This window comes from Halococcus sp. PRR34 (assembly GCF_028617175.1).
Taxonomy (GTDB): Archaea; Halobacteriota; Halobacteria; order Halobacteriales; family Halococcaceae; genus Halococcus; species Halococcus salifodinae.
Window position 1 is genome coordinate 1 of sequence record NZ_JAQJDA010000021.1, and the last position, 57,671, is coordinate 57,671.

The following is a 57,671-nucleotide window of genomic DNA, read 5'->3' on the forward strand; positions in this document are numbered from 1 at the left end:
GAAAACGCCGATATCGACTCCGAGGACATCTGGGACGTCCTCGTCGGCGCAACAGCCGACGAGGACTCGGTCAGTCATCTCTGCGAGATCTCAGAGGACTCACCCCACGGCAATACGATTCTCCATCACCTCCGGACGAAGTTCGAGCTCGCAGAGCTCGAACGAGTCGGCAAGACACTCATCCAGCAAGACATCCTCGAACTCCTGCCGGATCGGCCGGTGGAGGTCGTCGCCGACCTCCACCTCCGTCCGTACTACGGCGAAGAGTACGACTCCGAAGAGGAACTCTACGAGTCACTCGCCAAAGCTGGAACAACCACGTTCCATGGATACGCCACACTCTACGCCCGCGTACGCAACAAACGCTACACGCTGGCGGTGCGCCGTCTGACCGACGGCGACACCGCCAGCTCGATTCTTGCGGAACTGCTCGGCGTGCTCGACGGCCTTGACCTCGAAGTCAAGGCCGTCTACCTTGACCGCGAGTTCTACGATACGTACTGTCTGACGCTGCTCGCTGCCCACAACTACGCTTTCGTCATGCCGATCGTGAAGTGGGGCGAGAAGATTCAGACCGAACTGAGTCAGGGCTGGAGCCGCGTGATCGATCACGACCTCCAAGGCGAAATCGACGGTCACACGTGGACCGTCGATTTCCCGGTCTACATCGACTGTACGTACCAGCAAGGCAAGTACGACGAGGAAGGTGTGGCGCGTCACGGCTACGCCGTCGACGCGCCGTTCATCGACACACCGCGTCAGGCTCGGAAGTACTACAGCCGACGGTTCGGGATCGAATCGACCTACCGGCTGTCCGAACGAAGCATTGCGAATACGACGACACAGAATCCGGCGGTGCGGTTCCTGTACGTGCTGATCAGCTACCTCCTTCAGAACGTGTGGCGATATCTCCACTGGGAGTATGTGGCGTCGCCGCGCCGAGGCGCGCGACGCCTCTGGTCGTGGCGATTCGACGAGTTCCTTGGGATGGTACGACGAGCAGCTGAGACGGCGCTCGCGGTGCGTCGCGCCGTCCCCGCAAACAAGCCTCCGGACGACCGCTTCGAGCGGTAATCTACCCACCGGGACCGCCCGCTCGGCGAGTGGCAACGTCGTCGCGTCGGCGGCGTTCCGCCGCCGACTGCGACAGGTTCGATACTCTCGGTGTCGAACCGTCCTTCTCAGCAGTTGCTCGGCACCGATTTCTCTACCGAACTCACATCTCAGAAGCAGTCAGCCGACGAGCTTTGTGAGGTACTGAGTTTCATCTCACCTGGTTGATCGCCGGGCAGATACCGCCGACGAAATCTTTGGCGGACACTACACACTCAACTCATTAGACAGTTGGTTAAGAAACGGCTGGGTAACGATATACTGAACAGAGCGACCACTTTCACGATCACAGTCGAATTTAATACTCACTGCGAACGCGGTACAATCGTGGAAATTATCGATATCGAGACGACGCTGGTGAAAGGTGACACAGGCGAGAACGCGAGACACCACTGCTTCGTTCACGTTCGAACCGACGAGGGGATCTCTGGACTTGGAGAGGCAACGGCCCCAGGGATGGAGCGTGCGACAGAAATGGCCGTCCACGACCTCAGTCGAGTACTCGTCGGCCGGGATCCACGAAACATCGAGGGTCTGTGGGACCGAGCGTACAACGCCTACGCATGGAACTGGGGGCCGGTGTCGATGACGGCGCTTTCCGGGATCGAGATGGCACTTTGGGATGTTCTCGGTAAGCATCACGATGTTCGGGTGTGTGACCTACTCGGTGGGCCGATGACCGAGAAGATCGATGTCTACGCCAACGGCGTCATCGGCGGCGATTCGCCTGCGGACTACGGTGAGGCCGCCACGGAGGTTGTCAAGCGAGGATATGAAATGACAAAATTCGTTCCTTTCGACCAACCTGAGGGTGATTCAGCCTGGCCAGATGATCTCTCACGCGATCGTGGTGTTGAACGCCTCCGGGCGGTTCGAGATGCAGTTGGTGACTCGCTCGCACTCGGCATCGATTTTCACGGTGTCCACGCGCCTCAGGTCGCAATCGAACTCGTAGAGCGCGTGACAGCATTCGATCCCGCATTTGTCGAGGAACCTATCCCACCTGAGAACCAAGCCGCAATGCGGCGGATCCGCGATCGGATCAACGTCCCGATCGCCACTGGCGAGCGATTGTTAACTGTATTCGATTATCGAGACTTTCTCGACGACCCGACACCTGGCGACATCGTGCAACCAGATGTCAGTAATTGTGGCGGGATCAGCCAGCTGAAAAAGATCGCATCGATGGCGTATGCGGAGTACGTCCCGATTGCGCCGCATAATTCCCGTGGCCCGGTCGCGACCGCCGCTGCAGCCCACGCCTGCGCGACGATCCCGAACTTCCTCGTGCTTGAGTACTTCCCCGATCTTCCGCCGTGGCGTGATGATTTGATCGTGGGATCTGAATACGTCGAAAACGGTGTTTATCACCTTCCTGATGGGCCCGGTCTTGGGATCGAACTCAATGAAGACGCACTTGACGACCATCCATATGAAAAGGACAATCGCACCGACGAAATCTTCACATGTGGGTTCCGTGGGATGCGTTGAGGCCGTAAGTCGGCGAACACTTACTTGCCGACGTCGAGGCTCTTGCTTGCAATTACCACCAACTGTCGACACACGCTCGGGAAACATCGAACTGGCGAATAACAGCTGACCCTGAACTTGAGGACCCGTACTGATGGAGCCACGGAATACGATGTGATGTATGAACCGACGCTTCAAGCGATTCGGCACTATAACTCGTATCGGCCGCTAGTAGGTGTGGAGGCCGAATTGGTCTCGCGAGCGCGCCCGCGCGGGAGTTTCTATATTCCTCACAGGATGTCGTCCGGAAGGATCGAAAGAGGGAAAATTCACAACGATCGACGGGTTACGGAACTCTGATCGACCGATCTCGGGAACTAAGGCGAATAACTGGTGTATCATGGCTGTTCAAACGACTCGGTTGACGAGTTCGTTTCGATTGTTGTTCGCGAACTTCCGGTAATTCTCAGCAATGACCGAACACCACCGCTCAGCCTTCCGTGGCGAGGATCCGGCCATGTGCGGCGTGACAACCACGTTAGGGAGGTCCCAAAGTGACGAAGTTTGTGGAAGCGGCTCCGTCTCGAAAACGTCCAGTCCTGCACCTCGGATCCAACCGTTGTGGAGCCCACGGATCAAAGCGTCTTGATCGACGATCTCGCCGCGTGCGATGTTCACCAGAATTGCGTCCGTGGGCATCATCCTAATTTCGTCGATCCCGATCATCCCGTTGGTCGTCTCCGTGAGCGGACACGCAAGCACGAGATACGACGACTGGCAAACCACCTCGTGAAAATCATCTGGGGAATAACACGTCTCAAGCGCCTCTGGAGCCGTTTTCGGATCCCGTTTCGTCCCAATCACTTGCATACCGAGCGCGCTACCGAGTTCGGCGACCCGAGTACCAATCGATCCGACGCCGATGATACCGAGCGTCTTGCCACGGACTTCACCCCCTTCGACGCGTTTCCACACAGAGTGTTGCTGCTGCTGAATACTTTCGTGTATCCGCCGCTCGAACATTAGAATGTATCCGAGTACTTGCTCGGCGATTTGTTCCGCGTGGACGCCCGAGACGTTGGTAAACGCTATGTCTCGTTCGCGAAGCGCGTCGAGGTCGTAGTGGTCGACTCCTGCCGAGAGTGCTTGCACCCACCCGACCGATTCGGTGGCCGCCAGCAGGTTGTCGGACAACGACAGTGTGACGATGGCGTCGGCGTCGGAAAGCAGCGTTCGCGACTCCGCCGGCGTTCGTGCCCGCTCGAGTGCACCTGTCGGAAGTGCTGATTCGAGACACGGGACGATGCTTGATGCGCTACCAGGATCGACAGTATGTGTTATCAGAAGCTTTGGTGGACTCATGGCCACTGAGAGGAGCGGCAGGGACGTTCATTTATTTACCGGTGTTCGACAGTAGGTGCTATCATGGTTGAATCTGATGCCAGCCAAGTTTCTCGGACGATCCGACGATCTCTCCGTAGTTATTTGGGGACGTTCATGGGGCGAGTTTTCCGCCCTTGCAGCGGTCTCCGAGGGAGTGCTACCCTCGTCGATCCTCGTCATGTGGTCCTGCCAGATCGGACGGTGGAATGTTAGCTATCGTAGCCGAGTGAGGGCGTCATAGAACGATTACCACACCAACGAGCAGAGTGAACGCTTTGATGGATGTGTTCAGCGACCCTGCGGGATAATCCTTCGGTAGATTCGTTCTTCAATCTCGTGGCGACGGAGACACTCGCGTTGTTTGAGTACCTCTCCTTCGAGGTTCTCGAAGAATTCGACGTGTTCGCCCCGTCGGAAGCGGGCGAACACGGGATTACGAGCCAGTGAAACTGATGCGTAGCTTTCTCTATTCCTACTTCAAGGACATCTACGGCATCCGTCCCGTTGCACGAGAACTTCGGACCACGTTCGTCTGGCTTAGTTGCTGCTTCGATCGACCGCCGTCCAGAGACACGGTCGACCGGTTTCTCACCGACCTCGAACACGTCGTTGACGAGGTCTTCGACCACCTCGTCGAGCAGGCCGCCGCCCGCGGCCTGCTCAACCTGACCTACTGTATCGATTTAACCGACGTGAGAACGATGCCAGCCGACAAAGATGCGTCGAAATGCTACGATCCAACGGTTGAGGAATACTACTACGGATACGGCTGCACGATCGTTTCGAGTGGGTCAAAGATACTAATTGCAACTGAATTCACTGAGAGCAAACAAGCGCCCGAAGAGACGGTGATGCGCGTCACGCGGGACGCGCTCGCCGTCGATCAACCGATCTGGATGAGGTGACAGCGCGTACAACTCGCTCGACTGGTACGACTACCTGCTGACCGCAGGAGTCGTGCAGTCGCCCCGTACAACGCACGAAACACCGACGATCCGCTCGATATCGGGTACAGGGTCGAAGACCGGATCGACGAACACAGCGAAGATGTTCGGTTGAAGCAATCAACGTTAGACGAGACGTACAACCAACGGAATGGAGTCGAACGAACCAACGATTCGGTCAAAGATTGCGGCCTCGGGCATGTCCGCGCCCGAGGCCGCGTCCATGCACGAGCACAAGTGTTCCTCGCGCTGTGTCTCCGATTCGTCGTCGCTATCACCAACTACGAACGGCGAGACAGTTCGGGGAGCACGATCATCACGGTGTGACAAGAGTTCTATGACGTCCTCGTAGCCGAATGGGAAGCAGGTAAGCCCGCCGTCACCTCCCACTGCAAGTTGGTTCGGTATTCGCGCCGTGGCGTATATGGTCACGAACGTGCCCGGAAGTGTACGACGAACAGATCATGGTTGTGGAGCGATGGTCAGACCTGTTCGAACTGTGAATGATTACCTGACCAAGTGTCAGTGCTGTTGCTCTCGGTTCGCGAACCGGCAATCCCCACTGCGGTTGGCGTTGCGAACCGCTTGATCACTCACAGGGATGTTGGGCCCTCATAGATATCGTTTTCACATTGGGGAACAAGCCAGTATCACCCTTAGAGGCGACACTGTCTTGAGTGAGGCAGGCGTTAGAAAATAGCTTGGAGATCTATTCGTCCTCGTCGATTCGGTTCTTAACTAGACCGTGTCTTGACTATCTATAGGCTGAATTTCTAATAAACCCGAGATTTTCACTAGTTGTCGCGCAAGTTTGAACTGCCGGCTAATTTTGAAACTGTCGTCTGGCGTGGCTCCATCCAATTTGGATTCCATAGCCGAATCGTTTATCCATACTGCGCAGCGTGTCATAGAATGGTTAGCACAGTATTCGGCTCTCGTTTGAGAGGCCTGCTACCGCTAGTTCTGAATAACGGCACTATTTGGCTCCGTATCAGATGCTGTTTCGCAGCCCGCTATTGAGTTGTGTGACGAATTCTATGACACACTCATACTGCGAGCAATCCCTGAGTAACGATCCGGAGGAGACGAATGCTGCTCAACGAATGGCCCGCAAACGTACTGCCGTCTTCGCTCTCGAGAAGATGATTGTTGGTGGAGAGCAATCAGGATAACCAGTAATTACCAACAATGTACATCACAAGAGCGCTGATTAAAATAGTGCCCACTCTGTCTTCTGAGTGGCCAACAGATTTTTAATAACAAAAAATCTTGTTGTCTAATGCTTTGTGTATCAGGTGTTGCTGCCGGTAACGATTGATTTAATCGCTGGCATCTCGGAACGCCGTGTTGAGGTGTCTCAAACAGTCTAATGCCGCACATTCATGGCGGATTCGAGGACATTCGCGAAGAAGTTGATGGTCACCCGATGCGAAACTTGTTCGCATACGTAGTCCCATATTGGAAACGGCTTGTGCCGGCGATGCTCGCATCGCTTGTAATGCGTTTAGCACGGTTGGTTCCTGCACTTGCAGTCGCAGCCACGATTGATCGGGTCATCGATGCACCTGGCAAACCCCAACTCCTTGCTCAGGTCGGACTCATCACGAGTGAGACCATCCCTGCGGGGATGACTGCAGGGCGGATCAATCTGCTCTATACGCTGGCACTCATTGCTGGTGGAGCGTACGTAGTACAAGCAATCTCTCAGTTCGCATCACGATATCTGTTCCAGTCAACTGCTCAAGAGATCCAGAACGACCTACGCTCGGACACTTACGACCATATGCAGCATCTTTCTATGGATTTCTTCAACAGACATCAGACCGGCGGAATGATGGCGATTCTCAATAGTGACATCAACCGGCTGGAGGACTTCTTCAACTCCGAAATTCGCCAGATCATCCGTGCGATTGTGTTGTTCGGCGTCGTCGGGGCAGTGATGCTCTACTACGCCCCTGAACTCGCGCTGATCGCGCTTGCGCCAATGCCGGTGATTGCGGTCGTGACCGCGAGATTCATGGTCTGGATCGAACCTCGATACAAGCGCATTCGCGAATTGGTTGCCCAGCTCAACACTCGATTTTCTAACAATCTCGGTGGCGTCGCCGTCATCAAGGCGTTCGACCGCTACGACATTGAGCGCGAGCGTGTCGAGGATCAAAGCGACGCATACCGTGATGAGAAAGTTGGCGTGATCCGAATTCGGAAGGCGTTTTTTTCCTCGCTCCGACTGCTCATTGGGGCAGTGTTCCTGCTCGTACTGGTTGGCGGCGGTCTCGGGGTCATCGGTACCGGAATCACGGTGGGGCCCGTAACGCTTGCGAACGGGATGACTGTCGGGACGTTCACATTGTTCTTCATGTTCTTGCGACGACTCGACGGCCCGATGACTCGACTTGGCAAGACAGCCAACAAGTACCAGAAGGCCAAATCTAGTGCCGAGCGGATCTTCGGCGTGCTTGGTCACGATCCGACCATCACTTCTCCGGCGGACGCAGTTGATCCCACACCCGTTGCGGGTTCGGTGATGCTTGAAGATATCACTTTCAGCTACGATAATCAAGATGACCGTGTTCTCGATGGAATCGAGCTCAATGTGCCAGCAGGCACGACCGTCGGACTTGCCGGTACTAGTGGTTCCGGAAAATCCACACTTCTGAAACTTCTTCCACGGTTTCACGATACAGACGAGGGAACTGTCCGAATCGATGGTATTGATGTTCGTGAGTGCGATCTCCAAGCGCTTCGCGATGAGATCGGCGTCGTTGAGCAAGACCCGTATATGTTTTCGGGAACGATTCGTGAGAACATTGCATACGGTGACAAGGATACGTTCGCCGAACTGTACGCCTCGTCCGAGAGTGGATGTTCGGAGGCAGCCGAACGCCGTCTCCGTGAGGCTGCCCGGGCCGCGGGCGCACACGAATTCATTACGGACTTGCCAGAGGGCTACGATACACAGGTAGGCGAGCGTGGTGTGAAACTCTCGGGTGGCCAGCGCCAACGTGTCGCTATTTCCCGAACACTGTTCAACGATCCATCGATAATTATCCTTGACGAGGCTACCTCTGACGTGGATACGGAAACTGAGGAAGTGATTCAGGAGAATCTTGATCGATTGTGTGAGGATCGGACCGCATTCGTGATCGCACACCGACTCTCGACGATTCGTGACGCCGACCAAATCGTGGTTCTTGACGACGGCGGCATCATTGAGAGCGGGAGCCACGAGATGCTACTTGATAATGGTGGGACCTACGCAGATTTGTGGACCTCCCAATCTGACATGACGTCAGGCCAGGCGAGTGCTCTATCATCGTAGCCCATGGAACGAGCTTATTAGAATCGGTAGTTCCCAACTGAAATCTCAATATCTCCTCTGAACCGGTGAGCTGTCGAGATAAACATCGCAGTGGAGTTGGAGGTCAGAAGCGCTGCTGCGTACTCAACGCTTCCCAGTATCGACTCCTCATGAATCCAGCCGACAGCTGATGCTCACGAAGGGCACCCCCGTGGCCGCGGGCTGGCCTCAGCCCGCGGCCGCGGTGTATGCGTCCGGCACGCCGACACCATTCATCTCGATCTTCCACCACCGCTCCAACTCTTCTTCCAACGCGTGTCGAATCCAGTCACAGAATACCGAGAACGAGAACTCCTCGGGTAGGTCGCGCCCGCCCCGACGTTGGCGGGCGACGACCGCCCATCGTAGCACCAGCCACAAGTTCTCAAGGAGGAAGCTCACCACCACGAACGCAAACCACACGATCGGGTCTTGCGTCGAGGTTACCGCTCGTGCGCTCCGAAACAACCGATAGCTGGATTCGATCGCCGATCGCTTCCGGTAGCAGTGTTCGACCTGTGCAGACGTGCGATCGTCCAGATCGCACGCCGCGTACCCCCGAACCACTTCGCCGTGCTTGCCACGATCGCCGTTCTGATATGAGACTGAAACCGCGAACGGGAAGCGGAGTTCCCGCTCGCGGTCCTTGTACATCCGGTAGGTGGTCATGTACGATTTGTGCGTCTCAAGCTTCTCTTCGAGCCGGTCGCCTTTCTCGGCGACCGGCACGACTGTCGCAGCAATCTCACGTGAGTGGCGGATGACGCGCTCGTTGTAGAAGCCCGAATCAGCCAACAACAGCTCGATATCGAAAGAATAGGCCTCGACGCGGTCGAGGACGCGCTCGCCCGCGTCTGCTTCTCGTCCAAACCAGAATAGTTTAACCGAGAATCACCTACTCCAGCACACCATGCTGACCCGACCTGTTAGCAAATAGGTGGTTTGTAGAAATCCATACTCCGAATCTCTGGGGTCTTCAGCTGGTTGATTTCAATATAGCGTCATACAGTGTAATAGAACGAATCCGACCGCAGTATGGCGATTTCTCGTTTCAACCATCCACGTCCGCTTAACCGGATAAAACGACGTGAATTTATGCATCCCCGCGCCCTCGGTGAAGCACAAATCATGCCCCCAACTCAGGACAGTGTTTCTCGCCGCGCTCAGCCCGATTTTTACCCTCAGAAGACCGTTTCCAGGCTTGATCGAGTAGTCAAGCACTCACCCCAGGCCCCTTCGATGCGTAACGGGAGAGAGCGTTCATGAGTTCTGACGAGCACACTGAATCGATCACCGAGACGATCAAGGCGTTCCTCGACGCCAAGCAGAAGGGTAACGACTCAGGAAACTACCGCGCGCTCGCCGAGAACGTGCTCAATCGGTGGAGTGAGTGGCTTCAAAGACACGGTGTCGATGATCTGGAGGATCTCGACAGTCAGAACATGCGTCGATACGCCCAGCGCCTCCGGCGACGAGCTCGGGCGCGTGAGAGCGATCCAGAAACGGGAATCACGCCTGCCTCCGCCCGGACCTATTACGCGACTATCAGCGGCTTCCTCACATGGTGCGTCGAGGACGAACGCATTTCGACGAATCCAGCGCTCGCCCGTCGTGCCAAAACCGAACTCCCGCAGGACTCCGGCGAACGCACCACCCAGCAGTTCTGGTCGGCTGAAGATCGTACTCGGTTACTCCGATTTGTCGACAAACGCGCCCATGATGCTGTCGACGAGAAGGGGTATGACGCAACTATCGAAGTGCGTGATCGCGCGCTCATGCGCGTGCTCGCGTTCTCAGGCTGTCGCACTGCCGAGATCGCTCGTGATACCCGCGATGACCGACGACAGGGACTCCTCTGGAACGATGTTGATCTCGAGGGAGGCTCTTTGCGTGTCCTCGGAAAAACCCAAGAGTGGCAGGACGCTCAGCTCCCACGACAGACACGTAGTGCGCTTGAACGCCATCGAACGGTCCAGCGACCACTAAACAACGAGTGGCCTGTCTTTCCTACTGCGCATGCTCCTACGCTCTATCAACAGGCACGTGAGGAGCTTTCCGAGCGTGGATTCGACGACGAAGAGGTCGAGACACTCCTCGACGAGAGTGAAGTCGAAGAGGTCCTTCGTGAACACGAGATTCCGCCACAGAACCTCACCAAGCGGAGCGTTCGACGAATCCTCCGCGAACTGTGCGAGGAGGCGGGGATTGATCCCGAAGGGGCTGCTGATTATCTCCAGGCCCACGGTGCGCGGCGTGGTCTCGGCGATACACTCTATCGCGAGCGTGGGCCCGGGGCAGCTCAGCGTGCGCTCCGGCACGAGGATCCCCAAACCACCGCGAAGGCCTACCAGCACATCGATGCTGGTGATCTCGCCGAGGACGTCAGCGACGTATTTGACGATGAATGAGCCGCCTTCACGATCAGGGCATGCGAATCCTGATGAAATCTCAGCCGAAGAACGGTCGCCGTAGCCCACGACGGACGATAGAGAGAATTTATGCCATAGGCCCCAGAACACTCGCCAGCAAGACGATCACGGGCCCTTAGCTCAGTGGTACGAGCGCTCGGCTCATAATGGAACTGCGGATCCACCGTGCCACCACATGGATTCGTGGTGCTGGGAGATACCGAGTGGTCGTTGGTTCGAATCCGACAGGGCCCATCCCGATCCCTATTCTGCGTAATATCCAGCTCTGCGTACCATGGTGATACGGAAAAGCTCACGCTCAATAGCATCAAGTAGAACCTCGTCGAGGCCAAACCATACAACCCGAGAGTAACATTTGTGGTAGGGAGAAACCCTACCAGTATGCGTTGCGAGAGGATTACTACGGACCACGATAGCGAGCGCGTTCGGCGTTGCTGGCGGGCACTGTCCCGGGAGTAGCGTCCGGGAGGTCCAATGATCGTCGTCTGCCACCAATCTCGCCACCGAAACCCATTGTTCCGGGCGTGTTCGCCGTGAAAGTCTCGTGTAGCCCTCGTCCCGTCCTCGGTCACCAGGTCACGCACCGCGGTAAAACGTCAGAGTTGCCGGGATGAGCGAAACGATAATGCTGTCTGCTACTCTCACATCAAGTATACCGCAGCGATACGGACCGGGCTACTCATGACTGACAACTCGCAACCACATGTCTTTGATGCACTCCCATCACAACCGATGTCAGCTGAGACGGTGAAGGAACTGGGCGAATCAGACGCCGTCGACGGAACGATGCCGATCGAAAGCCGATTTAATGATATCATAACAGAATTTATCCTCTATTTCGATGATACGATGTACGCGATCGCGTTTGATCCCGATGCGAACACGTGGCATGTCCTTGAGAGTTGCCCAATCAACGAGTCCCGCTTGCACGAATTGGAGGACGAACTGATGGATCTTCTCTATGAGTGGCGCGAGGAACACGTCCTCCCCTACCTCGTTGAGAACGACCTCATTCCTAACTTCGTGATTGAGTGAGAGACTAGAGAACATAGCGTAGTTTTCTCTGTCGTGACATCATGGAGCTAAGAGCTTCACCCATGGAGCACCGTTTTCCGGCGTCGTAACCGAGTGTTCGGGTATGGCATCGCGTTCGGTGTGCAGGAGAACAGAGTGGTCCAAAAGTTACTCTTTCCTCAGTTCAAGCTCCTTCCGAAGACGGGGACTGCTCAGTCCTGCGCGGAATACTGCATTGAAAAAATCTTTATTTTTAGATAGATCTTCGCCGTGCTTCTGATAATACTCGGAGTCAAGAGCCTTGAAGGTCGAAACCATCTCCTTGTGGATGTCATCGTAGAGATAGACGTTTACATTTCGGAGATCTCTCACGGTGAATTCCTTAGCCTCGGCATCACGAGCCATCTGTCTGACTGTTGCTCCCTCTGGCCGCTCTTTAGTCGTTGAGGAGACGTCTGCGTCTGCTGTATCTGCTGTATCTTGTGATACTGATTGGTCTGCAGCGGCCCCAGGATCTACTGTGTCTGGCGTATCTGAGGTATTTTCTGGATTTTCGGATTGTGCTGTATCTGCTACATCTGTTGTATCTGATTTAGTTTTTCCAGTTTTATCGGCCGCTATGTCTGAGGCTGCGTCAGTCTCTGCCTCTACTTCTGCTGTATCTGCTGTGTCTACTAAATCTGCTGTATCTGACGAACCTTCTTCGGGAGGATTGATCGCTGCATCTTCTTGTTCGAGGCTGTCACCTCTAACTTCGCTCATTCCCCATGTCTCTTCTTTTCGACTTTCGAGCTCGTCGTCGGTCATGCTGTCACCTCCGCTTGCTGACGTTCGAGCATTGCGGCGATTTCATCATACGCCTCCCTGGCGTCTTCGGTTTTAGCTGGATCCTCATGCTGGAAAATCGAGACCCCGTTGTTCCAAGCCCTCCTGATCGCTACCCGATCAGGAATGTGGAATACTGCGTAGGGGGCGTCGTTGAAGAAGTCGAGCATTTCCTCGGTATCGTTGTTTTTCGTGCTTTCGATGGCGTTGACGATGATCCCGAGGACCTCGATTTGTTCGACCTGTTCCGGGAAGCTATTTGTTAGATATTCGATTTCTTCGGTCATTTTCTGAATCGCCCGAATTGAACGTCGAGTCGGCTCGACCGGTATCAATACGTTTTGCGCCGCGATGAGTGCATTGTCCAATATCTGGCTCAGGTCGGGTGGACAGTCGATTATGATGAAGTCGTATTCGTGATTAACCTCCGCTAGCGCGAGCCGGAGACGCATTTCGCTGTTTGCAACCTGTGAAATGAGTACGTCTTTCAGCGCGTCCATCGCTTTGTTTGCTGGAATCACGTCAAACTCGGCATGATCAAGGATGACCTCATTAATCTCGTTTGTGCGGGTAGGATCAACCATCACCTGAAATAGCGATGGAATCTTCTTGTCGTAGCGATCTCGAAACCCTGTCCCTTCGGTGGCCGTTCCCTGTGGGTCAGCATCGATCAATAGTACATCCTGTCCGCGGTTGGCAAGCGCGCCCGCGACATTAATCGATGTCGTCGTTTTTCCAACGCCACCTGCTTGGTTTGACACGGCGATTACTCGGGTCATGTGACTGCTGTATCTGACGTGACTGAGGCTGCGTGTATAAAGCTACGTCAGACATCGGCCCTACCAAGTAGGGTGTTGGTGAGGACGAGCGCCGCTATGCTCGAATAGTGAGAGGTCGTCTCGAATTACCGTGGCGTCGCTGCGCCGCAGCGACGCAACACGTCATGCCCTTAGAAGGTTGGTGCGGTAGTGACTGTAGTGTCACTCAGTCCCACCACACCAACTGGATCGTTCGAGACCACGGGTTATGAACCTTCACTCGTCGAGGACCCGACGCTGGTCTGTGAGTGCGGGTCAGAGCGTGCGAACAAGCACGGAACCTACGGCAGGCACCCGCACGGGCACGTGCCCGTGCGAGTGCAACGGTATCGATGTCGTATCTGTGGAGGGACGTTCTCGCCAAGTTTGGCCTACATCGAGGACGAACACCAGTACCCCGACGAGGTCAGACGGCTGGTACGCGTTGTGAACGCGTTCACCAACGCGTCTCTGGAACGGCTTCAGGACATCTGTACCGTTCATTTCGGTGTTCGACCATCCGACGAGCAAATTCGTAACTGGATCACCGAAGATACGGGGGAGATCGTCCGCAACGATCTCCCCACGTATTCGGGCATCTACACGTATGACGAGCAGTATCTCCGCATCGATGGGAAGCGCGCATACCGGTTGTTGCTCTACGATGACCTCATGGGAGCACCCGTCGCCGAGCAAGTCGTCGACGGGTGCGCAAAGGCCACCGTTCGTGAATTCCTCACCACTGCTCTCGAAGACAAACCCATCTTCGTCGTGACCACGGATGGACGCTCGGATTATGCCGAGATCGTGGAAGACGATCTCGGCGCGTTCCACCACCGGTGTCACTACCATTTCCTGAAGAACGGCGAGAAGAAGCTCCGAGAGAAGGTGTTCCAGAGCGTTCGGTACTCCAACGCGGAGAAGCTTCACGCCGCGATTGTCTGGAGCGAGTTCAAGAGCGTGTTCGCTGCTTCGTCGTATACAGCGGCTCTCCAGCGGTTTGAGGCAGTGCTCGATAAAATCGAGCACCTGCCGCCAGCGGTCCGGACGTACGTCGAGGAGGTGATGGAGAACGTCGAGAAGTTCGTGGTCCATCTCCGGGATGAGTGGGTCCCGAGCACATCGAACAACGCCGAGCGCTACTTCAGCCACACGAAATCGACGCAGGTAAAGCGTCGATTTCGGACGCATGAGGGCGTCCAGTCGTTCCTCAAGACCCAAATGACCGTGCGGACTGTCAAACACGGCTACATCTCGCGGGAGGCATCGCTCGCGCGAATGCGCGAGCTCTTTCCAGACATCGAGATGGAGGCAGTGATCCCGCTCCTCACCGAGACAAAGAAGCGGTATCTGTGGAGCCGTGATCTTGAGGCAGGCTAATCGATAGGAAGAGGTACGCGAGCCGCTCCATGCGGAGCGGCTGCGCTATCGTGACGTGAATATACCCCCGCGAAAATAATAGAAATGAATACAAACCACTTTACTCATCTATTGGATCGGTCAATAGTATCGTTCCCGGCCGCAACACGTATCAGCTAACTAGCTGTAACGGCCTTGTCTTCCCTCTCAACAACACCAGACTTGGTAGGGTCTCAGACATCAGATAGATGTCTGATATATCTGTTGTATCTGCTGTATCCACTATGACTTCGATGACTACTGTATCTTACGTAGCTGAGGTCCCTTCCATAACTGGCGTATCCACTCACACTAGCAGGTGAGGCGTTTGGTGTTCCAAGACCTCACATATACTATCGTAGTGGGTCTCCTGCTGCATTGAATTCCAAAATCGTTGTTCTCACCCTATGATTCATGCTCGAATACGACGGGCTCAACGACGATTGTCTGGTGGCGGAGCTGCGGTGCCTTGCTCGCGCCGTGCTCCTCGTAGGCCACGAGATCGTGCTTCGCTAACGTATGGAGGTCCTTCGAGACGGCCCCCTTGTCGCGGTCTACGGCCCGTGCAAGTGCACGAACCGACCTGTATTCCTCTTCGGCGAGTCGCTCGAGAAGTTCTCGCCGCTTCGGCGTCAGAACCTCATCGGTCGTCTCATGGTTGAGGACGTGAACCTCTTCGAATCCATTCATCGCAAGCGCTCGGGCCATCTCTGCACGCGCCTCGACACGATTCCGCTGTTGGATTGCCATCAATTCTTCACCTCTTCTACCGTTGCATAGCAGTTCAACATTGAAATGCGTTACCCTCGTGGTCGTTCAGCGTCCCATCTATGGTTTCCGTAGCCAGATACGAAGGAACACACTTAACCACCCTATCTACGACCTATGACGCACGTGGATGGAATCGACTGACTATTCGTACCCACTCGGCACCCACATGACCGAGACCATCAAGCTTGCTGTCGATCTCGAGCCCGATGATGTCCAATCCCCTGCTGATGTCGACTCATATGCGGTCATGCTATACTACGATAGGGAGATCGGTGAGGAGGACATCGAGCAGGTACAAATTGCGCGTATCGACGATCGTGAGCACGGTGGCCCTCATCTTGATCGATTTTTCAGCGAAGAGGGCGGAAGAGATCACCTTGATCCCAACCTGGCGTTCGACGAAGCCGAGGACCAGCTCCGCACTAACTGGCGACAGTATGTCCGGCGCTATCACGATAACTTCGGGTTTTAGACAGTGGCCCCAGAGTCACTGAACAGGTCAACGAGTTCGCCGTGCATGGCTTCACGACGGTGTTTTCGGCCCTCCGAGAGATAAACTATATATTGCTATGCCAACTTCCAAACCAGCGTAGAACCGATTTTTCGCCCTTCAACTACTCCTTTATCATCTAACTCTTTCATTCTTCTCCGAGCAGTTTCGGGAGAGCATCCTACTTCCGCTCTTATTTCTGGTGTAGTCATTTCCCCATTTTCAGACTCCAATGCTTGAACAAAATCGTCTAGTGGGTATTTCCGCCAGTGCGTCTCGGTGTTATCATCCATGTAGCCTTCTATATTATTCATATTGTAGGGAAGGGTGGTATGGGTGATGATTTTGTCGGTGGATGAGGGATGACCCCCAACTATTAAGTCCTCACCCTTCTTCACTGGCACACACCAAGCTAGGCTACGTGAAATAAGCGTCGGCGGGGAATCCCCAGTTCCCCGACGAGGGAGATACCGGTTACCGGAACCGATTAACCTGTATCTCCTTTTTCCGACCCAGGATAATAAGGCTTGCTCTCAGAAAGAGCGACAGCGTTGTCGTTCGTCTCGGTACAAAATTCTGAGTATATAGTCATTATCGTGGGTACGGCGGTTCTCCGGCCGCCAGCGCACGAATATCGGGGCTCAATCATGAGCCAATACCCACACGAACACTCCGATAGCGGTGCGTTTGCACAGGTCTCAAAAACTGAGGTGGGCATCTCGGCCAGCCCATCCAGGAGCGGTAGCCAGCTCATACTCACCCAACAGCCGCCGCTCTCACCACTCGTCGAGATCCACGCCGACGACACGGCACACCGACTGTGGCAACAGATTGCCCTCGATCATGACTTTCAAGGAGAGTTCGTCGCTGCCGTCGACGACCTCATTGGCGATCTCGAGTACCGCAGCCAACGCGAGGACCGACTTCGAGAAGTTGGTGTCACCGCTCTCGGTGGCGTCTATGCTGGGATGGTGCCGTCGCTCGCCCGCGCCGACGCAAAGTTCTTCGAAGTCCTGCGCCAGAACGCCCAGTTTGGCACCCCTGGTCGGTCGGTCGCCGGCTGGCACGTTGAGTTCGAAGAGGTGACCGACGGTCCGCTCGCCGTCCTTCGCGAGAGCGATCGGACTCCAACTATCGCCGTCCGCATCGACGATGGATTTGGTGAGCTCCGTCCGGAGTACCGTGAGGACATCGCCTGGTTGCTCGCCGAACTTGCACGAGCGGTCGACCTCCGAATCATCGCGACCGGCCGCTGGCAGCGCAAGCTAGTTCGCCAGTACCGCGAACAACTTCCGGCTGTTAGCGAACAGTGCAGCGCAGGCCCTACAAAAGGAGCCATTGCTGAACAAGTCGAAGAGGCACGTGACACCCTCAATCCAAACGGCCGAAAAGTTCGTATCCTCCGTCAACTCGCTGAGAAAGCATCTGAAACCCTCTCGTACAACGAACTCTACGCACTCCACCAGACCACGAAGGGAGCCGTCCGTCAGTGTCTTACCACCAGTGATGATTCTCTCGGTGAGCTCGGACTCGTCGAAACGTTCTCGCGGACCACCGAGGATGGCAACGCGGTCGAACTGCTCACCGCCGGTCGTAAGCTACTCGACAGACTCGATACCGAAATCGGCAGACAGCAGCGCCTCGAAGCGGTCGTTAGCGACTCCGGAAATCCGTCCGACGATAGCCGTGTAACCCCGCCCGCACGCGAGGGCCGCCACCGCCCTGCCGCGGAGGCCGAAGCGTGCTGTGCGGAGAGCGGTTGCAGTGGCAACGGCGGTGCCGGAGCGGCTCCTAACCGCCATCGTCTCCCCTTCCATCATCAGGTGCGGTCGGCGGCTCGCCACCGCTACGCTGCGGCCATCGGCAGCGCTACAGACGGCGGTATCACGTTGGTTGACCATCCGATTGGCACAAAAGACGATCGTGGCGAACCCCACTGGTACTATGACCACGACGCCGATCGGCTCCTGGTCGGTGGCGAGTACGATGACCCCATGCAGTGGTGGGTGTGCATTGCACTTGCGTTAGCCAACGCCCGAACCTTCCGTCATGTCCTCACACCGGAGCGCTTCGAGACAGGGAAACTCGGGGAGCTGCTCGCCAACCATGCTGATTTGCTTCGGAACTCACGGTGTCTTGGCTACCTCAAAGACGCCGACGCCACCGCCGAGGACTACACCGATGCACTCCTCGAAGCCGCCGAAGACCTCCGCGAACTCACCCGCGATCTCCACCACGAGAACTACGAGGACCGCAATCGCTTCCGTGGCGATATCCTTCGCGAAGCCCAGGGTCTCGCCGGCACGATCGTTCATCTTCTCGATCTCGCCGACGTTGATGTGGTTCGAGAAGCACGTGTCCCACGCTTCTCACGAGATTTTGGTGACCGTCAACAAGCAGACCTCGCTGAAACGCTCTCCGTCGGCGTGTCAATCCAATCACGGTACGGCGAGTCCACCGCGTATCGCCAATTGCTCGAATCCCGCGAAGACAAGCGCGAGAGCGCCATTCCACCAACGGTGGATGCCGACGATCCGTTCGGTGAACTCATCGGATCGTTCGTCGTTGTAGGCAAGAGCGTCGACCAGCTCGCTGATCCGCTCCGCCGCCGTCTCTCGAACCAAGAAGTTCACGAGGATGCACCGGAGTTCGCCGTTCCCATCCCGGTCGAAGAGGCTCCCGACCGCTCGCAGACCGCTCAGGCAGTGCAGGTGATGTGCCGTCAGAAATCGATCCGACCGACCCGTGCGGCGACCTCGATGCTTGCGGCGCTCACCGGGACACCCTACGATGCTGCGAGAGCACTCCACAATCTCGGATCGGAGACGAAGGCTCCAGGACGCAAGCTTCGTCTCGACGAGGTCCGGTATGGTCTCTCGGCGCTCGAACCCACCCGTCTCCTGTCGGAGATGGGAAAACCGGCGCTCTCGAGGATCGTCCATGCGCTGCTGGTTGCCCAGACACCCCTCGTGCAAAGTGAACTCGCTGACCGAGCCGGCGTCTCATCACGATCGATTCGCACCTACACAGACCGTCTCGCGGCGTTCGATTTCATCCAGCAGACCGAGGCTGGATGGCGCTTCACGCTGCCGTTCCACACCGACGAGGAGCGTGGTGAGGGCATCTTGCCGGAGTTTGTGGCGACCGATACTAACCCGACTGCAACCGGGACATTCGCTCGGGATGTGCTCGCTGGGGCTGTTCACGGTCTCCTTGATCCTGATCGATACGCCGACCCCGGCGATCCTATCGGGGGAGCGCTGTTCGGCGATCCGGGTAAAGTGATACCTGCGCTGAGGAAAGGGTGCGACTGGCTAGATCCGTGGATCAGAGTTGTGCAGACGCTTATTGACGCCGGTCCCGTTGGTCGAAATTCAGGAGGGGGAACTATCCCAGCGATTGGTGTCGAACCCGAGCAGGCAAGTCTCACAGCGATCACCACTGCTGGAGCTGATTGAAATGCCTGATACGACACGATACAGTCTCGATTTCCACCCGAACTGCCCGACGTGCGACGAGCCGAGCGCACACCGCGCTGACCTCGGCGTGTGGGTCTGTCCATACTGTGGTCGCCTTGCGATCGAATACAACGACACGCCGAATGGACCGATGCTGGAGTATCTCCCATCTGGGGACGATCCCGTGGAGTGCATCAAAATCCTCGGTGAGATCGCCACCCACAACGGGCTAAAAGCGATGCTCGGCACGCCGTTCGCGTCGAAAGAGGACCTAATTGATCTCTCCCAGAAGTCGACGAGTCGTCGGTGGAACCCGGATCGATCGGCATGGACCGTGGATGCGAGCACGATTCAGGAAGTCAAAGAGCAGCTGCGAGACGCCGGCTGGCCAGTGGTTGATCTCGTTCAACGCCGTCGCGAACGCCGCCAGGAGGGTGACTGATGGCTGCTGGAAGCACTCTTGGGCGGCACAGCACCGAACTCGCTACGATTCTTTGCGAGATGGACGAGAGTGTCGAACCGTGGAAGCTTCGACCGGCTGAGCAGTCTGATGATTCGGCGAGGCTTCTCGTTGGAGCACAGCCGGACCACGTTCGCGATCACCTGGAAGACGCGGGCTACTCAATCCACGATCTCGAGTTGCCGGTCAGCGCGCGAGGCTGGCTTGCGGCGTGGGAAATCTCGTCGTGATCGTCGCTTTGCTTGTGACCGGCCTGTTCGGATCTCGGCTGAAACACTGATGGTTGTCTGGAGATTGATAGCGGTAGCTCCAGTGCGGGGGTGCGCCGATATTTTGATATCCACGGCTAAGTAGGTGTGGCCAAGTATCGTCGAAGGTCGTGCGACGACACTTTCCGAAAATCGTCGTCGCCCGTGCTACGGGACTGACTCGGATGGTACCGAATCCTGCCCAAAATTAGAACGATCTCTCCCCCGCCAAATCACGGAAATGATTCATGATGATAGTCGTTGCTGAGGGTCATTTGTAGAATTTGGTCGGTATACTGGCTGAGAGGCTGGTCAGCAATACAAGCGCTCACAAACAAGTGTTGAGTAATAGCAACCTGCGTCAGTTGTCCATCAAGTTCTGTTCCTTGGAGCGAAGGGTGGCCACCGATATGATAATTGATTGGTTCGTCGGAGAAAAGCTGACTAACTCCACCTGAGACAATCATGTGCGTTTCTGGGATTACGGCCTGCATCCAGAACAGCGAGGGATTGCCTGATTCGAGAAGTGATACTATCTGGTCGCGCTGTTCATCAAGACTGGCTGCCGTTGGGAGTTGTATATTGGAAGTGTCTTCACCGTAGAACTGTCTAGCCCCTTCCTCATACCGCTGGAGATCGGTTCCCAGTTGTGTTTCGACCGACCCAGAAACCAGTTCCGGCCGTATCCAGACCCCGTTGTGGTGTGAGCAGAGCCGGTTTGAGATGGACAACACATCCTGATACTGGAGGTCATCGTCGAAACCGGTTGTGAACGTCATCTGGTATGGAGTCGCTCGCTCGATCTCATTCTCCCGAGCCTGAGAAAGCGGCGATCCATCGCCAACGGCCTGAAACCAGACTGCGAGGAGGTTGTCGTGTGTAACAGCCTCAAGCGCTTGCTGCCGAACCGCCTCCCATCTCTCGTCTGGTTCCTTGTCTAGAGCCTCGACAAGTCTCGCGTCAGGTTTATTCGCATTCGGTTGGGGATTCACAGTCGTCGATTCTGTGCGTGGAGTGTTAATTCAGTTGATAGCGGAGTGAAAGTGGTTATCGCTCATTGCTAGGTTCCTCTGGGTCAGGGACGCTCCACTAATCAACCAATCCTGGCTTCAGGTGTTGTCTGACAAGGGTATAAGTATCTTGAATATGTATACAGCAATTGGATATGAGTTCCACATCCGTCAAACGGGCCGCCTTCTACGTCGAGAAGGGCGGCGTCGGCAAAACGACAAGCACCGCCCACGTCGGCGTTTCAGCACACCAAGATCACGGTCTCGACGTGTTGCTCATCGACCTAGCTGGCACGCAAAACGACCTCTCAACACAGTTCGGGGTTGCAGATGCTACGCACGATCCAACCGCGCCGATTTCAGCCGTTTTCGGAGACAACTGGGAGTTCATCCAAGAGAACATCCCGGAGATCGTCGATCAGATGACATTCGAAACGGGCGAGGGGCCAGACCTCATTCCAGCTGATCCCGGCCTCACTGGGGCGGATAATAATCTCACGAACATTGCGATAGAGGAGCGATTCGCTAAACTCGACGCATTCATCGCCAACAAGATTGCGCCTCGGTATGACCTCGTGTTGTTGGACCTGCCAGGGAAAGAGGACAACATCGCCCTCAACGGGTTGTTCGCGGCTGAAAACATCGTGACACCACTCCCACCGGGTGCATTCGAACGCGCACAATTGGATAAACTACGCACCGATCTGGAAACGATTCGTGATGAACATCCTGTCAGTCCTCGACTGACGATGGTGATCCCAACGATCGTGAATCAGACCACCAACCTGTCCGAACTGTTCGTGAGTGAGATCGAGACAGAATTCTCCGAGATCGTTGCGACACCGGTCACGGATACGGCGAACATCAAGAACGAGCAGGCTGCGGGACAGACCCTCTTCGCGATCGGAGACGACGAGCTCTATCAGACAGGCAAGCGCGCGCGCCGTGCCTACCGTGACCTAACAACTGATCTTCTCAGCCGTGTGGAGGCTCAATAGATGGCCGACGATCGTAACAAGGCTGAGGAGATGCTTCGTGATTCAAAAGATCAGACGCGCCATAGTGCCGAAGCATCGGATACTTCACAGCCCGAAAATACTCCTGGATCACTTCACGAAGCGGTTCGGAAGGGCCATGCACGCATCGACGCTGACGAGATGCCAGAAAATCTGACGATCCGTGATGGTCGCTTAGCTGCACTCATCTGGGGGCTGGAAGAGACGGATCAACTCGCTGCTGTCGCCGCCGATGCTGGAGCGGAACTTGGCCGAGATAGTGACGACACTCGCGAGACGCGCGCTGCGACACTTCGACTGCTGGTCAGGGTTGGTCTCCGTGAAGTAGCACCCGAGACAATGCAGACAGCTGTTGAAGCACGCAAAGAGTATCTTACTGAGCAAGCAGACGAGTTCTGACATCCTTTCCGGGTCCTTCAACCGTTTTCACATTTGCATTCTGAATCCGTAATACAATTTCGAATCTAGTATCCAAATACAGATTCTGTATATCTCATCTGAAAGCGACTAAGCCAGGTCAAATCAACACGAGGAGACGGAGTAGTCGATTTTCTTGGCGTCACCCGTGGCAATGAGAGTGGTGTTAGTTCGGAGATAGCGGTCTGTAGCACGGTCGATGAGTTCCTCAAATGCACTGATTATCAACGCTGGTACTCCATCACTCCGATCATACACTTCGTCGAGAGCGGTTTCAGTAATCGGATCAAACGGCACTTCCTGATACTCATCGTGTTCGTATTCTGTGGCAGTAGCAACCCGGCGCTGGTAGAGTTCGTAGGCTTCGGCACGCGAGAGCGGGTCAAGTCTGAGCTGGTAACTCACGTCTCGCTGGAACGTCTGGCCGACGCTTCCAACCTGCCCGATCGTTTCCCAGCTTGAAGCGGTGCCCGACAAGATGATATGGATATTCGAGAGATCCGTAAGTTCATGGACCGCGTACAGTGCTTCCTCGGTAGCGAGATCGAGGTCATGAACACCAAGCAAGACAGGTGCGTCCCTCCTTCCGAGTTCATCATGGAGGCGCTGTTTAGTCTGCTGTGTGTTCCAGTCAACCTCAATGGCAAGTTCATCCGCGAGAGTAGCAACAAGCCCGTGTACTGTCGTGGCTTGACCGTTGATCTTCAAAGGCACGAATTCATCACTGAGAGACTCCAGGAGTATATCCAGTAGCGTTGTCTTTCCAACGCCAGCCGTTGGCGAATGGAGTAGAACAGGCCCATTGTAATTCTGGATCTTAGCAGTTATATCCGAGATACTTTCGGCATTTGTGAGTACATATTCGTCAGCAGTTGCAGGGCGGTTGAACGGGTTCGTTGACCATCCGATCGCATCAAGATACGGGTCTTGGTGCTCACCGGGATTGTTTTCAGGGGATTCGGAAGCAGTCGGCATACATGGGGTAGCTTCGGGGTGAGTCATAAACCTCTCGGAGAGGTATCACTATTGCGACCACGATCACTGAGCGGTGGATTCATAGAGCACCAATCGGCCGTCGACATAGTAGGTAAGGGTTCCAGGAGGGAAGTGACGGAGGCGCAGAGCCGCAGCCAGATCACTCCCACTTCCAGCTGCATTCATGATGAGAACAACCAACGCTGCGAGTGACAGCCACTGTGGTCCAATCACCAGCAGGACCAGCCCCAACACTGTGAGAACCACCAGTGGAGCAAGTGTCACAAGCGCGTCCTCCCGCCGCGAAAGAAATTCGCCTGTGATCTCGGTGCGTGCCTCGATCCGCCGGAGGTTGACTGATATCGATGTCGCACATCCACACGCGCGCGCGACTAGTGCATGAACAACTTCATGGAACAGTATAGTGCCAGCCACAGATGCAACCATCACTCCATACGCAAGATTATCCAGAGTGAAAGCGTCTTCAAAGGCTGTTACAACGACATCCACCCCCTGAATCTCGATCGCAAGGGGGATGAATACCCCTATCGAGAGCGCGAACATTCCGATATCGCCAAGTGCAAGATCAAACCACGAGGGTGCCGCCACATATTCGTACGGATCGTCATGGCCTGATGGCGGGGCAGGAACATCGGGGTGGTCTGGTGTCAGTGGATCTTCAAGCCTGTCATCAGCCATTAATTACCCTTTGGTAGCAATCGACATATCGGTTTTGCTGGACCACCCGCGTATCGGAGATGCGAAGCCCAGAGAGATTAAATATGAGGTCACTCTCAGGGATAAATACGCAAACTTCCCTCAAATGGTGAAGCAACTCACTGATCCTCTGGCACGCTCTCTTCAGAGTCTGGCCCTTGGATCCACGGTTAAGCAGCTCGCGATTCTGCTTTTCATTCTCATCTTTGCAGCGGGGTTTATCGCATCACCAGTCGCCGCAGACGGACCCTCGATATTTGCACAGCAATCGGGTAATCAGACCCAACCAGCAAATGCGTCGGTTACGATCGATGGAAATGGAACCACCCAGAAAGAGGTGGTATTATCTTCGGTAACACTCCCGGATGCCGGATACATCGTCGCTCACAATGATAGCTTCAACGCGTCTGAGCCGACTAACGAGTCGATCATTGGTCGAACACAGTACGTTCAAGGCGGGACTTTCGAGGACGTCGTCGTCACGCTGAACCAGTCGATCGCGAACAACTCGTCGGTAGCAGTCACGCTTCACAACGAGACTAATGGCAACCAGACCTTTGACTATAGAAACCAGACCGGACCTGATGCCGCATACCAGAATCAAAGCGGGAGTCCAGTCATGGATCGAGTTCTGGTAGAGCCAACAGACGCTAATAGCTCATCTGAATCGAACCAATCTACAAACGGATCTTCGGGTTCGAATCAATCAGCAAGTCCTCCACCGCTCCCGAAACAGATCACTCTCGATGGAGGGTACAATGCTGAAAATCAGAGCAATACCTACTCGATCAGTGTAACCGGTGAAATCGTCAGCGAGAACGTCAGTAACAATAGCACCTCGAATAACAACACTCGGATGAATGGCACGGTCCCGTACGAGGAATCCAGAGTTCTCCACTATTCTGGTCGGATAACTGATTTCAATTCGAGCGGCGATGTAACCGCATCGATAAACGGCCAACAGATCAATACAGAAGCGCTCGGGAAGAACTGGATTACCCTCTCGACGAAAAACACGACACCGTCGGGATCGACTCACTATCAGTTCAGTGTCGATGGGGTGATTGTCCCTGATGGGAACGCTGCAAACGACACTTGGTCCGACGATACCACGGTCGAAGGGCAGGTCGGACCAAGTGATTTCTCCGACACGTATTACTATTATGGAAGTATCACTCAGTCAAGTATCAACCGAAGTGCTCGTGTGACGATCAACGGAGAGCAAGTGCAGGTGCAGCCAGGAAACAATACTGGCAGCAACAACACCGGTGAGAACAACTCTTCCAGCACAACGCATAAAAATCCGAAAGCGGGGTTCACGCTGTCGAATATCTCTCTCAGCAAGGAACGAATCGAAGCCGGACAAGAGCTCTCAGTCAACGTCACGATAACCAACATCAAAAACGGGCGGCTGCAAACGACAATCGGGCTCGCGACACAAGGGACAGTCACCGACTCCAAGGAGATCACCCTCTACGCTAACGGATCACAGCAAGTCACGTTTCGACGTGAATACGAGTCGCCTGGAAGTTATGCAGTGAAGATCGGCGTTTTGAACAGCTCCAGTTACGTGGTCGCTGAGAGTGAGGTAACGAAGTCCATCGACGTAGTGCAGAGAGGGCAACTGACTCCTACCCCAACACCGACGCCGAACTCGTCGGCTCAGCAGAGCTCAAGCTCAGGATTTGGACCAGGATTCGGGGTGATCGGTGGTCTGATCGCTGTTGTATTTGTCGTTGGGTTGGCCCTTCTCCGCCGATGAATCGAGTTCTCAAATTCGGCGTGTATTTTCTGATCGGCCTCGTACTTTTTTCGATTTTCACTGCCGTACTCAGTGGCGGAGGGGGTGGCGGAGAAGTACTGGATGGCTCCAACTCTGATACAGCCTCGACAGTAACCCCCACCACAACTCCAGAGAGAGGAGACGAATACTACACACAGGAGATCGCAGATCGACTCAGTAATTCGAATATCACCGTCTTGTCTGTCGGCGTGAAAAACAACGTCACGACACTCCGGTATGTCCCAAAACGGCCGAATGAATCCGCAGTTGTCGAGGAAATTGGAACGATATCTATACAATATTCAAGTCTCATCCGTAATGGATGGAACGTTAGCAAGTTAGAAGCCAAAGTCATACCTCCTCGTGAGCGAGCGAGCGGTAATTCCTCCAATTCGACTGATAATTCATCGCAGTCCGGCTCTTCTTCAGCTAACAACTCACCAAACCAATCCAGCGCGAACGATCCAGCGGAGACAAATAGATCGGTCAGCAGCACCACCACTTCGAACGAATCGCGGGAACCAGTTGCCTCATGGCACGTGAAGAGCAAGTGGGTGGCAGACATGGGCGGGGATAATACCTCGCAAAAGTACCTCGAGAACATTCTTAATTCGATCGAATTGGAAGGCCCATTGGGACCAAGAGGACGGGGAAGGGGAGATCAAGAATCATCAGCAAGTGGGGCGGATCGATTCGGGAGAGCGCCCGATTACTCGGGAGGCGAAGGCAAAAGCACCTCCGAGTGTGAGCCTGCCGAAAATAGAAGAGGTCAATGTACAAACTCAAATGGGAACGATTCAACAACGGTTGTTTTTGGCAACGAATCTTGAGAATGATATTGCGGTTAGCGAGTCGGAATCGGCTCGTGTTTCCCACAAGAGAGTTTAAATATGATGGAGAAATGGCTATAATTATGCGACCAGACTCTCGACGTCGTTTCCTTTCCCGCGCCTTTCAAATCAGCACTGGAGCAGCTTTGACTACGGTAGCTGGCTGTATGAGTGGTGGTAGTAATAGTAGCGGTAACGGTAGTAATCGTAGTGAAACTGAGCAGCTGGAGGCAATAGACAACATCTCATTCGCTGGTACAGAGATGAAGATCAAATTTAACGAGGATGCTGTTGGGAAAACAATCAACCTCATCCCCCCAGATAGCGATGAGCGCTTACGTCACTGGACTGTGGAGGGTGGTAAAACATCAATTACGTTTTCGCTAACAGAGAGCTCAATGCAGGGGGGTATGATGCCAATTTCTTCGGGAGAGTATTCACTTGAAGTCGTTGAAAATACAGAAGTAGTCAACAAACGCACACTCAATCTCAAACCAGATCTTCAGCTGGTGAATATAGATACTCCTAGTTCGCCGAAGATATTTGATGTAGATGTCAAACTCCGCAATCGCGGAACATTGCCAGCCGGTATCGAGAATGCTCGTGTGCCTTCTGGCGTTCCAGATCCAACTGATGAAGATGGTATGAGGGTCGGCCGTGTCGACTCGACAGCACATAATGTCCGAAGGATGATTGAGATCGGTAAAACAGCAACATTCAATTTCAAAGAGGATCTCTTTAGGTTAGGGTCTGAGAAAGAGGCACGCAACTATTCAGTCGGCAATTCCTCATTCTCTTCAAGAAAATGTGATGGGAACCAGCGGCAAGCTACACTACTCATCAAAACTTCACAAGAAAGTAAGATGAAGCTCCCCTTCACATATTCGCTCTCTGGCGATGTAGCGGCTAGCGGGCTATGGTACTACTGTGACGAATTCTCCTTTTCATTCCCCCCAAATAAATCTGTGACAACAAACACAACCCAAACAAATGGAAAATGAAAAATTAGGATGGGACATGGGGTTCGAGGGTCGGAAGAGTCACCGATGGATCATTGGTCTCACATGTGTATTGGTTACTATGTGCATATTAGCGACCGTGCCTCTTGAGGGTTCACCTGTGGGGGTTTCTTCAGCAGATCCCACAACAACTCAAACCCAGACCAACGCATCAATAGAATTTAACAATCAGTCGATAGATGGGTCGACGGTCACAGTCCAATCCGCTACATTACCCAGCAGGGGGTTCATTGTCTTGGACCTGAGTGGTGGAGGGGTCCAAGGGGTTCTCGAAGAGGATGCTGTAGCGGTTTCTGGCCAACTCTCAGCTGGTACTTATCGGAATGTCACGCTCTCCGTCAATAACAGCCCGCCAGGTGGCGTTGCCAACCAGACCTCGATTAACAACACTGGGAATTATGAGGTGATCCTATATCAAGATAGTAACAACAACAGCCGTTTCGAATATCTCACGTCTAGAGCGAGTACCGACCCACCTATTATCGTCGGATCGGGCGATCAAGAACGTCTCGTGAAGGATGGTGCTCGATTAACGGTTCGCGGATCGCGCGGTGATCCAAACGCGACACCTGCACCATCTGCAGCTATTCAGTTCACTGAACAACGTGCAAATGGATCAGCAGTCACCGTCGAATCAGTAACATTACCGGAGGGCGGTTTCGTCGCCGTTCACAACGAGAGTTATCTACGTCCATGGGGAGACCCGACCCAGACTGTCCTCGGGCACTCCCAGTACCTTCCCGCTGGAACACATCAAAACGTCTCAGTCGAGCTCACGAACGGATCTACTACGCAAGGGAGATCACTCGTTGCGGTCCCGAGTCGGGATACCAACGCTAATCAGGACTACGATTACGTAGAGACTGATGGGTTTCGGGATGTGTCATATACAGTCGATGGCGAGACTGTTTCAGATCAAGCAGCTGTCGGTGGTTCTGGATCTTCGAATTCGGACTCGACCCAGGATCAGCCATCGGTGTTCGGGGGTCCAACTACGTCACCAAGCACAACAGCAGCGTCTTCTGATACAGACAGCTCTCAGAAAAACACATCGACGAAAAACACATCGGCGACAGCAACCCAATCGGCCGATTCAGGCGAGACTGCCAGCAATCCGATCTTCAGCAATATCGAATGGATAGCCGGGGCCGTGCTACTGGTGGTCATTCTCGGTCTCTATCTTCTGCTCCGTCGAGGATAACCATGGACAGGACATTCAGCTGTTCGCGACGGACGTTTCTGGCTGTAGGAGCGGCTGGGGCTCTTACGGGACTCAGTAGTACGTCGAGCATTGCGAGCGGATCAAGGGGTAGGACAGCAGAATCGTTCTCGTCGGATGTGAGTCGCTTCGATCAGGCAGGGTATCCGTCTCGAATCGCTGAACGCGCATGGGCTGAGGAAGAATATCGCCATCAACAGCGGATGGATGATGAGTTCGCACAGGAAGACGACCCCGATAGTGGCCAGAACGGCGACGGTCCTGGTTCACCAACCTCTCCGAACTTCGGCACAGTTGTGAATGCAGTCGACGATCTCGGTGCTGATCCATCGGGAAGTCGTCCAATCTCTCAGGATATTGGTTCGGGGATTCAAACTGGAACTCTCATTGTATTTCCCCCCGGAAAATACCTTCTTACCGGGAAGTTAGACGCGATCGTTGACGGGAAAGTGGGTCTGGTTGGAGCTGGATACGAGAAATCGGACGGTCCACCAAAACCGGGTGACAATGCCGCAACGTTCGTCGCAGCCGATAACACACGTGCAGCCGTGAATATAGGGGGTTCAACTGGCATCCTCGCCAATTTCGTTTTTGATCAAACAGGGAACAACAACAGTATCTCAATCTTGATGGAGTCTTCAGGATTTGTTCAGTCGCGTGATATTCGATTCATAGGCACCCAAGATAACACTGGTTCGCAGGCAGATGAAGCCCAATCTGATCCGATGTGCCGGTTCGTAACAGAGGAGGGCGCTACCGCACGTGCTGAACGGCTCATCGGGCGCTATATCGGTCTTCCTGGCGACAAGAATAGCGGTGGAGCGCCATTTTTCTGGGTTGGACAAGCGAACAAAGGAACGGCACAGATGGGAAATTGCGCGTCGGAAGGAGCTGCTGATAACGGGCTGTATGGTGGTCGCACACCGGGGAAAGCACAGGTTAAGGGGGGAACATACCGCAATAATGCAGTCTCTCAGCTTCGATACGATGGTGTCGGATCGTGGGCCGATGGTGTCACAATGGTTGTCGATGCAGACAATTACAAGGGACCGACTAATGGGGTTGCCTACAATCAACGATTCGGTGTTCAGGGATTGAAAATCGAGCGGAGGAAATTCCAGAATAAAAAGGCCAGTGGCACTGTCTTGAGAAACGCCGACGTTCAGGTGAAGAGTGTCAACAGCAACATGGGTGCGCCAATATATGTTCGAGGATGGGGTGGCGCACTGAAACTCGAAAACTGTCGTGTCGTCAACCACCTCGATCAGCCGACCATTGTCGCCGAGAGACCAGGTAGTGGTCACGAGGCCACGCGCCCGCCGCACAATATCACTATCACTGATTCAGAAATTGTCGGTTCGAATGCGGAATCAGTCATCAAAGTAGTTGGGCGGGAGAACTCTCTCATCAAAGACACCTGCATTAGAGTCCCTGGTGCAGGACCGGATAGTATCAGCGGAATGCGAATCGGTAGTGGCGTTGGTTTCGGAGAGCAGTGTTCAGCAGGTGGTCTCAAAGCTCCAGATAAAGTTGGAAGTGCTGGGAACCTGAGTTCAGTGCCGATTCCGAACGGGAGTTTTAGCTCAGGTAGTAATGTCGAGAGACTCCCTTATCAGGAGGTCTTTTTCTCTCTTCAGCAACGTGATTCCAACAAGGGCGGTGGCCTTCTGTCCAGTTTCCTCAATGGGATAAAATCGACAATTGGCGGTGCGTTGTTGGTTATTATCAGTGGAATCTTCATGATTCTATTTACAGGTGCCCTCATACTATGTTGCTCAGTGATATTCCTTTATCTGATCTATAAACTCTTCTTTTAACAATTAAACTACAGAGAGCACGATGATAGCAGCTTGGCGGAAACACTAAATAGTAGGTCGTGACAACATAAGCACAAGCAATGATGTCAACTGAGACGCGCCGACGAGTCATCGCAATAGTGTTTGGCGCGGTTTCGGGTGCCGCGGCATTCACGAGTCCAGTAAGTGCACAGGAGGCGGGGTCTGAGTTATGTGGTACACCAGTTGAATCCGCACTCAACGAATTTGGCCCGCTCATCATAAGCGCGCTGATCGTTGTTGGTGCTTTCGTGGCGATGATTGCACATGGTCTGGCAGGCTTACACAAAGACCCAGACACGGTGAGATTTTACAGGAAGTGGCGCAACCGATCCGCCTTGACCGCCGTGACAGTCCCTGTAGTCGGTTATTTCATCGAGGTTGCCCTTGGGATTATGGGGGTTGGACTAGCCAGCTGCATCGATCTCGTCCCCTTCATCTGAAATCCAGGATTTGAGATTCGTAATCGTGCCGTAATCAACATGCTGGTTGAAAGGAGTAACCACTGATGGACCGCCGGAAAGGTATCGCACTGGTCGTGGTCATAGTCCTCATAACTGCCGGAATAGCAGGTGTTACTGGTCTCGTTGCTGCACAAGCCCAATCTGGCAATGGGAGTGGAAACGCAACCGGGAATAGTACCGATGATACCGCATTTGATGACCCATCTGCTGTGGGCAACAATTCCTCGATCGACGACCCTTCTACTGTGGGCAACAGCTCTTCATTCGACGACCCCTCTTCTGTGGGTAACAACTCCTCGATCAACAATTCTTCATCATCTCTCAATACTAATGTCTCATACAAAGCGCCAGAAAACGTAACTGGCGGGAACGCAAGCGGAAATAACAGCAGTTTCGCTGGAGCCCCTTCGGTCAATAACTCGTCCAGTGCATCCGGTGCATATTCGAAATGTAGTGGTGGTATTCTTGACGCTTTGATGTCGGGGAATCTCAATATGACCTGTAGACTGCAAAAATGGATCTTTGGAGCCATATTCGGCGGGATGCTAAAAATCATTCAGGATATTTGGGATATGTTCGTTGGAGCTTTGTTTACAACGCCCGCGCCGGCGGTGAATGGTGATCCAGCTTTCTTTGGCGAGCCCACAAATCAGCCGTGGCAAACACTCTGGAATATCTCCATGTTCAGAATGATTCCGATCGGACTCGTGATCTGGGGGTTCATATTCCTCTGTTCACTGGGTGTTACGTCGCTGCTTCCGCTAGGACCACACGGCGAATACAAAAAACGGCAAATGAATAACAAAGCCGTGTTGGCTTTCATTGGGATAATTGGATCATGGGGACTTGGATCAGCGTTCCTCTGGTTGACGAAAGGGGCTACTAGGGCTATCATGCCAGAAGGAGGACAGATCGCATCGGATGCGTCGCTGGTGTTAGCAAATGCTCAGGGGGCCATTTTGCTGGTTGCCGCTGCATATTTGACTGGTGGAACTATGGTTGCATATTTCGCACTTCTGATAATATTCAGATTGTTGATGGCGGGGATCTTCATGATCGGTCTTCCGGTCCTCATACCATTGGTAATGGTTGATGTTGGCCCTCTCAAGTACATCTCCAACTCGATTGAGCGGTTTATTGATGTCTCGATAATGTTTATAATCATGGTTATCCCGATGGGGCTTGTGCTCCAGGGAGGGTATGCCGTTATCAACGGGCTCAATCAGGGCTCGGATGTGGGGTCCACGGCTCTGAGTGCAGTCCTCACGTCATCGGGCGCGAACGCAGCCCTGGTGCTCGCCGTTTGGATACTCACAGGACTTGTCCCGTTGTTCATGTATAGGCAACTCGGACAGGTCAAAGGAATTGCATCGAGTATGATGACAGCTGGTCGGCGAGCGAGCGATCGCTTGAAAGAGTTGAGTGAATCTGACCCCTCTGAGGTTGACAATGGTCCGGATTACGGACCTGGTTCGATGCGGCCGGACGATATACTCGAAGACACCGATGTCCAACGGTCGTCTGATACGGGCAGGTTCGGGGGAGCTCTTGGAGATGGTCGGGTGCATGCGGGAGACGGAGACGGTCCTGTAGGGATGCTCGGACGAGGACCAGGAATGCTAGCCGATCCACGTGACCCGAACGCTTCGTCGACTCCGAATCGACTCGACGAAGGTCATCCCGCCGCGAGCGCGCTTCCGGGTGGTGAGGGGGGTCAGCAGACGGGTGGTGGTGGAGGCTGGTCACAGTTCACCGACCGTGTTGGAAACGTCGGTGACTGGGCAGGTAACGCAAGGAGCAACCTCAATGACCGGATCAACAACGCACGGGAAATGGGAGGTACCGTTCGAGACAACGGCGGAAACTTCGTTGCAGGAGCTGCCGGAGCAACTGCTGGCTTCTTCGGTGCTGGCGCTTCTGAAGAGAATTCTGGTGGTGCTACTCGGGATACAACACGCTCGGATGTGGGGAGTCACACCACATCTACTTCCGACAGTACTAGCGGATCGGTCAACCAGAGTATGGGTGGCAATGTTGAGGAACAGCCAGATAGTACTGAAGGTAGCTATTATCGCGAGGCAAAAGGCGAACAGATCTATGTGCCGCAATCAACGGGTGGACTTCCGAGTCACGTGGACACTGGCGTTATCAAAAGTGATGGATTCAACCAACATCAAGAAGGTGTTGAGACAGATACTGCAGCAGGAGAATTCTCCAGGATGGGTGACAATTTTGCCGATCAAGATGATGTTTTCGCAGCACGAGATCCAGAATCGGGGCAGCTATATGATTTGTCAGAAGTGGACACTGACCAGCAACCACCCGAACGCGACCGTGACGCCGAGGAACGTCATAAAGGGAGTGCTCGCGATGTCCAGAACGCACGCAGGAGGACCGATGACTGAACAAAAGATGAGTCGGTCCGATACACAGGAGACAACAGATTCATGAGTAGTAGAAATGACCCTTCACGCCCGGTCCTCGACCAGTTTGGAGAGGATGAGACGATTCCATTCACGAATCGAACGTTGGGTGATCTTTGGTTACTTGCTGGTGCCTTCTTTGGCACCGTTTTCCTCGTTGCTCTCCTTCCGGAAGCCTACCAGTTGATCGGATGGGTCCTTGGCGCAATCGCGCTGATCACCGCCATCGTCCTGATTAAAATCGCACCGTCGCACCGCCGGCCCCACGATTGGGTCACGGCTGCAGTGAGATTCAGATTCAGCGATAAAACGATGACACCTCACAATCCCAGCTCAAGCGAGCACACGCCAGAATCGCTGACGAATGTCGATCACTTCGATCCAATCAAGGACTTCGTCGAACGGACCGACGGAGCGCTCGTTGGATTGATGCAGGTCCATGCTGGTAACATGGCACTCGCCAGCGACGGGCAGCTTGAAGACATCGCCGATGATTTCGCAGTGTTCATCAATCGGTTGGAATTTGACATTCAGATTTATAGTTCAGGTCGACGTATTGACCCCGATACACTCGTGAAGCCATATCGTGCGCGTGCCCGAGGGAGCGATATTCGGGACAACGATCAGCTGCGCGATCTCGTTCAGACGTACCAAGAGAAACTTCCAGAGGTGTTCCGCGAGCGCGGCACGAGCGTGCGCGAATACTATGTCGTTGTCGCAGTCACACCGATGGAGATCCGGCTTCGCGATCGGTCTTCAACAAGCCAGATCGCTGATTGGCCCTTCGTTGGGCAGCTCTTCAAGTCTCTCGCAGTGATCAGTGATGAGATGCCTGAAGAGGAACTGAAAGAACAGCAGCAGCGTGAACTCAACAAGCGACTGCAGCGAGTCCGACGAGGTATCCAACAACTCCCCGACTGTACCACTGAACCAGTCGATGCAAGCGAGCACTGCGACCTGCTTGAGGAGTTCTGGACGGGCGAGAGGGTCGATTATGGTGATTCAACCCCACGTATCCACAACCTCCCAGCAGTCGTTCGGGATACTGAGAGTGAAGAGGTGTCCTCATAATGTTCGAAAGCATCAAAGAACACCTTCGAGACGTGCTTGGGATCGAGGATGAACACCCCGACGAACTCGATGGGTCCGATCCAGCCGTCCATGCCCGACTTATCTCACCGACGCATCTCGTCCTCGCTTCCAATAAGATGCGAACCGGAGAGATGTGGGCACAGACCATCTTCGTCGAGGGGTATCCGGAGAACACCGATGAGCGGATGCTGGACTCGATCTACTCGACATCGGGTGCGAACGTGGATGTCAGCATCTACGTGAACAATCACGACACGAACAGTGCAATCGATGGCGTCGAGAGTGCGATTGATGACGTCAAAGCTGCAGTCGTCCAGAAAGAAGACAAAGGCGAATCGAGTGCGCGGCGGAGCAAGCGTCGGCTGAAAAGACACGAGTACATCTACGACCAGCTCATCTCCGGGAAGGATGAAATGGTCAGCATTGGGCTCTATATTACGGTCCGTGCAGAAAGCAAAGATCGTGTCGGTGATGCTACGGACGACATCATTGACACGCTCCGGAAACGGCGGCTCACGGTGAAAAAGCCCGCCTACGAACAGCAGGACGGCCTCGTGACCACGAGCCCACTTGCACGTGACATCCTTCGCTATCGCAAGCGGATGACTGGCGGTGCTGCTGGAGCATTGTTCCCCTTCCGATCGAAATCAGTCATCGAACCAGAAGGTGTGCTCTGGGGATTCCACGCGATGAACAATAGTCCGCTCGTGGTCGATCGGTATGCACGGAGTGGATACAATCTGTTGGTAGCGGGTGATATCGGTGCTGGGAAATCGTTCGACTCGAAGCTGAATCTCCTGCGCCGGTTGTCAAAGGATCGCGACACAGTACTGATCGTGATCGATCCAATGGGCGAGTTCCACAGCTTGACCGAGACGTTCGACGGCAAGACGATCCCCATCAATGGGTCGAGATCGCTGAACCCGATGGAGATCAAGGAAACGCCCGAACATATCATCCGGAAAATCGACGATCGCGACCACAACCCGTTCCGGCAGTCGCGCATCGCAGCACTGGACTTCTTTGATATGTATTTCGCGATGAAGGGCAACGACGAAAGCGGTCTCGACGCAACCAGACGCGCGGTTCTCGAGCTCGCTGTCGAGATCGCCTATGCGCTCAAGGGGATCACCGCCGATCCACGGACACACAGCAACGAGAGTCCAACCGTGACTGATGTCTTGGACATCCTTAGCGCGATGGGGCTCTATCCGCTCCCGTTCGTCATCGCCGCTGAGACCGGCATCGAGTTCGAGGGTGATGAGCTCGAACAACTCGGCATCCCAGATATCGTCGACTACGTGCAGTCAACGAGCATCGCGGACCAGATCGGCAACGGGACAATCGAAACCGTCGAGAGCGCCGATTCTTCCGTTAGCGCCGATGGTGGAAGCGATTCGGTCGAAGAGATCGATGGTATCGGGTCAACATACCGTGATCGGCTGTGCGAGGAAGACCTCTCGACGGTGGGTGATCTCGCAACAACGACTCCCGAGACTGTTGCAGATGCCGCAGGTGCTCCCAAGTCGGTAGCAGCAGACTGGATCCGAGAGGCTGACGAATCTGTCGGGGCTGCGACCGCTGATGGGGGAGAACTCGATTTCGAAGCCGCTGGCATTGACAGTGGACCCGAACAGATGAAACCCGAGATGCCGGATATCGACGCTGAGCGGTTCGGCATCACCGACAAAGACATCAATCAGTACAAGCAGCACGCGAGCGCGCTACGGATGGCGATGCAGTCGTTCCGGCCGGGCCGGACGTACGATCACCTCGCCCAAGAGACGGACGTCGATATCGCCGAATCGGATGAGAAGGTCATCTACCTCGACCTCGAAGAGTCCGAAACGGACGAAGAAACCAGCCTGATGATGAAACTCATGTTCCGGATGATCCATCAGCGCGCGAAACAGTCGTCCAAGCGAGTGATCTTCGCGGTTGACGAGGCTCACATGCTGATCAAGGACTCTGAGAGTCTCGAATGGCTTGAGCGCGCGACGCGCCATAGCCGGCACCACGATCTATCGATTCAGCTCATGACCCAATCGCTCGAGGATATGCTGGGCCACGAAGATGCGAAAGTAATCGCCGATAACACCCAGATCCAGGTTCTCCATCGGATCGATAAGGGGATTACTGACGAGCAGCAGAAGTATCTCGAAATCAACGACTCGGAGAAGGATTTCGTCGAATCAGCAACGATGGGCGAGTCGGAACTGGGGTATTCCACTGCCTTGCTTTGCGTCGAAAACGTCGGGAAGTTCCCGATGCGTGTCGAAGCTCTGGAAGAAGAGATTCCGCTCATCGATCCCGACGATGAGGAGGACGAGGGCGCATAGATAAGACGCTATTCTCGCCCATGTTTGGACCACGTAACCGAGGTAAAGACGGAAACATTGATCTTGAAGCTGTTGATGGAAATCCGTTTGATGTCATCCGTTCTCGAGACAATCACACATGCCAAATTTGCGGCGTTATAACACATCAAAAGAAACACGTGAATTCATTGCCGATTCCGGTCAAAGGGACGGAAAAAACACTCAATAACCATGTGGTAGTGTGCGATAAATGTTTCTTCAGTAACAACCCTGACGAAGTGAATCAAAAGATGCGCGAGTTGTCGAAGTGGAACCATATCGAACGAGGGCTTTCAATTGCATACGCGAAGGTCATACTCCGCGATCTCAAACAGAAAACGCGAGTTTTCGCTCACACAGGGCGTTTCCTGATTCTGCGCCGGTATCTTGTCTTTCTTGCTGGATGTCTACTCGTGATTTCCTCACTTGGTTTTCTTGCAGGGATTGGCGGTGGGTTGCTTGTTTCGCCTCAAACGGGCATCGAATGGTTTCTCAATATGTTCGATTTGTCATACAAAACCGTCCAAACAATCGCTGGGATGCCGTTGTTGATCGTTTTGGGCGTTGGCATCGGATATATTGCACATGTGATTGAGCGCGAATGGTATCATTTCACAGTTCGACTTCCATATGCGAGCTACCATAATGAAAATATAGAGGTTTCGCCCTCGAAATATGGACTATCTCGGCCTACATGGCAATACCTCAGTGTATGCAGTGCTATCGCATTGCTCGGCGGCTTGGACTGGGTCCTCATCTCAATAGGTGTTCTCGACAATCTGTTCGGAGCAGGTGTCTTCTGGATTTTCGGAACACTCGGGAGTGCGTACCTCGTGCGTCCAGCCCTCCACGAAGACATAACCGAATACGGGCTTCGATTGCGGGCAGGTCCTTGGATCGCCGTGGTTCGATATGGGGCTTTCCTCGGTGGGGTTGGATTTCTCACAGCCTCCGGAATGAGTGGACTGCTCGCCGATACGCCGGCTGACTTCCAACTGCTGTTCGGATACGCAGGGACACTCCTTCCACCGATCGGAGACGCTGTTGCCGTTCTCCTCCCAGGCACGACCGGGCTTGCATACGTCGGCCGGCGATATCTTGAACTTCAGTCTCGACAGGTGTCACAGGTTATGCACGGGCTCTGGCGGCCGAGAACCGTGTTTGAAACCGCCCTCAACGAGAGCGAACCAGGGATACTGTCGACAGCCAAAGCGCTACCATCCATCCTCAATCGACCGTGGAGTCCGCACTCTAACCCTTATCTTGGTCATGATTTCGAATTGGTTGATGAAGAGGATGAACAGAAGGCAGATGTTAGTCTTGATGACGTGCGCGAGGTTTTCAGTGAACACGATGGAATATTGTCTGTGTCTGAAGTGACTGAGATGCTCGGGGCGTCATTTCACGAAGTAGCTGATATATTTGACGAATTGGAAGAGCGTGACGAAATCATCATACATGGTGATGATGACGATGATCGGAACGATCAAAATCACGATGAAGACTCCCGGTCAGGGTCTCACACCCAGACCGAGAGCACCGGTAGTGGGCGTTCCGGCACTCACTCTAACCGCTCTCACGATGGGACCTCTCCACAGGAGGGTCCAGCAGGTGATAATCAGACTCCTCGATCCGATACCGGGACAAATAGTCCCCGCGACTACGGGGGAGATGGTAATACGGGAGGCGGCTCAGGCACAGGTGGAACCCGTTCGCAGTACGCGCAGAACAAGGAGCTCGCCTTTGATCGCGATGATCGCATCTGTCAGCTGTGCGGTGCTGTCGGGTATCCCAAGACCGATCTCGGTCTGGTTGCGGTCCCCGCAGGTGACGGCAACAACACCGATGATGGTGGCGAATACGCAGTCGAGAACCTCGTCACCATCTGCGACACGTGTGCTCAAAACCACGACCCCGAAGAGCTTCAGCGGCAAGCTACACAGCTGAAAGAGTGGGCCAACGTCGACGACTTCTCTGGGGTTCCAACAGACTCCGGCGACAACTATATTATTGATGACGAAGGTAGTGAATCATAACGGTACGATGTCTGATAAGCCTTCATCCAGCAGTAGAAGTAGTGTTACTCGTCGTTGGTACCCACAGTCTGACGATCGTGGCAGTCACGGCGGAACGCGAGATTCATAGAATCAAATCATGAACCGCGAGTATGTTCACGTTGTCCCGAGCTCCGAGTCGTACTCACCACGCAATGTGCCGGATCTGCTGGCCACACTTCACAAGCTCTGGTTGGACGACGCCGAAACCCCTGTCAAAGACTTCTTCGGAGCGTTCGTCCCGTTCCACAGTACGGACCCACCGCAACCCTCCTTCGAGCTGGTGATCTACAGTCAGGGCGAAGACGAGCCCGTCGAATTCTACTATGGGTGTGACGCCGATCTGCTCGACACGCTCGAAGAGCGTCTCCGGACGCTCTACCCATCCACGTTCGAGATCGAGCGGATCACCACCGACCTCACACGCAAGCTCATCCACCCCGTCGAGTACGAGGTCGACGAATTCCGCGACCGGCTTGATCAGGGTGAGCTCTACTGGGATCACAGTGAGACGGGGAGTGCCGGCAGCACCGTTGTCGGCGCGAAACGAGAGGCGATCGAAGCTTCTGAGGAGGGCGCTGGGACAGCCACAGTAGACCAATCTGGCACCGAAGACGGGGAGATTCCTGTCGACAGTGACACGGACACGGCCAGCGACGGTCTCGATCACCCCACGAGTGCTGACGGCGGGACGGCACAGGCTTCAGCCACCACCGACTCACCGCGAGTCATCCGCCATGAGACGGGGTTCATGACGCTCGACCCGCCCGATGCGATCCCCCGCCACGACTCGCTGAGCAACCTCGAACGACCGACGCTCACGCAGCGAGGAACTGTCCTTGCTCGGCCACCGATCGATGACGATTCAGTGACTCCGTTCGGCGTGCGCTGGGACGCGTATACACCCGAGCGAAAGAAGGACTGGATGACCTCCGCCACGACCCTGTCCGATTGGACCACCCAACGGCGGACCACCGATGAGAGCGATCAGGAAACGACCGAACACGAGCAAACCACAGCCCCGAACGGCGAGGTGATCGATTACCTCGTCGACGCAGAAGAACCGACTGCAGCACAGTTCATCTTCCGGCCGAAACCTGACTGGGAAGATGCGAGAATCGATCGCCAGATCGCTATCGAGGACCGGAAGGATACACTCGGTCAACGGGCAGCTCACCTGGTTACCTCCGCAGTTGAGGGGGTGTTTGATACAGGTGCGCCACCGGAAGGGGTCAAACAGCAGCGGCGGCACCGGCGAGAAGGCCATCGGACTCCTAACCAGTCTGTTCCGAGTGGTCGGCGCTCTTCGGGTCCCAAAGAAGACACCAAGGACTACCGGCGACTGGAGCAGATCAAAGCCGTCACTACGGGGAAGTCCTACACGACCAACATCCGGACAGTCGGTATTCAGGTTGACGGTGCGGCGGGTGGGGAGCAGTCACCGTTCGAAGCGGAGGCTGAAAGCGAGGGTAGAGCTGACGCCAGCCTTGAAGCGACGCTCAATGGACTCTGCTCAGCTCTCGATCTCCTTGACGGAGAATTTTACAGGATGCAGGGATCGCGTATCGAGGGTGAAGCGGAGGCGAAGAAAGCCCTCGATCGGTTCACCAACCGGGAAATCACGACCGGCCGAGGGAAAACCCGATCTGATTTCGTGTTCACTCCCAACGAGCTGGCGAGTCTCTTCGTCGTTCCGTCCTCCGAAAACCTGTCGGAGAAGGCCACGCGAGCGGTCCAAGCCGAACAGCAGAGCCGGTCGCCTGTTGCTGGGCCGCGACCAGAACTCCGGCCACACTACAAAGAGGGGATGGCAGTGGGCGACCTGCCGGATACGACCGGGTATACGCAGCCGGAAACGATGCATCTTCCAGCGACGTTGATGCGGACTCACTGGGCGCGGTTCGCTGCGACCGGGTCGGGGAAATCCACAGGTCTAGCGACGGATGCGCTATCGACTGCGGAAAGCACCAACGGCCCAGAGATTGTGATCGAGCCGAAAGACGGTGACGTGATCCAGAACTTCATGCGAGCCTACGCGGCCAAGTATGGGTTCGACGCCCTCGAAGAGGACGTGCTGTACTTCCCGGTACCAGAGGTCCTTCCCGGTGTATCGGTGTTCGATGCCCGGCAATCGCTTTCGGAGGGAGCGCGCCGAACAGACGTCATCCAGGACTTGGCCGAACGCTACGTCGAGATCATCAAACTCCGGATGGGAACGGATGCATTCAACGACGCCAAAAACGCCGAGACGGTCATCAACTACCTGATCGACGCACTGCTCGATGAAGAGTACGGTCGTGAGAACGGTCGATACCGCCAATCGGAGGATTTCTTCTCGCATGGACAGCTCCAGCATGTGATCGACCGCGTGTTGGAAGCAATCCAAGTGGAGAACACGAACGCGCTCCCGAAGTCATCAACCGACCAGACTACACGCTCACTGCGTCGATATCTGATGGACGATCCTTCAACGGCGAAAAACATTCTCCGGGGTGTGGCAACGCGAGCGGATACGATTTCGCGTGATCCGCATATCCGGGAGTTGTTCAACAACACGACGCCGAATTTCGACTTCCGCGAGATTCTTGAAACCGACAAGATCGTGTTGTTCGACCTGAGCGGATTGCGAAAGAACCCGTCGAAGAGCATGGCGGCAGTCCTGCTGACGATGCTCTACGACGCATTGGATGATCGCAACGAGTGGTTGAACAACCGGCCCGACAACTACGTCGTGAACCTGTTCGTCGACGAGGCGCATACGGTGACGGTCGCCGAAACGATGAACACGCTGCTCGAACAGGGGCGTGGCTATCGGATCGGCGTCGGGCTGTACGCGCAGTATGCCGAGCAGATGCGTCACGAAGGTGGTGAGCAAGTCTATCAGAACGCACTCAACAATATCCATACCCGGATCGTGGGGAACATCCCGGTTGACGATGATCTCGCAGAAGCACTCGCAACCGAGGAATCGGACCCTGTCGCAGTGAAAAACCGTCTCCGGTCGATGCCGCCAGGAGAGTGGTTCGTGCGGTTCCCGAGCCCAGAGTTCTTTGAGTCTCCACCACGGCCGTTCACCGTGCAGTCGCGTCCGATCCCGCCAGGACACGCCGAAGGTGATACCCCACTGAGTCAAGAAGACGAAGAGCGGTTCCAAGAGACAGTCGCCCGGATATCAGCTCACACGGATGCAGAATACGGGGCTGAAGAAACGCCAGTATCGATCCTGACCGAGGCTCCACTGGGAGTGATTGACCTGTTGGATCTGGGGTCGCGAGACATGGACCGAGTTCTGGCATCGTTGGTGCAGTCAGCGCAGATGACGACCAGCCGAGAGACGCCCAACAAGACCGTTGACGTCGACGAGGTCCTCGATGAACTCAGTGATTGCTACGAGATGGCCGACGGCTGCTCGACCGACGACATGCCCGGTCGCGACGAGCTGGTAGGGATCATGGAGCGGTCGCGGTTCCTGGAGCTCGAAACCGACTTCACCGACTCCACCAACGCAAGCGGGAGTGATAGCAACCTGCAGGTGCGGCTGGCCGAAACCAGTGCCAGCGCAGACACAGGGATGGACGACACCGGGGAATCGCCGGTGAGTGAGGAAACCGACGAAGAGCCAACCAACGAGGAGGCAAGTGGGGATAAGGATACGCTTCCAGACGAGGACGAAGACAAGGGCGAGGGTGAAGATGAAAGCCTCGGCGGAGACGATAGTGAGAACGAGAACGAGGACAAGAGCGTCGAGACAGTCATCGAGTCAGAAACGGAGTCCAAACCAGCTGTCGGAACCAACCGAACGAGCGGTGGCGAGGGACATAGTAAGGCACTGAAGCGGATCGATGCAGCACTCCACGCCAACGGCTGGACGATGAAGACAGTCAAGCAGGACAGTCTCGATCTCCCGGACGCACGCGCCTACCACCCGGATATGGCGCAGGTCGCCCACGTCGAAGCCGAGCACACGACACCAGAAGTGCCGATGAAGGTAATCCAGAACTACCTGAAGGCCGCCGAGAAAAACGCGCTGTGCCTCGCAGTCGTTGAAGAGAGGCCCGACGATCCGCTCCACTGGGCACACCGAGTAGAGAACATTCTCTCGGATCCGGTCAAGAAACACGGCGATGATGGAACTGTTGAGCTCTACACGAACAGCGACGAGGAGTTCGAGTTCCCCGGTGGTGGCCATATCGACGGGACTGTGAGAGCAGTCCGACGAGTGACCGGTGAAGACGACTCACGCCGGTCGATGTGGACGCGCGAGTCTATCGAGGACGGCGACGACGAGTACGTGCTCCGGACGAGTGGTGGGGAGGAAATAACACGAATCACCGCAAGCAAGATTGCGGAGCCACGGAAGTCCAGCTTCCCCGCGGTCTATCGGTATCGTCGTGATTCGGAGTCGGGAACGTACATCGTCTACGAGGGTGCAGCAGAGCACACCTACGACTCGAAAGACGCTTTCACCGAAGAGTGGGTGACGGTCAAGCAACCGTTCGTCCCAGCGATCGATCTCGACGAAATCCCCACCCCGAGCGAGGACTATTCGATCGTGGTTCTGCCGGCTGAGGAAGGGGACGATCCCTACGTGTTCGAGGATGGATCGACCGCTCCACTGGCAGCACTCGCATCGGATGATATTGTGCCAGAAGCACACACCTCTACTGTGGGTGACGAGGCATCAGATGATGCATCCTCACAGGGAAGCCCGTCCTCTTCGCCGGAGTCACTCACATGGGAAGAGTCGAAAGAGCGGTTCATCGAGGAATGTCTTTTCACCGCTGATGACCTCGAATCCAATCCCGAGTTAGAGGAAGCAGCCATCATCAGCAATGGTGATCTCGTCATCCCGAAAGATGAAGCTGTTGACTCTTTCAACATGTGGCAACAAGAACATCTCAGTGAGGGCCAGCTTCCCGACAAGCCCAAGAACACATCGAGATTCACTCGGGATATCATCAACCCGTATGTCGACACTCTCGATATAGACACCAAAACGGTTCGACGGAAACTCGATAGTGAGACTCGATCTTGCTATATAAATATCGGGCTAACGAAACGCGGTAGAAACCTCAGTCAATAAAATATTTGTAGATTCTCATCTATATACTATTTCTAAGGAAAAACGCCATACAGTGCAGGGATTTAGAGGGAGACTTCGAAGGAGGTGTTCCTGCGTCACTGCTATTCGAAACACACCTGTCGAAAATCGCAATACTGCGCAGGGATTACGGGGGAGTTTGCGAGGGAGATCCAGTGGGAATTCGCATGGATAGCGAAATTCGAGGGAAAATCGCAATACGGCGTTCGGTCTTCGAGGGAGCCGGGTGGAAAACCAACCGATATAGAGGGGGGCAAATCGTATTGGACTTGGATGGACGGGAGGTTAGGGTTGATACTGTGACTATCACAGATCTGATAGTGAATCTGGGCAGGGTAGCAGCCGTCCGAAACGGTGGGTGACCAGGAGCACTTTCACACACTGACTGAGCCTGAGGTAATCGAGAATACTTCGACCAGTTCACTGACCTCGAGAGCATCATCGACACCCCACAAACAACGACGATACTCGATCTGTCTCAGTTCGATATACCTATATCGTGATACAACACATATCCAAGAATATCGCAGCAATCAGCCCCCATGATTTGGTTGAGTACACCCCCGAAATCGATCGTCGACAACGGCCCAATTTTGTCGCTCCCCGAGGGGGTGAAGGAGTCATCGCAAATGCGCCAGCTACCAGTCGCCCGAGAAACTGAATCGACGACGACCACAAGAGATCACTCCGACATCATTGGCATCGCCGAGATAATCGACCTCGACAAACTCGCTCGATTGACGGCCATCGTGTTCGGTGTCTTGCTTACTGTCTACATCACCACTCTGTGCTTAGCAATCGTGGTTGACTGGCCGATCGTCTCGACTGGTCTGTCCATAAGCAGTATTCTCTCCGGAGTGACGTTCGGGATCGGGATGGTCATCGAGATCGTTCGCTAACATCTATTCGGTGTTCCAGATGGGAGGGTCGAAGTAGTGGAGAAGTGAGGCACAGGAAGATGAGGTGACATGAGGTGAGGAAAGAGAATCACCAGATCATCCAGACTGTTCACCCCCGCTCAAGATTTGTCCACTCCTGGACGCAGTCGTGGGCTCGATTTTTCAGCCCCGAGGGAGTGAGGGACTCCAAGGAATGGCACGGATGCAGTGGCAACGGCGACGGGAGGTTGCATCGACAGCTCATCAACTCCGGACAGTCACATGGATAGTGTTGTTCGCCTTCGTTGGTCTGGACTTCGTCCTCGGTGGGATCTTTCCAGTTTGGATGGTTCTCACCGCCAGTCTCATCGTCTTCCTCGGTGGCTGCTCTCGTGTCGTCTCTCACGCCCAGAGTCGGTTGCTACGCTGAGTTCTTCTCAGAGACGACTCTCCCCCGCACCGCACAGCACAGAACGCATTCACACGCGTTTCTCGCGCGCGTTTGACGAGACCGGACAGCATCCGCGGCCGCGTCCGCAGTGGAGGGTGGTCTGGCCATCGCAACTGTCACGATTGGCCGACCGCTATACGTAGGGCAATTTATCATACCCCTGAAGGGGTGAGGTGTTCAAGAGATGAGCATCAGTGCCGACGGCGGCAACGCACAGACTCGTGATTGTCCGGACTGCAGCGAGGAGATGGAGTACGACGTCATCCGCGAGCACGGATGCGAGTTCGAAACGACGCTGTATCAGGGGTGGTGGTGTTCGAACTGTAGCAAGGGCATGGTCGCCTGTGGTGAATGCGACAGCCTACACCATCCGGACTACGAGTGTCAGCCCAAGCAGGAAGCGCGGTTCGAGGCTGCCCAGGACGAGCTCGGTGGCAAGGCGAAGATCCCCCGGTATGGTGAAGTTTCGCTTGAGGAGTGTGAAACGATCGGGGATGGTGACCCGGTCTACATCGTCGAGGACCGGTGTCCACATAGTGAGTGCGCCGGCGATCTCATCTTCAAGTTGGTTCGCAACGACGGCTTCGCCAAGCAGTATCCCCATGTTATCGAGTACGAGTACGAAGCCGTCTTCGAATACTGCTCGCGACTCGACGAGGGTTGTTCGTATCGACGGCCCTGACAGCACCAGCGCTTTCTTTTTGCTCTCTGGGGTGGCACGCTCGCTTCGCTCGTATCCTCTCCGTATCAGTGTTCTCTCTGCACCGCATCGGGGTGAGACTCCCTCCGGTCGTCCCACCCCTGCTACGGGTCGGTCGTTTCGCAGGCAAAAGCCTGGTCTACTGTCCTGGAGGTTTTGTTCTTCCCAGAGGGGGTGAGGGTTTCGAGTGATGGAGCGATGCCACTCGGAGGTTGGTGTCGAAGAGACAGGCCGGACCGAGATGAGACGAACCGAGACGACAGGAGACGAGTCGGTGAAGCCCTCGGAGTAATCAATGAGTTCTGGGACTCACAGCGGGAGACTGGTAGCGGCAGTACAGCCAGACAACAACGAAGAGTTCGAACAGATCGCATCGACCGTCGGTGCGGTGCTTGCGTATGTACCGTTCGGGTGGTGGATCAGTACGACGTACCCCAGCTTCGCACTTCTCGGTGGAGTGCTGGCAGTCGTCGTTGGGAGTGGACCGGATCTGCTGACCGGGATCGGGATCCCGAAGCGGTGGACGCATTCGCTAGCTGGATCGATCGTCATCGGCGGGCTGCTGGCCGCCGGTGGGTGGTGGTTCGCCGGTAATATCCATATCTACGCTGGACAACGGCTCGTAACGTCGCTCGCCGCGGCGGAATACGGCTTCGTGATCGGACTGGCGAGTTCGTTCGGACACGTGCTCGCCAGTGAGGTGACTGGCTCGGATATCGAGCCGTTGTGGCCGCTTACCAATCGGGAAGGGTCGGTCAACGTTCGTTCGTTGGTCGATCTCCGGAACAACGAGGGTGTCAACTTCGTTGGTTCGCTTGGAGTTGCCGCTATCGTCTCGTCGATCGTGACTGCGATGGTCTTCCCTCTGTAGGGCCGGCGTTCTCGTGGTCTCGTTTTTTGGTATCGTGACCGTATGCGTGCTGCGTACGGTTTGTTGCGCGTGTTTGGTCGTATACTGGTAGTAGTGTGAGAGTTCCACCTGGATGGAAGAGTGGAGGAATTCGGTGTGGAGCTGTGTGATCAGCGACGACGACCACGACCACGACTATGAAAGCCCCCGGAGACGCTCGAGTCCCGCGGCTCGCTGCGCTCCTCGCTTCGCTCCGGTGCTTGCGTCGCCGGGGTTCCCCGAGCGCTCCGGCCCCTTTCAGTCCCACCCACTGCAGACCGCTCTGCAACCGCTACCACTACCGCGACCGCAGAGAAACCACGCGCGCGTTCCTCACGCACGGACTGGACCGCCTTCAGCTCCACAACGGCACCGCCACCGGCGTTTCCTCGTGCCGCGCGGACGCTCGCTTCGCTCGCTCTCGCAGGGCCAGCGCGCACGCGTGCCGCGCGCACGGAATTCCGCGACGGCCCATCCGGGCCGTGGGCGAGCCGCGGGGCGCGAGCCCGGCTCAGCCTCACCCACGGGCTTCCAGCGCCGAGGGCGGCGCTGGGTCCGGGGGTTCGCTTCGCTACGCCGGTCCGCCACCCCACCCAGTCCTCCAGTCTTCTTCTCGGCGCGCGCCCCGATCCTCACCCCGTGGTAGGGGTTCGGATCGGCCCTTCAGGTTCCGTTGCGTCGTTCACGGACCTGTGCGCCGCCTTGACCTCCCTGCGGTCGGCCGGCGGCGGTGCTCGGTCAGTTCACGACGGACGGGTGCGACGCGCTGTCGAAGACTCCCTCACCCCGCTCTCTCCGCACTGCCCGAGCGGGGATTCGGTCGCCCCGTTGGGGTTTCCCACGGCGCTGTCGCGCCGGCTAGATTACTCTGACGCCACCTAAAGGCCCCGGTAGTGCTCGTTGCGACGCGCTTTCGCCCTTTCGCGTTCCAGCCTCCCCGCCCGGCGCGCGCTTGCCGAGCCAGCCCGCGACCCCGCTCGCTCCGCTAGCGCTTCGCTCGGGGGTATACCGGGGCGGCTCGCCTGCCCGCGCCAATCGGCTGGACACGATGACGACACGACGGACTGCGCAGACGCGGGGCCGAGACCGGGTTCGAACAGCCGCACCGCTCCGCGCTCACCCGGAACCGGCACCCGCCCGCGCTTCGGACAGCCGCACCACGCCGCGCTCGCGCGGCGGAACCATTAGGTGGCGACGCTTTGGGGCCGCCACTTGCCGGCAGCCCGCGACCCCGCTCGCTCCACACCGCGCTCGGGGGTGTATCGGACTGCCGCTGTGTGGCGGCCCGTCGCTTCAGAGCATAGGTTCAAGTGTAGGCAGGCGGGTGGGCCGCGGGCGGTTGCGGCAGTAGCCGACTCGCCGCAGTGGTGGTTGACTGGTGGTTCGCACGGTAGTTTGTGCGCCCTAACGGGGCGAAGGGCGCATGGATGTGTCTCGTCGATGAGACGGCGAGACGCGGTTGATGAGACAACCACGCCCCAATCGAGTAACAATGAGTTCTAAGAACTCCAGCAGTAAGACGGTTTCGGTCGCACAGGATGAAATCGAGAACGGTGTGGACGCGGAAGCGGGTGCGGAGCGGTGTGCGACGCGGTTCAGAGAGCGGGGGAACGAGGGGACGAACGGGCACGTGACGGCGGCTGACACGTTCACTGCGCCCACGAGCGTGACCCAACGTGAGGGTGAAAGCGGCATCGGTCGGGATAACATCGCCCTCGATGTGCGCGAGGACGATGCGGGTGGCGTCACGAGCCCGGTCGCAGCACAGGTCGAATCGGATGACATCTTGGCTCAGGTAGGTACGACGGAGCGTGGACAGGCCACCGTGAGCTCGAAACAGCGCGAGATGGACATCGAGACTGAACAGGGTGACAATGTGGTCTACATGGGGAATTTCGATTTCGCCGACACAGGTGACGATCCCTACGATTGGACGTGTGCCTTCGACGATCAGAGTCGGACGCTCGAACAGGAGGAGCGTGCGGCCGGCGTCGAAGCCGAATTCGATCGTCATCATGAACGTGCCCACGCCGCCCACGAGCGCGGCGAAGAGCCCGAGCGGGCCAGCGCAGAGGCCAACAAGCGGTTGGCTCGATCGTGGCTGCCCACGCCCCGTGGGAGGAAGGTCAAGGAAGTGCGAGAAGAGATGAAAGCCGAGGAGGCGAAGCCCCACCCCCGAGTGCGGGACGGTGCGAAAGAGGTCGCTGGTGAGATCTACGAGGCGGCCAGGAGCATTCGAGAGAAGTACGCGGAGGCGTGCCCGGATGTCCACCTCATCGCGAAGGATATCGCCGAGCGCGTCGCGGATGGTGACGAGCTGAATGCGGCGATTCTGGCGGCTGACGAGCGTGCGGGGAGCACGCGGCCCATCTCGGGGCAACGTCAGTATATCAAGGACATCTCGAAGTGGCAGTGGGATGCGACCATCGAAGGCGAGGTCGTCACGTTGTGGGAACCGAATGACCCGTGGAGTCAACAGCAGGTCGGGCTGGTCGATGATGGTTCAGGCCAGCAGTGTAAGGTCACGATCTGGAACAATTCCTACAAGGACACGGTGCTTCACGAGGGTGATCGGGTGCGGATCATCGATGGGGAGCCGGATCGGTACAACGGGCGGCCAACCCTGGCTGTCTCCGGTCGAACCGAGATTCAAGTGCTCGAAGAGGGTGACGGACCAGCGCCCCAGGGGGCGCGCTGGTACAATCCTCCGAACTTCGACGAGCCATCGATGGAAGAGATCGCGCGGCGGCGCACCTATCGACATCGAAACCCGAAACGGCGGTTCTCGGCCAATCCGAACAAACGATTCGAGAAGTGAGATAGAGCAAGGCGGTCTTTTTTTTTTTGGTGTCTGCAACCACCCGCGCGCCTTCGGCGCGCGTCCTCCCCAGCCTCCTCCCTGCGGGGCGCACTGGCGTGCGCCTCCTCGGTCGTCCCTCGCGCGTTCTGCCGGCTTCGCCGGCATTCATCACGCGCCACCGCTACCGCTGCTCCCACGGCCTACGAAGTTTGCTGGAGTGGCTGAATCCCGCGGTTTGATTTGTTCTCCCCTGAAGGGGTGAGGTGTTCAAGAGATGAGCGACAGTGAGAACTCGTCCTCGGGGGTGCAAGAGGCCGACCCAGACGTGCAGCCGTACGTCGATGCGGCCGACCGCCTCGAGCGCACGCTGGACGCCCAACTCCAGACAATCCGAAACATCGACTCGCGGGCCGGGTTCATCATTCGTGTGGTCGGAATTCTGCTCGGCGTGGTCGTGTCGGCAGCGTCAATCCTAGCAACGGTAAGCACGAACGCCACAGGAGGTGGCCTGGCGTTCTCGGTGGTGGCCATGGCTGCGGCGATCGTGGGGACAGTAGGATTGCTCGGGGCGATGGTCATCGCCATCATCACGTACCTGAGCAGCAATCCCCTCGCCGGGCTTGAGTACCAGACAGCCGACCTTCTGAGTTCGGCGAACTACGAACCGAACCTGAAGACGCACCTGCGCCGGACGCTTGGCGTCTACGCCTATGCACTCCAAGTGAACGGTAGAGTCATTCAGGTCAACGCTGCTCGGTTCCGCCTATCGCTAGTGGCACTTGTGAGTGGAGTGGTCTATGGGACGCTGGCGGCAGCACTCGTGGTCGCTCAGCTCGGATCACTCGTACTCGAAGGTGGATTGTTCGGGGTCGTCACGCTGGCGACGGGTCTGATCGTGTGGTACGTGCTGACGGAAAGATACAAAGTCGCGCAACCCCAACTGGAGCATACCAATGAGTAAATCTACGGCCGATTCAGGCGAGGAAGAGGAACTGACTGAGCAAGAACGGCGCAACAAGGAACTCGAAGAGGAGACCGGCGCGGTGGTACAAACCGAGCACGGTGAGCGCTACCGCGCACTCGTGATCTCTAACACCGGCGATCGCGACGAACCGACCTCGGTCTGAGCGGCGCTCTCAGGTCTTTCTTTTTCGGTGTGTGGCCACCCGCGCTCTTCGAGCGCGTCCTCCCCAACCTCCTCGCGTCGTGCCCATGTGGGCACTCGCTCGTCCCTCGCGCGTTCTGCCGGCTTCGCCGGCATTCAGCGCGCGCCACCGCTACTACGACTGCGACTGCGGCAGCAGAACCCCTCATCACACGCGTTTCTCACGTGCGACCTCAAAAGAACGCCACTTATTTCGGAAGTATAGATCTGATACAATCCTTTAGTGGTAGGGGTTGACAGACTGTACCGTCGTTGTAGTGCCTCTGTAGTTGGAAGACCGATTGAACGTCGGCCAGTTTGTCATCCCCCAGTGGGGTGAGGGCGTTCGAGAGATGGGTTCGTCGTGGGGAGAGCGACGGACAGCAACGCCTCTCACCAGTACAGCAGCAGGTGAGGGGTGGTTAAGCCCTCAGGCATGCAACCATGAGCACTAGCACTCAGAGCGGTAAGGCGGTTTCGGTCGCACAGGACGACAACTACAGCGAGTGGGCGCGGCAGACGACTCCCGATTACGAACCAGTCGTCGAACTTGAGGAAGATCGAGTCGGCAGCATGAATCACCTTTTGGGGTGACCACTATCGATTTCTTTTTTCTGTCGTTGATCTTTCCGAGCTCTCAGCACGGTATGTTCGCCACACAACCGCGACGCGTGGCACTCGTGCTACGCTGTTTCCAGTCGGCTATCCGCCACCGTATTTGCCGACGGTGCCAGCCTACTGCAACCGCAGGCCGCAGTTTTTCACCCCCGTAGGGGTGAGGGGCGGCGAAGCCCCGCGGACGTAGCGACAGTCGGTTTCGTTCTCATGGATCGAGTCAGTTCACAGTCGAGACTGGCTCACGGGAACGAGAGCGAAGTCATCGGTTCCGCTCCGCGTCCGCTCAGCAGTTTTATTCCCCACAGAGGGGTGTAGGGTCGAGAGCAATCGAAGCTCGATCTGGCCCATCAAACGAGAGGTAGTTCCACCAATGTCCGTGCAATCCACCAGTGGTTCGATCGTCGAACAGTTCCAGAACAACGCCGATGTCGCTGTCGATCCCGAGAACGTCGAAGAGCGCGTCACGACGCTCATCGATGACTATCAAGTGCCTGAGGCCGAAGCACGTCGAAGCGTTGTGAGTCACCTCCTCGATGAACACGAGGTCGATCGCGATGCGTTCTACGACCAGTCGGGGTCGGGTGGTAACGACCTCGTCGGGTGTGATGAAATCGAGACTGCCGAGCAGTGGGTTGACCTGGAGGCCGAGGTCGCCCAGCTGTGGGAGCCCAAGAGTGAGGCGATCGCTCAGGTCGGGCTGCTGGCCGACGAAACCGGGCGAATCAAGTTCGTTTCGTGGGCTGCATCGGACCTTCCCGCACTCGAAGAGGGTGAAGCGTACTCGCTCTCGAACGTCGTTTCGGACGAATACGACGGGAAGTTCTCGGTCAAGCTGAACAAGACGACCGAGATCGAGCGCCTCGACGAGGAGATCGACACCGCCGATGGATCGGAGTCGTTCACCAGCGAGGGCGCGCTGGTCACGATCCGGCCGGGTAGTGGCCTCATCAAGCGGTGTCCCGAAGAGGACTGCTCGCGTGTCCTGAATGATGGCCGGTGTTCGGAACACGGCTCGGTCGAGGGCGAGTTCGACATGCGGATCAAGGCCGCCCTCGACAATGGTCACGAGGTCGAATCGGTGATCTTCGATGCTGAAGCCACCGAGGCCGTCACGGGATGGTCGCTGGACGAGGCGACGAGCGCAGCGATGGACGCGCTCGATACCACAATCGTCGCCGAAGAGTTCCGATCCCAGCTCGTGGGGCGGTACTTCGAGATCAACGGGCCGAAGGTCGGGGAGTATCACCTCGTGGATGAAGTCGAAGAGAGCAGTCAGGATGTCGCGTTCGAGGCGGACGCGGCGCGGCTGCTCGACGAGCACTTCGACGCAGAGATGGCCTGAATCGAGTTCTAAGCAGGCCATCGTTCGCGATCGGTGGACGCAGCGTTCCGACCGCGCCGTGACGGCGACGGTCCGCAGTTTTTCACCCCCGTAGGGGTGCAGGGGTGACAGAGACGTGGAGTTGTGCCACGTAGCGTTGTACCCCAATCGAGGTTCGATCAATCATGAGTTCGAGTGCCAACAGCGGTAACGACGGTCGTAGCAATCGCCAGCCAGCCAAGCGTGCGTTCGCGGCGGAGTTCGAGGATGCATCGGAGATCTTCCAGGACGGTGACGACGAGCGGTCGCCGAAGTTCGCGGTGTTGCCCACTGGAGCGAACGCGAATCGAGTGTTCGCGGTGGGAACCCTGACCCAGACCAAAGATGTCGCCAAGGGCGGCGATAATGAGTACTGGCAGGCGCGTGTGGTCGATCGGACGGGGACGTTCTTCGTCTACGCAGGGCAGTACCAGCCCGAAGCGATGGCCGCGCTGCGGAGCATGGAGGCTCCCGAGTACGTGGCAGTGGTCGGTAAGCCCCGATCGTACGAAACGGATGACGGCGACATGCGGGTGTCGCTGACTCCCGAATCGATCACGGTGGTCGATGAGGCAACGCGCGATCGGTGGGTCGTCGAGACTGCCGAGCAGACCCTGGAACGTATCGAGGCGATGGACGTCGAGATTCGCGAGGGCGATTACAGCGAGGACATCGGACGCGCGCTCGAAGCCTACAACGAGGACGCCCCTCTTGGCGAATACGAGCAATCTGCGAAGGAGGCGCTGGCGCAGGTCGCCGGAGTCGAGGGCGAGATCGAAGGTGACGACGAGAGCGAGGCCGAAGCCAGATCTGAGTAAGAACCCAGGTAGAGCTCATCTCTTTTTTGGTGTGTGGCCACCCGCGCCTTCGGCGCGTCCTCCCCAACCGACTCGCTCTCTCCACACCGCCCGAGCGAGTCCCTCGCGCGTTCTGCCGGCTTCGCCGGCATTCAGCGCGCGCCACCGCTGCCGTTTAGCAGTGCTGAGCCAGCCTTATGTAACAGTCCCCTTTCATAGGGTAGGAGATTGTTACATAAGGTAAAATGGACACCAGCCGAGCCCGTGCCAGAATTACCGTCAAGTAGGCACGCACCGCAGTAGTTTTATTTTCCCCGGAGAGGTGAGGTGACACAACCACGATGAGTGGGTCAGATGGTCAGGTGAACGGTGGCGGCGCACAGCAGTGGTCGCGCCCGCAGCACGCTGTCGCGTATCAGGAAGCACGGGCAGTGCTGAACGCCCAGCAGCAGCGCAAGAGCAACCTCGACGACAAAGCCTTGCGAACGACACGACTCACGACAGTCGTTGTCGGGGCACTCGTCACAGCTGTCGAGGCATTCGGCCTTTCGGTGGTCGAACCGGCAGGTATTCTCGGCATTGGGCTGTTAGTGGTGTCGTTCGGCGCAGCAATCGTCGTCTATAGCTTCCAGGGGCCGTATCTTGGTCCCGGTGAGAGCGATCTTGCCGAACTCGTTGCGATGAGCGACGAGGATTGGGAGCAGCAGTTCATCAATCAGATGGGCAAATGGATCGATATGAACCGAGATCGACTCAGCAGGATTTCGGTGTGGCTGATCGCTGGCGACGTAGCGCTGTTCGCCGGTGTTCTCGCCACCCTGTACGCGATAGCGATATAAGTATGGAACAGTCATACTCACCCATGGCCGAGACCGAAGAGAGCGAGAAAACGTTCCCCCGTGACGGTTCGGGAGCTACATGGGGATCACCCGCAGAAGCGGTCCAGGGATGGATACGCAGGGTGAGAAACCGCTTCCAAAACGGCCGTTCAGACTCCGACTCCGACGCAGAGGAATGAGCGATCGCACGGATCACAAATCAGATCTGTCGATCGAAGAGTGGGGTGCGACCTGGGGGTCGCCAGCCCGCATGGCCCGTCGACTGCTGGATCGGTTCCGAAACGGGACGCAAAACGGGACCACTCCTTCTGAATCCGACTCGGAGTAACCCAGTCGTCTTTTTTGCTCTGTGACCACCCGCTCGCTTCGCTCGCGTCCTCCCCAGCCGACTCGCTCTCTCCACACCGCCCGAGCGAGTCCCTCGCGCGCGGACTGCGCTTCGCGCAGTCACGCACGCGCCGCCGCTCCGGAACCGACCGTTGTGGTTTGTCTCGGTCACGAGCCGTGAGCCATGCTCGAACAACCGAGTGCTTCCCAGCATCCCTCCCGCGGGCTCCCAGTCGCGAACGAACTGCCCGATCTCCAGGGGTGGGAGTGGAAGCTCTATGCACCGAACACGTACGAATGCGGTACGACAGCAGTCACAGCCCGGAAACGACTACTCGAAGAATCCGAATCGTTACCCGGTGAGGACCGGTTCGCGTACGTCATTTCGGGCCTCGCCGAATATCTACTCGCCCACGGCGTTTGCGAGATCGCCGTTCCGCAGTACTATTCCCGGTTCCACGACGAGTTCGACCCCGTCATCGCCGAATGGACCATCGAACGGCACGGCAGCGCTCTCGGCATCGATGCGAATCTCCTCGAATGGACAGTCCGACTCGCCGAAGGCAAAGGCCGCATCGACCACGACGCGCTCTCGGTCTATCTGTGTGACAATCGTACGCTGGTCGTTACGGGTTCGCGGGGCGCGTTCCTCGTCGACGTGGCTCCACTCAAACAGCGCTCGCTCGATCAGACGCCACCACCAGCGGAACGGGTCGATATCCATGGATTCGTCGTTCCAGAGGCTGACCCCGACCACCAGCGCGGGCTTCGGCGATTCATCGAGATTTTCGACCGCCACGCCGAACCGACGCTCACGAGCTACAAACACCTCAGCGACGGGAAACACGTCTTCGAGACCGACACCGGCCGCGATGTGTACGCCGGATCGCAACTCCGCCATCTCGCCCGGATGACCGTCGACGAAACCGATCTTCGGGGAGCCTACAACTACGATCTCGACGGCGATACCCACCAGAGTGTCTGGGACAGCGAGACCGCCAGCCACGCGCTCGGCGACGAGACCCATCTTGGGACCGTCGTCGGCTTCGAACACATCTGGACCGAGAAAGAGCACATCATGAGCAACACGCTTTTCGAGCTTCAATCGAAGGCGAAATATTGGTGCTTCCAGCCGCGTCCGCAGCGATATTCGCACTTCGACTTCCAGGTGGGATCACTCGATGGGAAGATCGACACGTTCGCGAACGGATCCTGAGTTCGTTTCTGAGTTCGTTTCTGTGGTATCCACCAGCAGTTTGTTCGCTCTGGAGGACTGAGAAGACCAATGAACTGGGTACAACACGCTGTTGCAGCGGCCGACCTCGTCTCGGCACAGCTCAGCAGGGCAAACACGAGATGCTTGCGACAGCCGCTTCAGTCGCTTCGAATCGTGCGCGAAACGGCGACGGATGCGGTGATCACCGCCCACCTCGAGCAAGCACGCGAGGACGTTTCAAAGGGCAACCGAGAGGGCTTCGAGCGCCATTGCGAGTACGCGGGGCAGCTCGCTCGCTGGCACGCTCCTGACCGGTTGGATGATATCGAGCGCCTGTTAGAGACCCACTCTGATCGACACACGGACTCGCTGAGCCGTCGATAGCCTGCTTTCCGGGTGCGTTCGCCAGCAGTTTGTCTGCCCCCAGAGGGGGTGAGATGCTGGTAAATTGCCTCCGGCACCCGTTCCGGACGCTCAAGCAGGTCCACGCAACGCTCATTCATCGAACCATCACCGCGAATCTCGACCAAGCGCGCGAGCACGCTGCCAACGGCAACTTCGAAGGTTTCGAGCGCCACTGTGGCCACGCCGAACGACTCGCCGAGCGCCACGCCCCGAGTCGTGTCGACGACGTCGGCCGGATTGCGGCCGCGGGTCCCGATCTGTTCGGTGACTCGACTGACGCGAGCCAACCAGAAGCTACCAGGAAGACTGCCAATGTCTGAAAGCGACTGTGAGTTGCCCACTCGGTCTGAAACCGTCGAACAGGTTGAGTGGAACGACCGCTTCGCTGAAAACATCCCGAGCTATCTGAGCGAGGAACAAACCCAAGCACGGCTACGAACCGGAATCGAACGTGGATTGAATGCGCTCTGGGAAGAGCACGGCCGACTCACTGATATCGAGATCGAGACCGAGGTCCACCGGAGCCGTCTCGAACCCCAGTGCAGCTACCTCGAAGTCGAAATCGAGGCTGTCTCGGTACGGTGGTCGCGGTAGCAGAGCGCGGTGCGGGAAGCAACGCTGCGGTTGGCGGCGGAACCTGCGGAAGCGGCGGTGCGGCGGAGCAGCAGGGCGGTTCGGCGGTGTCGTATGGCCTTATGTAACAAGACAAGGAAGGTGGGTCCCAGTCGTTACATAAGGCCCTAACGGCGGCGTTTACAGCCGTTCCCGAACGTGATCGACTACACAGCACGGACG

43 protein-coding genes, 1 tRNA gene and 2 pseudogenes are annotated in these 57,671 nt (G+C 56.2%); 37 read left to right on the forward strand and 9 right to left on the reverse strand.

From position 1 onward, the window contains the following. Together PHA81_RS17450 and PHA81_RS17455 are read left to right on the forward strand one after the other, a co-directional pair. Positions 1 to 1,074 (forward strand): ISH3 family transposase (locus PHA81_RS17450; RefSeq protein WP_273837770.1); only part of this gene is annotated, 1,074 nt, incomplete at its 5' end. Positions 1,075 to 1,788: 714 nt separating this feature from the next. Then, positions 1,789 to 2,604 carry a mandelate racemase/muconate lactonizing enzyme family protein gene (locus PHA81_RS17455; protein ID WP_273837771.1) on the forward strand — a complete coding sequence of 272 codons (816 nt, stop codon included), beginning with the start codon at positions 1,789 to 1,791 and terminating at the stop codon, positions 2,602 to 2,604. A gap of 387 nt (positions 2,605 to 2,991) precedes the next feature. Here the strand turns inward: PHA81_RS17455 and PHA81_RS17460 are convergent, their stop codons facing one another. Further along, positions 2,992 to 3,945, reverse strand: a complete 954-nt coding sequence (locus tag PHA81_RS17460) for a D-2-hydroxyacid dehydrogenase (protein ID WP_273837773.1) — start codon at positions 3,943 to 3,945, stop codon at positions 2,992 to 2,994. 303 nt (positions 3,946 to 4,248) lie between these two features. Between PHA81_RS17460 and PHA81_RS17465 the strand changes: the two are divergent. Further along, positions 4,249 to 5,237, forward strand: a pseudogene (locus tag PHA81_RS17465) (transposase). A gap of 1,042 nt (positions 5,238 to 6,279) precedes the next feature. Then, on the forward strand, positions 6,280 to 8,232 hold the full coding sequence (locus tag PHA81_RS17470; RefSeq protein WP_273837776.1) for an ABC transporter ATP-binding protein: 1,953 nt from the start codon (positions 6,280 to 6,282) through the stop codon (positions 8,230 to 8,232). A 207-nt stretch (positions 8,233 to 8,439) separates the two neighbouring features. On the opposite strand, the pseudogene PHA81_RS17475 reads toward PHA81_RS17470, so the two are convergent. After that, positions 8,440 to 9,111: pseudogene (locus PHA81_RS17475) on the reverse strand (ISH3 family transposase); the annotation flags it as partial. A gap of 401 nt (positions 9,112 to 9,512) precedes the next feature. Here PHA81_RS17475 and PHA81_RS17480 point away from each other — a divergent pair. The 3 genes from PHA81_RS17480 to PHA81_RS17490 all read left to right on the forward strand — a co-directional run bounded on the left by PHA81_RS17480 (position 9,513) and on the right by PHA81_RS17490 (position 11,714). Further along, positions 9,513 to 10,658 carry a tyrosine-type recombinase/integrase gene (locus PHA81_RS17480; protein WP_273837779.1) on the forward strand — a complete coding sequence of 382 codons (1,146 nt, stop codon included), beginning with the start codon at positions 9,513 to 9,515 and terminating at the stop codon, positions 10,656 to 10,658. 130 nt (positions 10,659 to 10,788) lie between these two features. Further along, a tRNA-Ile gene (locus PHA81_RS17485) sits at positions 10,789 to 10,913 on the forward strand. A 447-nt stretch (positions 10,914 to 11,360) separates the two neighbouring features. Continuing rightward, complete coding sequence (locus tag PHA81_RS17490) at positions 11,361 to 11,714, forward strand: hypothetical protein (RefSeq protein ID WP_273837781.1); 354 nt, start codon at positions 11,361 to 11,363, stop codon at positions 11,712 to 11,714. Between the two features lie 147 nt (positions 11,715 to 11,861). On the opposite strand, the gene PHA81_RS17495 is transcribed toward PHA81_RS17490, so the two are convergent. Together PHA81_RS17495 and PHA81_RS17500 are read right to left on the reverse strand one after the other, a co-directional pair. Continuing rightward, positions 11,862 to 12,500 carry a hypothetical protein gene (locus PHA81_RS17495; protein ID WP_273837782.1) on the reverse strand — a complete coding sequence of 213 codons (639 nt, stop codon included), beginning with the start codon at positions 12,498 to 12,500 and terminating at the stop codon, positions 11,862 to 11,864. Further along, positions 12,497 to 13,297 carry a ParA family protein gene (locus tag PHA81_RS17500; protein WP_273837784.1) on the reverse strand — a complete coding sequence of 267 codons (801 nt, stop codon included), beginning with the start codon at positions 13,295 to 13,297 and terminating at the stop codon, positions 12,497 to 12,499. Before PHA81_RS17500 ends, PHA81_RS17495 begins: the two co-directional genes overlap by 4 nt. Positions 13,298 to 13,702: 405 nt before the next feature. On the opposite strand from PHA81_RS17500, the gene PHA81_RS17505 reads away from it, so the two are divergent. Then, positions 13,703 to 14,695 carry a transposase gene (locus tag PHA81_RS17505; RefSeq protein WP_273837786.1) on the forward strand — a complete coding sequence of 331 codons (993 nt, stop codon included), beginning with the start codon at positions 13,703 to 13,705 and terminating at the stop codon, positions 14,693 to 14,695. A gap of 423 nt (positions 14,696 to 15,118) precedes the next feature. Here PHA81_RS17505 and PHA81_RS17510 read toward each other — a convergent pair whose 3' ends face one another. Then, positions 15,119 to 15,463 carry a hypothetical protein gene (locus PHA81_RS17510; protein ID WP_273837788.1) on the reverse strand — a complete coding sequence of 115 codons (345 nt, stop codon included), beginning with the start codon at positions 15,461 to 15,463 and terminating at the stop codon, positions 15,119 to 15,121. 148 nt (positions 15,464 to 15,611) lie between these two features. Between PHA81_RS17510 and PHA81_RS17515 the strand changes: the two genes are divergently transcribed. After that, on the forward strand, positions 15,612 to 15,956 hold the full coding sequence (locus PHA81_RS17515; protein ID WP_273837790.1) for a hypothetical protein: 345 nt from the start codon (positions 15,612 to 15,614) through the stop codon (positions 15,954 to 15,956). 95 nt (positions 15,957 to 16,051) lie between these two features. Here the strand turns inward: PHA81_RS17515 and PHA81_RS17520 are convergent, their stop codons facing one another. Continuing rightward, the gene (locus PHA81_RS17520) at positions 16,052 to 16,372 is read right to left on the reverse strand and encodes an Lrp/AsnC family transcriptional regulator (protein WP_273837792.1); all 321 of its coding nucleotides are present in this window, start codon (positions 16,370 to 16,372) and stop codon (positions 16,052 to 16,054) included. A 249-nt stretch (positions 16,373 to 16,621) separates the two neighbouring features. On the opposite strand from PHA81_RS17520, the gene PHA81_RS17525 reads away from it, so the two are divergent. Beyond that, positions 16,622 to 19,432: a hypothetical protein gene (locus PHA81_RS17525; protein WP_273837794.1), complete on the forward strand. Its 2,811-nt coding sequence runs from the start codon at positions 16,622 to 16,624 to the stop codon at positions 19,430 to 19,432. 1 nt (position 19,433) lies between these two features. Then, complete coding sequence (locus tag PHA81_RS17530) at positions 19,434 to 19,874, forward strand: hypothetical protein (protein ID WP_273837796.1); 441 nt, start codon at positions 19,434 to 19,436, stop codon at positions 19,872 to 19,874. A 499-nt stretch (positions 19,875 to 20,373) separates the two neighbouring features. Here PHA81_RS17530 and PHA81_RS17535 read toward each other — a convergent pair whose 3' ends face one another. Next, the gene (locus PHA81_RS17535; RefSeq protein ID WP_273837797.1) at positions 20,374 to 21,132 is read right to left on the reverse strand and encodes a hypothetical protein; all 759 of its coding nucleotides are present in this window, start codon (positions 21,130 to 21,132) and stop codon (positions 20,374 to 20,376) included. 173 nt (positions 21,133 to 21,305) lie between these two features. Here PHA81_RS17535 and PHA81_RS17540 point away from each other — a divergent pair, with 173 nt between their 5' ends. Beyond that, complete coding sequence (locus PHA81_RS17540; RefSeq protein WP_273837799.1) at positions 21,306 to 22,148, forward strand: ParA family protein; 843 nt, start codon at positions 21,306 to 21,308, stop codon at positions 22,146 to 22,148. Further along, the gene (locus PHA81_RS17545) at positions 22,149 to 22,565 is read left to right on the forward strand and encodes a hypothetical protein (RefSeq protein ID WP_273837801.1); all 417 of its coding nucleotides are present in this window, start codon (positions 22,149 to 22,151) and stop codon (positions 22,563 to 22,565) included. A 123-nt stretch (positions 22,566 to 22,688) separates the two neighbouring features. Here PHA81_RS17545 and PHA81_RS17550 read toward each other — a convergent pair whose 3' ends face one another. Together PHA81_RS17550 and PHA81_RS17555 are read right to left on the reverse strand one after the other, a co-directional pair. After that, a complete protein-coding gene (locus tag PHA81_RS17550) occupies positions 22,689 to 23,558 on the reverse strand; it encodes an ATP-binding protein (protein ID WP_273837802.1) in 870 nt (289 codons plus the stop codon). 63 nt (positions 23,559 to 23,621) lie between these two features. Further along, positions 23,622 to 24,257 (reverse strand): DUF3267 domain-containing protein, encoded by a 636-nt coding sequence (locus PHA81_RS17555; RefSeq protein WP_273837804.1) that lies wholly within the window; start codon positions 24,255 to 24,257, stop codon positions 23,622 to 23,624. A 10-nt stretch (positions 24,258 to 24,267) separates the two neighbouring features. Between PHA81_RS17555 and PHA81_RS17560 the strand changes: the two genes are divergently transcribed. The 24 genes from PHA81_RS17560 (at position 24,268) to PHA81_RS17675 (ending at position 57,470) form a co-directional block, all read left to right on the forward strand. Further along, positions 24,268 to 26,037 carry a hypothetical protein gene (locus PHA81_RS17560; RefSeq protein ID WP_273837806.1) on the forward strand — a complete coding sequence of 590 codons (1,770 nt, stop codon included), beginning with the start codon at positions 24,268 to 24,270 and terminating at the stop codon, positions 26,035 to 26,037. Beyond that, entirely contained in the window at positions 26,034 to 26,888 is an 855-nt protein-coding gene (locus PHA81_RS17565; protein ID WP_273837808.1) for a hypothetical protein, read from the forward strand. The genes PHA81_RS17560 and PHA81_RS17565 overlap by 4 nt, the downstream gene beginning before the upstream one ends. A gap of 167 nt (positions 26,889 to 27,055) precedes the next feature. Continuing rightward, positions 27,056 to 27,889 (forward strand): hypothetical protein, encoded by an 834-nt coding sequence (locus PHA81_RS17570; RefSeq protein ID WP_273837809.1) that lies wholly within the window; start codon positions 27,056 to 27,058, stop codon positions 27,887 to 27,889. A gap of 1,356 nt (positions 27,890 to 29,245) precedes the next feature. Next, positions 29,246 to 30,943, forward strand: coding sequence for a hypothetical protein (locus PHA81_RS17575; protein WP_273837811.1), 1,698 nt, complete (start codon positions 29,246 to 29,248; stop codon positions 30,941 to 30,943). Between the two features lie 83 nt (positions 30,944 to 31,026). After that, positions 31,027 to 31,404 (forward strand): hypothetical protein, encoded by a 378-nt coding sequence (locus tag PHA81_RS17580; protein ID WP_273837813.1) that lies wholly within the window; start codon positions 31,027 to 31,029, stop codon positions 31,402 to 31,404. A 65-nt stretch (positions 31,405 to 31,469) separates the two neighbouring features. Further along, positions 31,470 to 33,830, forward strand: a complete 2,361-nt coding sequence (locus PHA81_RS17585; RefSeq protein ID WP_273837814.1) for a hypothetical protein — start codon at positions 31,470 to 31,472, stop codon at positions 33,828 to 33,830. A gap of 42 nt (positions 33,831 to 33,872) precedes the next feature. Then, positions 33,873 to 34,919 (forward strand): hypothetical protein, encoded by a 1,047-nt coding sequence (locus tag PHA81_RS17590; protein ID WP_273837817.1) that lies wholly within the window; start codon positions 33,873 to 33,875, stop codon positions 34,917 to 34,919. Then, on the forward strand, positions 34,919 to 37,279 hold the full coding sequence (locus PHA81_RS17595; RefSeq protein WP_273837819.1) for a hypothetical protein: 2,361 nt from the start codon (positions 34,919 to 34,921) through the stop codon (positions 37,277 to 37,279). The genes PHA81_RS17590 and PHA81_RS17595 overlap by 1 nt, the downstream gene beginning before the upstream one ends. 20 nt (positions 37,280 to 37,299) lie before the next feature. Next, the gene (locus tag PHA81_RS17600) at positions 37,300 to 39,333 is read left to right on the forward strand and encodes a hypothetical protein (protein WP_273837821.1); all 2,034 of its coding nucleotides are present in this window, start codon (positions 37,300 to 37,302) and stop codon (positions 39,331 to 39,333) included. 175 nt (positions 39,334 to 39,508) lie between these two features. Then, on the forward strand, positions 39,509 to 44,434 hold the full coding sequence (locus tag PHA81_RS17605; RefSeq protein WP_273837823.1) for a type IV secretory system conjugative DNA transfer family protein: 4,926 nt from the start codon (positions 39,509 to 39,511) through the stop codon (positions 44,432 to 44,434). A gap of 647 nt (positions 44,435 to 45,081) precedes the next feature. Further along, a complete protein-coding gene (locus tag PHA81_RS17610; protein WP_273837826.1) occupies positions 45,082 to 45,351 on the forward strand; it encodes a hypothetical protein in 270 nt (89 codons plus the stop codon). Positions 45,352 to 45,965: 614 nt separating this feature from the next. Further along, on the forward strand, positions 45,966 to 46,463 hold the full coding sequence (locus PHA81_RS17615) for a hypothetical protein (protein ID WP_273837828.1): 498 nt from the start codon (positions 45,966 to 45,968) through the stop codon (positions 46,461 to 46,463). 313 nt (positions 46,464 to 46,776) lie between these two features. After that, entirely contained in the window at positions 46,777 to 47,352 is a 576-nt protein-coding gene (locus PHA81_RS17620; RefSeq protein ID WP_273837830.1) for a hydrolase, read from the forward strand. Between the two features lie 1,510 nt (positions 47,353 to 48,862). Next, entirely contained in the window at positions 48,863 to 50,188 is a 1,326-nt protein-coding gene (locus PHA81_RS17625; protein ID WP_273837832.1) for a hypothetical protein, read from the forward strand. 256 nt (positions 50,189 to 50,444) lie between these two features. After that, a complete protein-coding gene (locus PHA81_RS17630; RefSeq protein ID WP_273837834.1) occupies positions 50,445 to 51,131 on the forward strand; it encodes a hypothetical protein in 687 nt (228 codons plus the stop codon). After that, positions 51,124 to 51,297, forward strand: coding sequence for a hypothetical protein (locus tag PHA81_RS17635; RefSeq protein WP_273837836.1), 174 nt, complete (start codon positions 51,124 to 51,126; stop codon positions 51,295 to 51,297). Before PHA81_RS17630 ends, PHA81_RS17635 begins: the two co-directional genes overlap by 8 nt. A 461-nt stretch (positions 51,298 to 51,758) precedes the next feature. Beyond that, a complete protein-coding gene (locus tag PHA81_RS17640) occupies positions 51,759 to 51,908 on the forward strand; it encodes a hypothetical protein (protein WP_273837838.1) in 150 nt (49 codons plus the stop codon). Between the two features lie 394 nt (positions 51,909 to 52,302). Next, positions 52,303 to 53,274: a replication factor A gene (locus PHA81_RS17645; RefSeq protein ID WP_273837840.1), complete on the forward strand. Its 972-nt coding sequence runs from the start codon at positions 52,303 to 52,305 to the stop codon at positions 53,272 to 53,274. A 164-nt stretch (positions 53,275 to 53,438) separates the two neighbouring features. Further along, positions 53,439 to 54,110, forward strand: coding sequence for a nucleic acid-binding protein (locus PHA81_RS17650; RefSeq protein ID WP_273837842.1), 672 nt, complete (start codon positions 53,439 to 53,441; stop codon positions 54,108 to 54,110). Positions 54,111 to 54,430: 320 nt separating this feature from the next. Then, positions 54,431 to 54,928 carry a hypothetical protein gene (locus PHA81_RS17655; protein WP_273837844.1) on the forward strand — a complete coding sequence of 166 codons (498 nt, stop codon included), beginning with the start codon at positions 54,431 to 54,433 and terminating at the stop codon, positions 54,926 to 54,928. 511 nt (positions 54,929 to 55,439) lie between these two features. Beyond that, a complete protein-coding gene (locus tag PHA81_RS17660; protein WP_273837847.1) occupies positions 55,440 to 56,471 on the forward strand; it encodes a hypothetical protein in 1,032 nt (343 codons plus the stop codon). A 69-nt stretch (positions 56,472 to 56,540) separates the two neighbouring features. Further along, positions 56,541 to 56,855: a hypothetical protein gene (locus PHA81_RS17665; RefSeq protein ID WP_273837851.1), complete on the forward strand. Its 315-nt coding sequence runs from the start codon at positions 56,541 to 56,543 to the stop codon at positions 56,853 to 56,855. A gap of 53 nt (positions 56,856 to 56,908) precedes the next feature. Beyond that, complete coding sequence (locus tag PHA81_RS17670) at positions 56,909 to 57,196, forward strand: hypothetical protein (RefSeq protein WP_273837854.1); 288 nt, start codon at positions 56,909 to 56,911, stop codon at positions 57,194 to 57,196. Further along, a complete protein-coding gene (locus PHA81_RS17675) occupies positions 57,189 to 57,470 on the forward strand; it encodes a hypothetical protein (protein ID WP_273837857.1) in 282 nt (93 codons plus the stop codon). The genes PHA81_RS17670 and PHA81_RS17675 overlap by 8 nt, the downstream gene beginning before the upstream one ends. Positions 57,471 to 57,671: the final 201 nt, after the last annotated feature.

What these genes read in the sequence shown, in the direction of transcription:
- PHA81_RS17455 (WP_273837771.1), top strand. Translation starts at nt 1,789, where the DNA reads ATGACCGAGAAGATCGATGTCTACGCCAACGGCGTCATCGGCGGCGAT.
- PHA81_RS17460 (WP_273837773.1), bottom strand. Translation starts at nt 3,945, where the DNA reads ATGAGTCCACCAAAGCTTCTGATAACACATACTGTCGATCCTGGTAGC.
- PHA81_RS17470 (WP_273837776.1), top strand. Translation starts at nt 6,280, where the DNA reads ATGCCGCACATTCATGGCGGATTCGAGGACATTCGCGAAGAAGTTGAT.
- PHA81_RS17480 (WP_273837779.1), top strand. Translation starts at nt 9,513, where the DNA reads ATGAGTTCTGACGAGCACACTGAATCGATCACCGAGACGATCAAGGCG.
- PHA81_RS17490 (WP_273837781.1), top strand. Translation starts at nt 11,361, where the DNA reads ATGACTGACAACTCGCAACCACATGTCTTTGATGCACTCCCATCACAA.
- PHA81_RS17495 (WP_273837782.1), bottom strand. Translation starts at nt 12,500, where the DNA reads ATGACCGACGACGAGCTCGAAAGTCGAAAAGAAGAGACATGGGGAATG.
- PHA81_RS17500 (WP_273837784.1), bottom strand. Translation starts at nt 13,297, where the DNA reads ATGACCCGAGTAATCGCCGTGTCAAACCAAGCAGGTGGCGTTGGAAAA.
- PHA81_RS17510 (WP_273837788.1), bottom strand. Translation starts at nt 15,463, where the DNA reads ATGGCAATCCAACAGCGGAATCGTGTCGAGGCGCGTGCAGAGATGGCC.
- PHA81_RS17515 (WP_273837790.1), top strand. Translation starts at nt 15,612, where the DNA reads ATGGAATCGACTGACTATTCGTACCCACTCGGCACCCACATGACCGAG.
- PHA81_RS17525 (WP_273837794.1), top strand. Translation starts at nt 16,622, where the DNA reads ATGAGCCAATACCCACACGAACACTCCGATAGCGGTGCGTTTGCACAG.
- PHA81_RS17530 (WP_273837796.1), top strand. Translation starts at nt 19,434, where the DNA reads ATGCCTGATACGACACGATACAGTCTCGATTTCCACCCGAACTGCCCG.
- PHA81_RS17540 (WP_273837799.1), top strand. Translation starts at nt 21,306, where the DNA reads ATGAGTTCCACATCCGTCAAACGGGCCGCCTTCTACGTCGAGAAGGGC.
- PHA81_RS17545 (WP_273837801.1), top strand. Translation starts at nt 22,149, where the DNA reads ATGGCCGACGATCGTAACAAGGCTGAGGAGATGCTTCGTGATTCAAAA.
- PHA81_RS17550 (WP_273837802.1), bottom strand. Translation starts at nt 23,558, where the DNA reads ATGCCGACTGCTTCCGAATCCCCTGAAAACAATCCCGGTGAGCACCAA.
- PHA81_RS17555 (WP_273837804.1), bottom strand. Translation starts at nt 24,257, where the DNA reads ATGGCTGATGACAGGCTTGAAGATCCACTGACACCAGACCACCCCGAT.
- PHA81_RS17565 (WP_273837808.1), top strand. Translation starts at nt 26,034, where the DNA reads ATGAATCGAGTTCTCAAATTCGGCGTGTATTTTCTGATCGGCCTCGTA.
- PHA81_RS17570 (WP_273837809.1), top strand. Translation starts at nt 27,056, where the DNA reads ATGAGTGGTGGTAGTAATAGTAGCGGTAACGGTAGTAATCGTAGTGAA.
- PHA81_RS17580 (WP_273837813.1), top strand. Translation starts at nt 31,027, where the DNA reads ATGTCAACTGAGACGCGCCGACGAGTCATCGCAATAGTGTTTGGCGCG.
- PHA81_RS17585 (WP_273837814.1), top strand. Translation starts at nt 31,470, where the DNA reads ATGGACCGCCGGAAAGGTATCGCACTGGTCGTGGTCATAGTCCTCATA.
- PHA81_RS17590 (WP_273837817.1), top strand. Translation starts at nt 33,873, where the DNA reads ATGAGTAGTAGAAATGACCCTTCACGCCCGGTCCTCGACCAGTTTGGA.
- PHA81_RS17595 (WP_273837819.1), top strand. Translation starts at nt 34,919, where the DNA reads ATGTTCGAAAGCATCAAAGAACACCTTCGAGACGTGCTTGGGATCGAG.
- PHA81_RS17600 (WP_273837821.1), top strand. Translation starts at nt 37,300, where the DNA reads ATGTTTGGACCACGTAACCGAGGTAAAGACGGAAACATTGATCTTGAA.
- PHA81_RS17610 (WP_273837826.1), top strand. Translation starts at nt 45,082, where the DNA reads ATGCGCCAGCTACCAGTCGCCCGAGAAACTGAATCGACGACGACCACA.
- PHA81_RS17615 (WP_273837828.1), top strand. Translation starts at nt 45,966, where the DNA reads ATGAGCATCAGTGCCGACGGCGGCAACGCACAGACTCGTGATTGTCCG.
- PHA81_RS17620 (WP_273837830.1), top strand. Translation starts at nt 46,777, where the DNA reads ATGAGTTCTGGGACTCACAGCGGGAGACTGGTAGCGGCAGTACAGCCA.
- PHA81_RS17625 (WP_273837832.1), top strand. Translation starts at nt 48,863, where the DNA reads ATGAGTTCTAAGAACTCCAGCAGTAAGACGGTTTCGGTCGCACAGGAT.
- PHA81_RS17630 (WP_273837834.1), top strand. Translation starts at nt 50,445, where the DNA reads ATGAGCGACAGTGAGAACTCGTCCTCGGGGGTGCAAGAGGCCGACCCA.
- PHA81_RS17635 (WP_273837836.1), top strand. Translation starts at nt 51,124, where the DNA reads ATGAGTAAATCTACGGCCGATTCAGGCGAGGAAGAGGAACTGACTGAG.
- PHA81_RS17640 (WP_273837838.1), top strand. Translation starts at nt 51,759, where the DNA reads ATGAGCACTAGCACTCAGAGCGGTAAGGCGGTTTCGGTCGCACAGGAC.
- PHA81_RS17645 (WP_273837840.1), top strand. Translation starts at nt 52,303, where the DNA reads ATGTCCGTGCAATCCACCAGTGGTTCGATCGTCGAACAGTTCCAGAAC.
- PHA81_RS17650 (WP_273837842.1), top strand. Translation starts at nt 53,439, where the DNA reads ATGAGTTCGAGTGCCAACAGCGGTAACGACGGTCGTAGCAATCGCCAG.
- PHA81_RS17655 (WP_273837844.1), top strand. Translation starts at nt 54,431, where the DNA reads ATGAGTGGGTCAGATGGTCAGGTGAACGGTGGCGGCGCACAGCAGTGG.
- PHA81_RS17660 (WP_273837847.1), top strand. Translation starts at nt 55,440, where the DNA reads ATGCTCGAACAACCGAGTGCTTCCCAGCATCCCTCCCGCGGGCTCCCA.
- PHA81_RS17665 (WP_273837851.1), top strand. Translation starts at nt 56,541, where the DNA reads ATGAACTGGGTACAACACGCTGTTGCAGCGGCCGACCTCGTCTCGGCA.
- PHA81_RS17670 (WP_273837854.1), top strand. Translation starts at nt 56,909, where the DNA reads ATGCTGGTAAATTGCCTCCGGCACCCGTTCCGGACGCTCAAGCAGGTC.
- PHA81_RS17675 (WP_273837857.1), top strand. Translation starts at nt 57,189, where the DNA reads ATGTCTGAAAGCGACTGTGAGTTGCCCACTCGGTCTGAAACCGTCGAA.